Annotated in this window: 48 protein-coding genes and 1 pseudogene (1 of these 49 running past the window's edge); 17 read left to right on the top strand and 32 right to left on the bottom strand. The window is 66.0% G+C overall.

Annotation, left to right across the window (positions count from 1 at the left end):
* The 3 genes in view from KBY93_RS00900 to ndk are tightly spaced (at most 35 nt apart) and all read right to left on the bottom strand, a layout consistent with a single transcriptional unit that may run on beyond the window.
* Window positions 1–596, bottom strand: partial view of an adenylate/guanylate cyclase domain-containing protein gene (locus tag KBY93_RS00900; RefSeq protein WP_261355097.1) — the 5' portion only. 1,261 nt of this gene lie to the left of the window's left edge; only the first 596 of its 1,857 coding nucleotides appear in the window; its start codon is at window positions 594–596; the stop codon falls past the left edge of the window.
* The gene (locus KBY93_RS00905; RefSeq protein ID WP_255092337.1) at window positions 596–1,306 is read right to left on the bottom strand and encodes a FecR domain-containing protein; all 711 of its coding nucleotides are present in this window, start codon (window positions 1,304–1,306) and stop codon (window positions 596–598) included. The genes KBY93_RS00900 and KBY93_RS00905 overlap by 1 nt, the downstream gene beginning before the upstream one ends.
* Before the next feature lie 35 nt (window positions 1,307–1,341).
* Window positions 1,342–1,800: a nucleoside-diphosphate kinase gene (gene ndk, locus KBY93_RS00910; protein WP_255092338.1), complete on the bottom strand. Its 459-nt coding sequence runs from the start codon at window positions 1,798–1,800 to the stop codon at window positions 1,342–1,344.
* Between the two features lie 112 nt (window positions 1,801–1,912).
* On the opposite strand from ndk, the gene KBY93_RS00915 reads away from it, so the two are divergent.
* The 3 genes from KBY93_RS00915 (at window position 1,913) to KBY93_RS00925 (ending at window position 6,748) form a co-directional block, all read left to right on the top strand.
* The gene (locus KBY93_RS00915) at window positions 1,913–4,036 is read left to right on the top strand and encodes an FUSC family protein (protein ID WP_255092339.1); all 2,124 of its coding nucleotides are present in this window, start codon (window positions 1,913–1,915) and stop codon (window positions 4,034–4,036) included.
* Between the two features lie 132 nt (window positions 4,037–4,168).
* Window positions 4,169–6,145 carry a biosynthetic arginine decarboxylase gene (gene speA / locus KBY93_RS00920; protein ID WP_255092340.1) on the top strand — a complete coding sequence of 659 codons (1,977 nt, stop codon included), beginning with the start codon at window positions 4,169–4,171 and terminating at the stop codon, window positions 6,143–6,145.
* A gap of 12 nt (window positions 6,146–6,157) precedes the next feature.
* Window positions 6,158–6,748, top strand: a complete 591-nt coding sequence (locus KBY93_RS00925) for a Crp/Fnr family transcriptional regulator (protein WP_255092341.1) — start codon at window positions 6,158–6,160, stop codon at window positions 6,746–6,748.
* A gap of 6 nt (window positions 6,749–6,754) precedes the next feature.
* On the opposite strand, the gene KBY93_RS00930 is transcribed toward KBY93_RS00925, so the two are convergent.
* Window positions 6,755–7,171: a DUF3307 domain-containing protein gene (locus KBY93_RS00930; protein ID WP_315856371.1), complete on the bottom strand. Its 417-nt coding sequence runs from the start codon at window positions 7,169–7,171 to the stop codon at window positions 6,755–6,757.
* Window positions 7,172–7,229: 58 nt separating this feature from the next.
* Window positions 7,230–7,931, bottom strand: coding sequence for an SIMPL domain-containing protein (locus KBY93_RS00935; protein ID WP_255092342.1), 702 nt, complete (start codon window positions 7,929–7,931; stop codon window positions 7,230–7,232).
* Between the two features lie 155 nt (window positions 7,932–8,086).
* Here KBY93_RS00935 and KBY93_RS00940 point away from each other — a divergent pair, with 155 nt between their 5' ends.
* Window positions 8,087–9,559 (top strand): mechanosensitive ion channel family protein, encoded by a 1,473-nt coding sequence (locus tag KBY93_RS00940; RefSeq protein ID WP_255092343.1) that lies wholly within the window; start codon window positions 8,087–8,089, stop codon window positions 9,557–9,559.
* Window positions 9,560–9,600: 41 nt separating this feature from the next.
* Here KBY93_RS00940 and KBY93_RS00945 read toward each other — a convergent pair whose 3' ends face one another.
* The 4 genes from KBY93_RS00945 to alaS all read right to left on the bottom strand — a co-directional run bounded on the left by KBY93_RS00945 (window position 9,601) and on the right by alaS (window position 16,911).
* On the bottom strand, window positions 9,601–10,254 hold the full coding sequence (locus KBY93_RS00945; protein ID WP_255092344.1) for a hypothetical protein: 654 nt from the start codon (window positions 10,252–10,254) through the stop codon (window positions 9,601–9,603).
* A gap of 102 nt (window positions 10,255–10,356) precedes the next feature.
* Window positions 10,357–12,249, bottom strand: a complete 1,893-nt coding sequence (locus KBY93_RS00950) for a CHASE2 domain-containing protein (RefSeq protein ID WP_255092345.1) — start codon at window positions 12,247–12,249, stop codon at window positions 10,357–10,359.
* A gap of 13 nt (window positions 12,250–12,262) precedes the next feature.
* Window positions 12,263–14,125, bottom strand: coding sequence for a glutaminase A (gene glsA, locus KBY93_RS00955; protein WP_255092347.1), 1,863 nt, complete (start codon window positions 14,123–14,125; stop codon window positions 12,263–12,265).
* A 95-nt stretch (window positions 14,126–14,220) separates the two neighbouring features.
* Window positions 14,221–16,911 (bottom strand): alanine--tRNA ligase, encoded by a 2,691-nt coding sequence (alaS, locus tag KBY93_RS00960; protein WP_255092348.1) that lies wholly within the window; start codon window positions 16,909–16,911, stop codon window positions 14,221–14,223.
* A gap of 33 nt (window positions 16,912–16,944) precedes the next feature.
* On the opposite strand from alaS, the gene KBY93_RS00965 reads away from it, so the two are divergent.
* The 3 genes from KBY93_RS00965 to KBY93_RS00975 all read left to right on the top strand — a co-directional run bounded on the left by KBY93_RS00965 (window position 16,945) and on the right by KBY93_RS00975 (window position 21,622).
* Window positions 16,945–17,409, top strand: a complete 465-nt coding sequence (locus tag KBY93_RS00965; protein WP_255092349.1) for a hypothetical protein — start codon at window positions 16,945–16,947, stop codon at window positions 17,407–17,409.
* Between the two features lie 148 nt (window positions 17,410–17,557).
* Window positions 17,558–20,671, top strand: a complete 3,114-nt coding sequence (locus KBY93_RS00970; RefSeq protein ID WP_255092350.1) for a DEAD/DEAH box helicase — start codon at window positions 17,558–17,560, stop codon at window positions 20,669–20,671.
* Window positions 20,672–20,743: 72 nt separating this feature from the next.
* On the top strand, window positions 20,744–21,622 hold the full coding sequence (locus KBY93_RS00975; RefSeq protein ID WP_255092351.1) for an MOSC domain-containing protein: 879 nt from the start codon (window positions 20,744–20,746) through the stop codon (window positions 21,620–21,622).
* A 343-nt stretch (window positions 21,623–21,965) separates the two neighbouring features.
* Here KBY93_RS00975 and KBY93_RS00980 read toward each other — a convergent pair whose 3' ends face one another.
* The 5 genes and pseudogenes from KBY93_RS00980 to KBY93_RS16245 all read right to left on the bottom strand — a co-directional run.
* A complete protein-coding gene (locus tag KBY93_RS00980; RefSeq protein WP_255092352.1) occupies window positions 21,966–22,805 on the bottom strand; it encodes an HAD family hydrolase in 840 nt (279 codons plus the stop codon).
* Window positions 22,806–22,889: 84 nt separating this feature from the next.
* On the bottom strand, window positions 22,890–25,028 hold the full coding sequence (locus KBY93_RS00985) for an HAD-IIB family hydrolase (protein ID WP_255092353.1): 2,139 nt from the start codon (window positions 25,026–25,028) through the stop codon (window positions 22,890–22,892).
* A gap of 419 nt (window positions 25,029–25,447) precedes the next feature.
* Window positions 25,448–25,915: a peptidoglycan-binding protein gene (locus KBY93_RS00990; RefSeq protein ID WP_255092355.1), complete on the bottom strand. Its 468-nt coding sequence runs from the start codon at window positions 25,913–25,915 to the stop codon at window positions 25,448–25,450.
* A gap of 466 nt (window positions 25,916–26,381) precedes the next feature.
* Window positions 26,382–27,428: a linear amide C-N hydrolase gene (locus tag KBY93_RS00995; RefSeq protein ID WP_255092356.1), complete on the bottom strand. Its 1,047-nt coding sequence runs from the start codon at window positions 27,426–27,428 to the stop codon at window positions 26,382–26,384.
* Between the two features lie 201 nt (window positions 27,429–27,629).
* A pseudogene (locus KBY93_RS16245) lies at window positions 27,630–27,800 on the bottom strand (BrnA antitoxin family protein); the annotation flags it as partial.
* A 185-nt stretch (window positions 27,801–27,985) separates the two neighbouring features.
* On the opposite strand from KBY93_RS16245, the gene KBY93_RS01000 reads away from it, so the two are divergent.
* The 3 genes from KBY93_RS01000 (at window position 27,986) to moaB (ending at window position 31,463) form a co-directional block, all read left to right on the top strand.
* A complete protein-coding gene (locus KBY93_RS01000) occupies window positions 27,986–29,290 on the top strand; it encodes a diacylglycerol kinase family protein (protein ID WP_255092357.1) in 1,305 nt (434 codons plus the stop codon).
* A complete protein-coding gene (locus tag KBY93_RS01005; RefSeq protein ID WP_255092358.1) occupies window positions 29,287–30,864 on the top strand; it encodes a metallophosphoesterase in 1,578 nt (525 codons plus the stop codon). Before KBY93_RS01000 ends, KBY93_RS01005 begins: the two co-directional genes overlap by 4 nt.
* A gap of 74 nt (window positions 30,865–30,938) precedes the next feature.
* Entirely contained in the window at window positions 30,939–31,463 is a 525-nt protein-coding gene (gene moaB / locus KBY93_RS01010; protein ID WP_255092359.1) for a molybdenum cofactor biosynthesis protein B, read from the top strand.
* Window positions 31,464–31,482: 19 nt separating this feature from the next.
* On the opposite strand, the gene KBY93_RS01015 is transcribed toward moaB, so the two are convergent.
* A complete protein-coding gene (locus KBY93_RS01015) occupies window positions 31,483–32,772 on the bottom strand; it encodes an MFS transporter (RefSeq protein ID WP_255092361.1) in 1,290 nt (429 codons plus the stop codon).
* A 9-nt stretch (window positions 32,773–32,781) separates the two neighbouring features.
* Here KBY93_RS01015 and KBY93_RS01020 point away from each other — a divergent pair, with 9 nt between their 5' ends.
* Complete coding sequence (locus KBY93_RS01020; protein ID WP_399222275.1) at window positions 32,782–35,100, top strand: FdhF/YdeP family oxidoreductase; 2,319 nt, start codon at window positions 32,782–32,784, stop codon at window positions 35,098–35,100.
* On the opposite strand, the gene KBY93_RS01025 is transcribed toward KBY93_RS01020, so the two are convergent.
* The 3 genes from KBY93_RS01025 to KBY93_RS01035 form a co-directional block, all read right to left on the bottom strand.
* A complete protein-coding gene (locus tag KBY93_RS01025) occupies window positions 35,045–36,430 on the bottom strand; it encodes an APC family permease (protein ID WP_255092362.1) in 1,386 nt (461 codons plus the stop codon). The two genes, KBY93_RS01020 and KBY93_RS01025, sit on opposite strands and share 56 nt — an antisense overlap.
* A gap of 131 nt (window positions 36,431–36,561) precedes the next feature.
* On the bottom strand, window positions 36,562–37,185 hold the full coding sequence (locus tag KBY93_RS01030; RefSeq protein ID WP_255092363.1) for a transglutaminase family protein: 624 nt from the start codon (window positions 37,183–37,185) through the stop codon (window positions 36,562–36,564).
* A gap of 29 nt (window positions 37,186–37,214) precedes the next feature.
* Window positions 37,215–38,573 (bottom strand): glutamine synthetase, encoded by a 1,359-nt coding sequence (locus KBY93_RS01035; protein ID WP_255092364.1) that lies wholly within the window; start codon window positions 38,571–38,573, stop codon window positions 37,215–37,217.
* 51 nt (window positions 38,574–38,624) lie between these two features.
* On the opposite strand from KBY93_RS01035, the gene KBY93_RS01040 reads away from it, so the two are divergent.
* On the top strand, window positions 38,625–39,287 hold the full coding sequence (locus KBY93_RS01040; protein ID WP_255092365.1) for a cysteine hydrolase family protein: 663 nt from the start codon (window positions 38,625–38,627) through the stop codon (window positions 39,285–39,287).
* An 18-nt stretch (window positions 39,288–39,305) separates the two neighbouring features.
* Here KBY93_RS01040 and KBY93_RS01045 read toward each other — a convergent pair whose 3' ends face one another.
* The 5 genes from KBY93_RS01045 to KBY93_RS01065 are packed head-to-tail and all read right to left on the bottom strand — an operon-like array spanning window position 39,306 to window position 42,271.
* Window positions 39,306–39,701 carry a hypothetical protein gene (locus KBY93_RS01045; protein ID WP_255092366.1) on the bottom strand — a complete coding sequence of 132 codons (396 nt, stop codon included), beginning with the start codon at window positions 39,699–39,701 and terminating at the stop codon, window positions 39,306–39,308.
* Window positions 39,702–39,749: 48 nt separating this feature from the next.
* Complete coding sequence (locus tag KBY93_RS01050; RefSeq protein ID WP_255092367.1) at window positions 39,750–40,826, bottom strand: GTP 3',8-cyclase MoaA; 1,077 nt, start codon at window positions 40,824–40,826, stop codon at window positions 39,750–39,752.
* Between the two features lie 34 nt (window positions 40,827–40,860).
* Window positions 40,861–41,541, bottom strand: a complete 681-nt coding sequence (locus KBY93_RS01055; protein ID WP_255092368.1) for a molybdenum cofactor guanylyltransferase — start codon at window positions 41,539–41,541, stop codon at window positions 40,861–40,863.
* 56 nt (window positions 41,542–41,597) lie between these two features.
* Window positions 41,598–41,765 (bottom strand): hypothetical protein, encoded by a 168-nt coding sequence (locus tag KBY93_RS01060; protein ID WP_255092369.1) that lies wholly within the window; start codon window positions 41,763–41,765, stop codon window positions 41,598–41,600.
* The gene (locus KBY93_RS01065) at window positions 41,762–42,271 is read right to left on the bottom strand and encodes a phosphate-starvation-inducible PsiE family protein (RefSeq protein ID WP_399222298.1); all 510 of its coding nucleotides are present in this window, start codon (window positions 42,269–42,271) and stop codon (window positions 41,762–41,764) included. Before KBY93_RS01065 ends, KBY93_RS01060 begins: the two co-directional genes overlap by 4 nt.
* 187 nt (window positions 42,272–42,458) lie before the next feature.
* On the opposite strand from KBY93_RS01065, the gene KBY93_RS01070 reads away from it, so the two are divergent.
* A complete protein-coding gene (locus tag KBY93_RS01070) occupies window positions 42,459–44,630 on the top strand; it encodes a molybdopterin oxidoreductase family protein (RefSeq protein WP_255092370.1) in 2,172 nt (723 codons plus the stop codon).
* Between the two features lie 3 nt (window positions 44,631–44,633).
* Here the strand turns inward: KBY93_RS01070 and KBY93_RS01075 are convergent, their stop codons facing one another.
* From KBY93_RS01075 to KBY93_RS01105, 7 genes are all read right to left on the bottom strand, one after another.
* Entirely contained in the window at window positions 44,634–45,191 is a 558-nt protein-coding gene (locus KBY93_RS01075; protein WP_255092372.1) for a helix-turn-helix domain-containing protein, read from the bottom strand.
* Between the two features lie 41 nt (window positions 45,192–45,232).
* The gene (locus KBY93_RS01080) at window positions 45,233–46,066 is read right to left on the bottom strand and encodes a nitrate ABC transporter ATP-binding protein (protein WP_255092373.1); all 834 of its coding nucleotides are present in this window, start codon (window positions 46,064–46,066) and stop codon (window positions 45,233–45,235) included.
* Window positions 46,067–46,086: 20 nt separating this feature from the next.
* Complete coding sequence (locus KBY93_RS01085; RefSeq protein WP_255092374.1) at window positions 46,087–48,114, bottom strand: nitrate ABC transporter ATP-binding protein; 2,028 nt, start codon at window positions 48,112–48,114, stop codon at window positions 46,087–46,089.
* A 2-nt stretch (window positions 48,115–48,116) separates the two neighbouring features.
* Window positions 48,117–48,950: a nitrate ABC transporter permease gene (gene ntrB / locus KBY93_RS01090; protein ID WP_255092375.1), complete on the bottom strand. Its 834-nt coding sequence runs from the start codon at window positions 48,948–48,950 to the stop codon at window positions 48,117–48,119.
* A gap of 14 nt (window positions 48,951–48,964) precedes the next feature.
* Window positions 48,965–50,272, bottom strand: coding sequence for a CmpA/NrtA family ABC transporter substrate-binding protein (locus KBY93_RS01095; protein WP_255092376.1), 1,308 nt, complete (start codon window positions 50,270–50,272; stop codon window positions 48,965–48,967).
* Window positions 50,273–50,466: 194 nt separating this feature from the next.
* On the bottom strand, window positions 50,467–50,922 hold the full coding sequence (locus KBY93_RS01100; protein ID WP_255092377.1) for a nitrate reductase associated protein: 456 nt from the start codon (window positions 50,920–50,922) through the stop codon (window positions 50,467–50,469).
* On the bottom strand, window positions 50,919–51,947 hold the full coding sequence (locus tag KBY93_RS01105; RefSeq protein ID WP_255092379.1) for an anthranilate phosphoribosyltransferase: 1,029 nt from the start codon (window positions 51,945–51,947) through the stop codon (window positions 50,919–50,921). The genes KBY93_RS01100 and KBY93_RS01105 overlap by 4 nt, the downstream gene beginning before the upstream one ends.
* Before the next feature lie 124 nt (window positions 51,948–52,071).
* Between KBY93_RS01105 and KBY93_RS01110 the strand changes: the two genes are divergently transcribed.
* Entirely contained in the window at window positions 52,072–53,652 is a 1,581-nt protein-coding gene (locus KBY93_RS01110; protein WP_255092381.1) for a ferredoxin--nitrite reductase, read from the top strand.
* Here KBY93_RS01110 and KBY93_RS01115 read toward each other — a convergent pair.
* Window positions 53,576–54,025 (bottom strand): hypothetical protein, encoded by a 450-nt coding sequence (locus tag KBY93_RS01115; protein ID WP_255092382.1) that lies wholly within the window; start codon window positions 54,023–54,025, stop codon window positions 53,576–53,578. The genes KBY93_RS01110 and KBY93_RS01115 overlap by 77 nt on opposite strands.
* A 148-nt stretch (window positions 54,026–54,173) precedes the next feature.
* Between KBY93_RS01115 and KBY93_RS16110 the strand changes: the two genes are divergently transcribed.
* From KBY93_RS16110 to KBY93_RS01130, 3 genes are all read left to right on the top strand, one after another.
* Complete coding sequence (locus KBY93_RS16110; RefSeq protein WP_255092383.1) at window positions 54,174–55,472, top strand: CbiX/SirB N-terminal domain-containing protein; 1,299 nt, start codon at window positions 54,174–54,176, stop codon at window positions 55,470–55,472.
* Window positions 55,469–56,284 (top strand): uroporphyrinogen-III C-methyltransferase, encoded by an 816-nt coding sequence (gene cobA / locus KBY93_RS01125; protein WP_255092384.1) that lies wholly within the window; start codon window positions 55,469–55,471, stop codon window positions 56,282–56,284. Before KBY93_RS16110 ends, cobA begins: the two co-directional genes overlap by 4 nt.
* Window positions 56,285–56,384: 100 nt before the next feature.
* On the top strand, window positions 56,385–56,561 hold the full coding sequence (locus tag KBY93_RS01130; RefSeq protein ID WP_255092385.1) for a hypothetical protein: 177 nt from the start codon (window positions 56,385–56,387) through the stop codon (window positions 56,559–56,561).
* Window positions 56,562–56,603: 42 nt separating this feature from the next.
* Here the strand turns inward: KBY93_RS01130 and KBY93_RS01135 are convergent, their stop codons facing one another.
* Window positions 56,604–57,458: a CsgG/HfaB family protein gene (locus KBY93_RS01135; protein WP_399222284.1), complete on the bottom strand. Its 855-nt coding sequence runs from the start codon at window positions 57,456–57,458 to the stop codon at window positions 56,604–56,606.
* Window positions 57,459–57,671 lie beyond the last annotated feature (213 nt).

Genomic DNA, 57,671 nt, shown 5'->3' on the forward strand with positions numbered 1-57,671 from the left:
CTGTTGAGCCAGTCCTGGCCCGGCACGGCTTCCGCCACCCCCTGGGGTGTCTGCAGCAGGGTGGTGAGCCCGGGCGGACCCAGGGACGGGAGCGGAAGCAGCAGCCGCACCAGCTCCGTACCCTGCTGGTCTCTCAGGCCGTAACGGGCGGCCAGGTGGACCCGCTCGCGCCAGGGGGCCAGCGTGGCGAGGAAGGCCTGGTCGTCCGCGGGGCCGAAGCGGCTGGGCTGGCTGAATTCGATGTTGAACAACACCCGGGCCGCTCCCCGCTCCAGCACGCTGGCTGCCAGCCGGGCCTGTAGGGCCCGCGGCCAGGGCCACGGACCCATCTCCCGCCAGAGCGGCGAGAGGCGCCGCTCATCGGGGGCGATCAACTCCCCCAGCTCGAGGGAATCAGCATCGATCGCCAGAATCACCGGATCAACGGGGGCCGCTCGGGCGCCGCGCAGCTGGAAGAACAGGACCTGGATCTGGCCGTCCAGCAGGTTCAGGGCCTGCCCCGGAGAGGTGGCTGGCAGGCGGTCGAGGCCAGCCAGAAGGGGGGCCGCCAGGCCGAGCCACCACAGCCGCCGCCAGCGGCAGGGGCCCGGCGGCATCAAGGAGTCAGGCCGAGTTCGCGCTCGATCACCGGGAGTGTCTCCATCGGGGCCTCGAAACCGTTGAGCAGGATGCTGCGCTGTCGGCGCTGACGCACCTCCTCGGCGCTGAGGCGGCGTGGACCGATCCAGCCGGCCGGCGTGGCGCGCAGGATCTCTCCGCTGGAGAGGGTGAACACGGTCCCTGAGGTGGTGGTGATCTCCACGGAGCCCTCCCAGCTGAGAAAAAGCACCTCCTCGGGCTGGTCGTCGATGAATACCGTGGTTCCCTGGATCGAAGCCGTTCCCACCCTGGTTCGTATCCGCAGCGGCCGTCGGCGCAGCGCCGACGGGTTGATCCAGGCGATGATCTGGCCCCCACGCAGATTCAGCCCATCCGGATCGAGCTGGAGCAAGGCATTGCCGCCGAGGCGGAAGGCGCGCCCATCGGCCAGCAGCACCTGCAGGCGGCCCGGTTTCTCGGTGCGCAGCTGGGAGAGCGGGGCAATCACCTGACCGCTGCGAGCCTTCAGCTCAGCGGCGCCCGGGGGACGGATGAATGCCGGGCGAGAGGGAACATCGAGCACCCTGGGAAGACGCAGCTCGGCCACTGCCGGGGTGAACGCGAAAGCGACGACTCCAATCGCGGCTGCACCAAACAAGGCCAGCCGCCCGCTTCGTGGCCGGCTCAGGTGGGCGACAGGGGTGGAGAGTGGCGGAGCAGGGTTCATGCCATGGCCTGAGGCTTGGCTCTAACCATGGCCTCTCAGGGCTCCAGGCGCCACACCTGATCGGCCGGCGACCAGTCGCTCAGCTCGGAGGGCTGGAACCAGAGGCCGATCTCGAAGACGGCGGTTTCCGGAGCGTCGGAGCCGTGGATCACATTGCGGCCGATGTTCACCGCCAGATCGCCGCGGATAGTGCCGGGCTCAGCCTCCAGGGGCTTGGTGGCGCCGATCAGCTTGCGGGCGCTGGCGATCACGCCGTCGCCCTCCCACACCATCGCCACCACCGGACCACTGGTTATGAACTCGACCAGGCCGGCGAAAAAGGGGCGCTCGCGGTGCACGCCGTAGTGGCTTTCGGCCAGCTCCCGGCTGGGCACGAGCTGCTTGAGGCCCACCAGCTTGAAACCCTTGCGCTCGAAGCGGCCCAGGATCTCGCCCACCAGCCCCCGCTGCACCCCATCGGGCTTGATCGCAAGGAAGGTGCGTTCGGTGGCCATGGCAAGAGAAGACGGCTGATCGAGCCATCGTCCGCGCTGGGCCTGCCGCTTGGCAAGCAAGCCCTGTCATGACAACCGCCATACGATCGGGCCTCCGGCCGGATGTGCGTCGATGCCTGCAGCGCCAGCATTGCCCGCTGCCTGGCTGGCGGCCCCGAGGATCGGGCCCAACCTCCGGCTCGGCCTGCGCACCACCGTGGCCAGCGTGATGCCTCTGCTGGCGACCGCGCTGCTGCATGAGCCCGCCCTGATCTGGATGGCTTTGGGTGGGCTCTACGTGAACATGGCCGACACGGGCGGTGCCTACCGCACCAGGGCAACGGCGATGGCTTGCGCTTCCCTGCTGGGCGCCGTGGCGCTTGGCGGGGGGATCGGACTGGCCACCTGGCCCTGGCTGTGCGTGCCGGCCATGTTCGCCGTCGGGCTGGGCTGCGGTCTGCTCTCGCTCTACGGCAATGCCGGTGCCCTGATCGGCCTGGTGACGGCCTGGTGCTTCCTGATCGGAATCAATCTGGCCGGCCCCGACCCTGCCAAGGCCCTGTCCTTCTCCCTGCTCTACCTGGCCGGGGGGGCCTGGGCCACCCTGCTGGCGGTGGCCATCTGGCCGCTCCGGCCCTACCGGCCCGTCCGGCTCGCGACCGCTGATGTCCTGCGGGCGATCGCCGATTTCTTCAGCCAGGCCTGCCCGGGGAGCGGCGGGATTCCAGCCGCTGAGGACCAGCTCTTCCAGGGCAAACTCCGGGTCCGCACCGCCCTCGCCACCGCCCGGGCGACCCTGGCGGATACCCGCAGCGGCCGCCTCGGAGACAGTCCGGCCGATGGGGCCTTCACCCGCCTGATCGAGTCCGCCGACGCGCTGTTCGTGACCAGTGCGGCAATGGGCAACCTGCTGGCGGGGGTACCGGGGCGGGAAGCCCCCCAGCTCCGGCCCCGGATCAATGGGCTCAATCGGCACGGTGTCGCGGCGCTGCGTCAGTTGGAACAGGCGCTGCTGGGGCGCGCCGGCTTGCCCCCGTGCCAGGAACTTGTGATCGAGGCCCGACGGATCGCTGCCGCGATCGATCGGTTCCCTGCACCAATCGCCGCGCTCCAGCAGGCCCAGCTCAGCCAGGTCCACTGGATCACCACCCTCGCCCAGGTCGGCGAAGCCATTCCTGCGGCAGCGCTCAACCGCAGATCGACTCAGCTGCGCCGCCCCAATGACGCAGTGCGGGTTGCGGTGGCCCAGGGCTGGAGAACTCTTGGCGCAAACCTCACGCTCGACTCGAGCGTGTTCCGCCACGGTCTTCGGTTCGGAGTCGCCTCGGCCGTTGCGGTGAGCATCTATACCCTGTTCGCGCTGCCGATCGGCTACTGGATCACGTTGACCGTGTCGGTGATCCTGCGGCCCTCGGCGGGTGAGAGCCTCACGCGCACCAGCCAGCGGGTGCTGGGCACGGTGCTGGGCGGGATCCTGGCGATCGTGCTGGCCACCCTCTTCCCCCATCCCCTCGCGATCGTGCTGCTGCTGGTGCCGCTCACGCTGGTGATGATGGCGATTCTGCCGGTGAACTACGGGCTGTTCGTCTTCTTCCTCACCCCCTGGATCGTTCTCTACAAGGACATTGCCCAACCCGGTGACTGGAGCCTGGCCCTGTGGCGGATCGCCAACACCCTGATCGGCGCCGTCCTGGCCCTGGCCGCCATCCACCTGATCCTGCCCCGCTGGGAACGGGAGCAGCTGCCGGCCCGACTGGCGGCCAGCCTGCGCTGCAATGCCCAGTTTGTTTCGGAGGTGCTGGATCGGGTTCTGGAGCCCCCACGAACAAGCACCGGGCCGCCGACCACTCCTGCCGCCGTGCGCCTGGCGATGGGCAACGCCCAGGTCTCGATCCAGCGGTATCTCAGCGAGAAGGCTTCGCACCGGCCGATGGCGCTGCCATTGATGGCTTTTCTGCTGCACAGCCAGCGTCTGATCGACGCCCTCCTGGTGCTGGGGAGCGGTGCCCGCCAGTTCGATGGCAGCCCGGCACCGGTCAGCGTTCGGCCCCTGCGGGACGAGATGCTGACCACGCTCACGGCCCTCGCCTCGGCGCTGGAGCGCGGCGAGCGGACTGGCCCGCTGCCGGATCTGCGCCGGCCGGAGCTGGCCGACGACTTGCTCCAGCAGGAGTTGGAGCACCTTGTTGAACCGATCATGGGCCTCCGCAACGCCGCGGAATCCTGGAGCGCCGGCATGGCCCTCCCTGGCTCATGATCAAAGATTGGCGATCGGCCGCAAAGTGGTGCAGCCCATAGGTGTGGGCATGCGGTAAGGCCATGGCCCCAGTCTGGCAGCGCCATCCCGCCTAGATTCCCACCGACAGGCTTCGCCGCAACCCAGGCTCCGATGGTGCTCGCCGACCCGACCCGCCCGCCGGGAGCGCTCCCCGGTGATTCCGCCCCCTGGAGCGTGGCCGACAGCACGCGGCTGTACGGGTTGGAGGGATGGGGTGAGCCCTATTTCAGCGCCAACAGTCGCGGTCATGTGATGGTGCAGCCCCGTGGGGATCGCGGTGGTTCCCTCGATCTGGTCGACCTGGTGGAGGGCCTGCAGAGCCGCGACCTCTCCCTGCCGCTGCTGATCCGCTTCGACGACATCCTCGAGGACCGGCTGGAGCGGCTCCATGCCGCCTTCGAGCGGGCGATCGCCCAGTACGGCTACGCCGGCCGCTATCAGGGGGTGTTCCCGGTGAAGTGCAACCAGCAGCGCCACGTGGTGGAGCAGCTGGTGGAGAGCGGCCGCCAGTGGCATTTCGGCCTGGAGGCCGGCAGCAAGGCGGAGCTGCTGATCGCGCTCTCCCTGGTGGAGGACCCCGAGGCCCTGCTGATCTGCAACGGCTACAAGGACCAGCGCTACATCGAAACGGCGATCCTGGCCCGACAGCTGGGCCGCCAGCCGGTGGTGGTGATCGAGCAGCCCGACGAGGTGGAGAGGATCATCCGTGCCAGCCGGGATCTTGGGGCCGCTCCCCTGATCGGCGTGCGCGCCAAGCTGGCCAGCCGCAGCACCGGCCGCTGGGGCAGCTCGGTTGGTGAGCGCGCCAAGTTCGGGCTTTCTGTGCCGGATCTGCTCGCCACGGTCGAGGCCCTGCGCCAGGCAGATCTGCTCAGCGAGCTGCGCCTGCTCCACTTCCACGTGGGCAGCCAGATCAACGACATCGCCGTGCTCAAGGACGCCCTGCAGGAGGCGGGCCAGATCTACGTGCAGCTGGCCGAGCTCGGGGCGCCGATGGGCTATCTCGATGTTGGCGGCGGCCTCGGCATCGACTACGACGGCAGCCGCACCGCCACCGCCGCCTCCACCAACTACTCCCTGCAGAACTACGCCAACGACGTGGTGGCCACGGTGCGGGAGTGCTGCGAACCCCGCTCGGTGCCGCTGCCCACCCTGGTGAGCGAGAGCGGCCGTGCAATCGCCAGCCACTTCAGCGTGCTCATCTTTGATGTGCTCGGCAGCGGGGGGGTGCAGGGGGAGGAGCCGGCGCCGCAGGAGGTGGAACCGCTGATCGTGCGCAACCTGCGCGACACCCTGGCCTCGATCCAGGCCACCGTCCTCGATGCCCCAGGCCACGCCGACCACCTGCAGGAGGGCTGGAACGACGCCATCAAGTTCAAGCAGGACGCACTCTCCGCCTTCCGGCTTGGCTACCTCAGCCTCACCGAGCGGGGGGCGGCCGAGCAGCTCTACTGGGCCTGCTGCCAGGCGATCGCCGCTCAGCTGGAGAACTGGAGCTCAAATACCCCCATTCCCGACGATCTCAAGGCCTTGCAGGCAGCGCTGGCGGGCACGTACTACGCCAACCTCTCGATCTTCCGCTCCGCTCCGGACACCTGGGCGATCGATCAACTCTTTCCGGTAATGCCGATCCACCGGCTCAATGAGCGCCCCAGCCGCCTGGGCAGCTTTGCCGACCTCACCTGCGATTCGGACGGCAAGCTGGCTCGCTTCATCGGCCCCGGACAGGCCAAACCGCTGCTGGAACTGCATGAACTTCGCGAGGGTGAGCCCTACTGGATCGGCCTGTTTCTTGGCGGTGCCTACCAGGAAGTGATGGGCAATCTGCATAACCTTTTCGGCAGCACCAATGCGGTCCATATCCGTCTGGGTGCCAACGGCCGCTATCGGGTCGACCATGTGGTGCGGGGCAACAGCAACGCGGATGTGCTCAAAGCGATGGAACACGATCCTGAGGCCCTGCTTGAGCGTCTGCGGGTGGCCAGTGAAGCCGCCATTAACCGCGGCACCCTCACGGTGACTGGCGCCGGCAGGCTGATGGCCCATCTGCAGAGCAGCCTGCGCCAGAGCACCTACCTTCAGACATGAGCGGAGCGCACCATGTGGGGAGACGAACCGCAGCTGAAGGTGGTGAGGGAGCGGATGAAACTGCTGCTCGACATTCATCACGAGGAGCTGGCCCCAGTGCATCGCCATGCCGACGTGGGGGAGCTGGTGATGCGGCAGGGTCAGACGGCTGACAGCCTGATGCTGCTCACCAGAGGCAAGGTGGCGATCCAGATCCGGCTGATCGAAGCCGAGCCACACACCCTCGCCGTGATTGAGGCCGAGGAATTGCTGGGGGAGATGGGGCTGTTTGGCTCAGGTCAGCACTCCGCCGATGTGCGGGTTGTGGAGGGCCCCGCCGAGCTGGTGGAGGTGAGCGGCGACAACTTTCTCAAGACCCTGCTCTTCGATATCGACCTCGCCATGGAGATGCTGGCGCTGGTGAGCCAGCGCTGCATGCGCAGCAATCAGGTGATCGGCCTGCTGCTCGATGGCATCGCCGCCAGCGAGCGGGGTGACACCGACCAACTGGGCAGGCTGGCAACCGAGATCGAACCCCTCAATTACTGCCTGAGCAAAGCGATGGATCGGTTGCTGGCAATCGGCCACGGCCGCTACAGCGAGCCACCGGACTCAACGGGCTGATACCGCTCAGCGGGGGAAAGCCTGCAGCAGACCCCCTGAGCCCAGAGGAGCGAGGCTGACCAGGATCAGCACCCAGACCACTTTGCAGGCCATGTGCAGGACTTGATCGACCCCAAGTCCATAGCGGTGACGGCACTTGCCGTAATCGATCAGTGCGTGAATCCCCCACTCGGCCAGACCGAGCCAGACCACACCAGTGAGCCAGGTCACGACGAAGGCATGGATGCCCGAATGGGCGAGCAGCCACCAGGGCCAGGGAAGAGTGTGATCTTTCCCCGGGCACTTCTCCACGGCCATCCGATCACTCTGAAGACCGAAGTCGGCGACGAAGTGGCCCATGGCCAGCAAGGCAAACAGCCCGAAGCCTGAGATGGCCTGGGCGCCGTCTGATGACATCACCGTGATCAGAGATACATCAAGCATGCCGCCTCAAGGTCGATGGCGATGGGGTGCATGGTCACCCTTGGCCCTGGAGAGGCCTTCAGCGGGCACAGAACCGCACCACCATCCCGAGCCGATCCGTGGGCGCCGGCAGTTCAGCGGCATCGAAAGCCGGGACGGCGTCAGCCGCCATCGCCCTGGCCTGGACCGGCCGGAACCCGCCCTCGATCTGAACCTCCAGGGGCGTTGGTGTCCCCAGGCCAATGGTCTCGGCCAGCTCTCTGGCCTGGAGCAGCGCATCCTGGTAGGCCAGCCGCAGCAGCCGGCGGCGCACAGTGGTGTCGCTGGTTTGATCCGCCTGCGCCGACACCGGGTTGAGGCGCACCCCTGGCAGCGCACCCACCTCTCGGACCAGGGCCTGCAGCTGCGCCGGAGCCAGCTCGCCGCTCACCTGAAGACTGGCCTCCGCCGCAGCAGGACGGTTTGGGCTCACGGGTCTCTGCCAGCTGGAGGGCGAACTCACCGCCAGCTCCTTCACCTGAAGGCGCTGAAGGGCCTGGCGTACGGCTGCCAGGCGCCGCTGCAGCTCGCCCAGGGCCCCGTCCGCCGAGGCAGCCTCAGCTGAGAGCTCCAGGGACAGCTTGAGCACCTCGATCGTGCGCTTCTGCTCGGCATTGCCGCGGGCTTCGAGCAGGGTTCCATCGCAGCGCAACTGCACCTGCTGGGCTGCAGCCGGCGGGGCGAGGTGGAGCAGCATCAGGGCCAGTGGCAGCGCCCCCATGGGGCGAAAAGGACGAACCATGGGCTCTCGATGGCAGAGGGCAGGGACAATCCAAGCCTGACAGTGGCTGGCGTGATAAGAGCAGCTCTGCCCGTCACCCCTATCCTGCGACGTGGGCCTGCCGGGCTATGGACTGGGTGGCCTGCTTCGTTTGACTGCTGAACCAAAGAATGCCCGTGCTGGAGGTGTGGCTCACCGCCATCGTCTTGATGGTCCTGCTGTTGCCTCTGCAGCTCCTGATCAGGCGGCTGCGCCTGCCAAAGCTGCCAATCCAGCTGGCGACCCTGGCGATTCTGAGCTGGTCAGTGGTACGCACCCTGCCGCTGATCGTTCTGCCTGCCCAATATCAGGCCTGGATCTCCACCCTCGACGAATTGATGTTCAGCTATCTGGGCATCCGCATGGCTCTCTGGGGATTCCTGGAGCTGCCTGCTGCGCTGCGTCTGAGGAAAGAACCGGCCCAGATTCTGCTGCAGTTGCTGATGCTCGGTGGAGGCACAGTGGCCACGGTGATCGTGGTCCAGGAGCAGGCCCGCTTCAATCTCGTCAGCCTGGTCACCACCTCTGCTGTGCTCACCGCCATGCTGGGCCTGGCCGCGCAGGAGCCACTCAAAGATCTCTTCGCCGGCCTTGAGCTCCAGTTCGATGATGTTTTCTCCGTTGGGGATTTCCTCGACCTTGGCGATGGGACCCTGGGTGTGGTGGTATCGATCAACTGGCGCGACACCTGCCTGCGCGACCTCACAGGTGCTCTGGTAGTGGTGCCCAACACCAAGGTCACTGAAGTGGTGGTGCGCAATTACGTGGCCTTTGGGGCCATGGGCAACCGCTTCAACCTCGGGCTCGATTATTCGCTGCCGCCATCAAGAGCCAGACAGTTGCTGCTGGATGTTCTGGAGAAACATCCCCGGGTGCTCAAGCAGCCCTCGCCAGCGGTACGGGTGCAGGCTTTTGCCGACAGTGCCATCACCTACGACCTCCTGGCCTTCCAGCAGCCAGGGAACCTGGGAGACATGCTCGACCTGCGCAGTGAGCTACTTGAGCAGATCTGGTTCAGCCTGGAGCGTGCCGGCCAGAGCGTGCCCTATCCGGTTCGGGAGCTGCGTCCGAAGCGCGTCATCCTCGACTCCGGACATCCCGAGCAGCTCAGCTTGCAGGAGCGTTGCAACCTGCTCAGCCGCAACCCACTCTTCGGCGACCTGAGCGAGGAGGAGATGCTGCAACTGGCCACGACCACCAGCTGTCTACGCTTCGCCCCGGGGGAAGTGGTTGTTCGTGAGGGCAACCGCGGCGATTCCCTCTTCCAGGTGGTGCAGGGGCAGGTGGAGGTGCTCAAGGACCAAGACAACGATGAACCGTTCCAGGTCGCCTGCCTCAAACCTGGCGATGTCTTCGGAGAGATGTCCATGCTCACAGACACCAACCGCAGTGCCACTGTTCGGGCCCTGGAGGAATGCGTGCTGCTGGAGGTGTCACGCCCCAGCCTTGGTCCCTTGCTGCAGCAGAATCCACCGCTGATGAACCAGCTGGCCCACCTGGTGAGCAAGCGCCGGGGCGAACTGGATGGGATGGAGCGGGAGAAGGTGAAGCAGCACGAGAATCAGCTGCTCAAGCGCATGAAACAGCTCTTCGAGACGTTCACCCTCTGAGCGTCACCTGAAAGCCAGGGTCGCGGGGCGATCGAAAGTGATCAGCTGGCGCTGTAGCACTGGGAGAAGGCGTCCTTGATAGCAGCGCTTTTGGGAAGGTCGCTCTGGCCTGTGGTGTGCCGGCTCAACAGGGACTCGTACTGGCTGCGGCTGAGCTTGCCCTGGCTCACGAACTCGCCATCTGGGGTGAAACGAGCCACCTCACAGGCGCAGACGTATGTGGTGTTGCCCGAGGGATCGCCGGCTACTGCCCCCCCAGAGGCGGAAGTAGAGGACTCCTGCTTCTCCTCGTAGCCATCCTCAGGGCCCACGTACCCCTGTCCCTCAAGCACCACGAAATCGAAAAGGCCGTCGTCGGCGCGAGTGAGGACGAAGGTGGTGCCCTTCACCCCCAGCACCTTGGTGCCAAGGCAAGCCTTCTGGGGACCACTCACCAGCACGGCACCCTTGTTGAGGCGAAAGCAGGTGTTGCCAAGGGTAATCACACTGGAGCGACCCAGAAAACCAGTGGCGCGTTGATCGAAGAGCAACTCTGCCCGGCTCTTGCCTGTGCGCACCTGCTGACCGGAGCGAGCGACTTGACTCACACTGGCGGTCTTGCCGTCGATGTAAACCTCGCGACCATCCACCAGCCGCTTGATAGTGGCCTGCTCGAAAGCCGCCGCTTGGATCGGGCCGGCGGGCGCCATCAGCACGGCTTGCATCAGGCCAAGTTGAAGCAGGCCTGCAAACGTTCCAACGAGGCGGTGGTTCATGAAACCTGGACAAAAGCGGTCAGGTTCAGGCTAACCCCGCTTCTACTCATAATAGTCCCTCGGCTTCATCGTGAACACCTCCTGGGCGCCCTGTCCTCGGATCTCGAATTCACCCACCCGATCCAGGGCCCATTCGGGGGCGGCTTTCTCTCCCACCACACGACTGAGAATGATGTCGCGTCCCGACTGCTTGGCGACGCCCTCCAGTCGGCTGGCCATGTTCACAGTGTCACCGATCACGGTGTAATCCATCCGCGAGGCGCAGCCGATGTTGCCGCTGATCACAGGCCCCGCGCTCAGGATCATCACCTGCTCCCAGGGGTCCTTGCCCTGGGTGGCCCAGCGTTGGTTCAGGGCCACCATCTGGTCCTGAAGCTCCAGAATCGCCTCCAGCGCCGACTGCACCTCCACCGCCATCCCTCGGCTCAGGGGCACTCCAAAGACGGCCAGAACCGCATCACCCATGTACTTGTCGATGATCGCTCCCTTGCGCTGAAGGGTATCAACGACAACAGCAAAGTACTCATTGAGTTGCAGCACCAACTCGCTGGCTTTGCCCTCCAGACTCATCTGGGTGCTGCGCCGGGTGAAGCCACGCACGTCGCAGATGAACACCACCACCTCCGACACCTTGCCCCCCAGCAGTTCATCGGCTTCCTCCGGCTGGCTGGCGATCTGGGCCGCCACCGCCGGTGAGAGATAGCGCTCCAGCATCCGGCGCAGCCGCAGCCGGTTCCACTGCAGCCGCACCGTGGCGTCGCCGGCACTCACCAACCCGGTGGCCAGGGTAAGAACGGAGATACCGAGCAAGCCGATGCCGGCCCCGGTGCTGCTCAGCATGATCAGTCCCACAAGCACCATGGCTCCAGCCAGCAGCGCCAGAGCTCCAAGGCGAACCTGTGGCTTTTCGGCCCGGGCGCTGGCCAGTCCCAGAGCCAGTACCCCCAGCCCCAGCAAGGGGGCCACATACCAGGCCGTGGGGGGGATGTAGAGGGCCCGGCCCTCCAGCCGGTTGGCAATCTCAGCGGCGTGAATCTCGACGCCAGGCATGCCCTCGGCGCCAGCAAAGGCTGTCCGGTGGATGTCCTGAAGCACGCTGGCGGTGGGTCCGATCAACACCACCTGATCGCGGAAGGCGCCCTGTTCCTGGAGTCGGGCGAAGCTGCCCGACTCCAGCACCTCCCAGATCGGGATCGTCGGGATAGTGCGGGGCGGACCATATGGGTCCACCAGAGGACGCCAGTTGGAGAAGATCGGCGGCGTCGGGATCTCCGCCAGTCGGCCCTTGGCGATCAGCTGGCTGGAGAGTCCGGCCGGCACATCCAGCATCCCTGAGGTCCGCAGCTGCTCGGCATAGGTGCTGGGACGAAGGCGGATATAGCCATCGGGATCCTGCAGACCATTGAGCAGCCCCGAGCTGCGGGGCCCCGCAGCCTCGCTGAGGAAAGGCATGGCGGCGCTGAGGGTGAGCCCACCGACCCGTCCGCGGCTCTCGAACACCTGGGCCCCCAGCACCACCCGGCCGCTATAGCGGCGCAAGGCCGCGGCCAGGGCCGCATCATCCTCGGCGCCGTGGCTGCTGGGGGCATCGAAGAGAAGGTCGAAGCCCACCACCCGGGCACCGGCGGAGAAGAGTCGATCCAGCACCCTGTCGTAGATCGCCCGCGGCCACGGCCAGTTCGCCAGGCGGCGCAGCTCCTTGTCCTGGCTGAGGTCGGCGTTCTGCCCCTGCACGAGGCTGTAGTCGTCAATGCCGACGATCACCACCCCGGACGGAGGCTTGCGTGGACCGCGCAGCTCCTGGGTGCGGGAGGAAAGATCCAGCTGCCAGCGCTCATAAACGTCGGAGAAGAGTCCGTAGCCGAGGGCACAGGCGCCGGCCCAGGCCACGAACACCCCGTAGCGCCGGATCCAGGTGATCGCTCGAGGGGTCATGGGCGCAAGGGCTTCACAGATGTTCCATCAATGTGAGCTGATAGCTGGTTAGAGCGAGCTTGGTGCCCAGATCACGGGTGAGGGCCAGCAGTAATTCAGTGACGGCATCAGGTTCCCACTGGCGCAGGTTATCGAAATCGTGGCGCTCCAGCACCCAGCAGCTGCCGTCGAGATCAGCTGTCACGTTCGCTGTGCGAGGTGTGCCGGAGAGAAAGGCGATCTCCCCGAAGCACATCCCCGGCTCAAAGGTGGCCAGGCGCGATTCATAGACCTGCCCGTCACTGCCGCGAAGTTCGACGGTGATGGTGAAGCGTCCCTCCCGGACCAGAAAAAGCTCATGCCCTGAATCGCCTTTCTTGATCACATGGTCCCCCTTGGCAAAGCTGCGGCACTGCATCAGATCGGCCAGGGTCTGGCGGTGGGCAGGTTGCAACATGCCCAGAAAACCGAGTGTCTGATCAATCTCCGAACTGAAAGGAGGATCACGATCTTCTCCTTTGGTTAAATCCAGCAGCAGATCTTCGGCCCATTCGAGTGCCTGATCCAGTTGCTCGAACTGGGGCATCTCCTCCACCCCCCCGGCCACACTGAGCGTGTGGGGAAGGCTGAGATGGCGGGCACGGGCCAACAGCACGATCACTCCCCTGCGCCGAAGAGCCGTGAGCTCATTCAGGAACAGCCCCTCGGATTCCTTCGGAAGCTCCGTGACGTGGGCCACATCCAGCACCAGAATCCAGGCGTCAGTCATGATTTCGCTGAGCTCGGAGAGCAGCCTCTCGATTGCGGCGAAATCGAGCACTCCCTGGGTATGCACGATCCGGATCGCGTCACGCCGCTCCTGCAACAACCTGGCCTGATTCGTCGCACGCCAGCGCCTCGACTGGCGCTGGGAGCCTTTGTAGGAGCGCCGGATCGTGGAACTGGTCTGGGGATATTGATTGAAGAGGCTGAGGCCGAGGCTGTCGGAGAGCTCGTTGCAGACCGCAATGCCGCGCACGCTGTTGCCCAGCTCGTCGAGCGGCGGTGAATAGGTAGCGATGCCGAGCCGGCCGGGCACCACCGCCAGCACGCCCCCACCCACGCCGCTCTTGGCCGGCATACCCACGTCATAGAGCCATTGACCGGCAAAGTCGTAGGTGCCGCAGGTAGCCATAAGGGCCAGCATGCGCACAGTGATCTCGGGGGTGAGCGGCCGGGCGCCGGTGAAGGGGTTATGACCCTGGCAGGCCAGGGTGGCGGCCATCACCGCCAGATCGTGGCAGGTGACGATGATCGAGCACTGCTTGAAATACAGGTCGAGGGACTCCTCAGGGTCATCCTCGATGATTTCGAAATTGCGCAGCAGGTGGCCGATCGCCCGGTTGCGGTGGCCGGTGGCACGTTCCGACTGAAACACCGCCTGATCGATGCTGAGGCGCCGCCCGGCCAGTTCACTGAAGAAGTCGAGCATCAGGGCTTCGGCCTGATACGGGTCATGGCTCCAGATCTGCGCCGTGGTGGCGATCGCACCCGCATTGATCATCGGATTGCGGGGACGGCCCGACTTCTGATCAAGGCTGATGGCGTTGAAGGCATCCCCGGATGGCTCCACCCCCACCTTCGTAGCCATATGCTCATCTGAGAATAACTTCAGCGCAAGGCCATAGGCAAATGGCTTGGAGATCGACTGAATTGTGAATGGTTTACGTGTATCGCCCACCTCATAGACGCGACCATCAACAGTGGTGATCGCAACACCGAAATCTGAAGGATTAGCCTTGGCCAGCTCCGGAATGTAATCAGCAGGGGCCCCATCTTCCAGCAGTGAATAGCGCCGATGGAGATCCGCGAGCAGCCCCTGAATCACATCTGCGGTACTACCGGGGGGCTCAATCATGCGATCAGGATCCAGCGGGTCAGGGGATGCCGCATGGCATTGATACCAATCCCCAGCCAGGCGGTCGGTCTGTAGCGAGCGCTACGCGGGGTCGATCACGAGAGCTGGGTGATCAGGTCAGCGCGGGCCTGCTCCAGAGCCGGGTCGAGGGCGGCGGCATCGCGCCCGCCCGCCTGGGCCAGCTGGGGACGACCGCCACCGCCGCCGCCGCAACGCTTCGCCACCGCGGCGATGAAGCTGCCGGCTTTCGGCCCGGCAGCGATCACCTCGGCGCCAAAGGCTGCCACCAGCACCAATTTGCCAGGCTCCTCAGGGGCTGGCAGGCCGCCCAACACCACCGCCCCAGCCGAGCCCAGTCCGTCCTGGAGTTGCAGGGCGGCGGTCTGCAGGGCGGCACCCTCCACCCCATCCAGCCGCGCCGCCAGCACCCGGAACCTCCCCACTTCCCGGGCGCCGGCGGCCAGAGCCGAGGCCCTGGCCAGAGCCAGCTCGGAGCGGGCCGTCGCCAGGGCCCTGGCACTGGCCCTCAGCTCGTCCTGGAGGCTGCTCACCCGCTCGAGGATCTCCCCGGGCTGCACTTTGAAGCGATCTCCAAGGGCTCGCACCACGGTGTCGCGCTCCTTGAGGTAATCGAGAACCGCCGGACCGGCCACCGCCTCGATGCGACGGATGCCGGCGGCCACTCCGCTCTCGCTCACGATCCGGAACAGACCGATCTCGGCGGTGTTGGCCACATGGGTGCCACCACAGAGCTCCATCGACACCCCAGGGACATCCACGACGCGCACCGTATCCCCGTACTTTTCGCCGAACATGGCCACAGCTCCCGCCGAGCGGGCCCGCTCCAGCTCCATCTCGTGTACCTCCAGAGCGTGGGCGTCGCTGATCCAGCCGTTGATCAGTTCCTCGATCCGCTCCAGATCCTCGGGGCTGATGGCATGGGGGCAGTGAAAGTCGAAGCGCAGCCGCTCGAAATCCACCAGGGAACCGGCCTGGGCGATCGAGGGATCCACCAGTTGCTTCAGGGCCGCCTGCAGCAGATGGGTGGCGGTGTGATGGGCCTGGACCCTGCGGCGGCAGGCGCGGTCCACCAGGGCGGTGAGCATGTCGCCCAGGGCAAGCTCGCCCCGCTCGATCCGGCCGTGATGAACGATCAGCTTGCGCTGGTGGCTGACCGCCTCGATCCGCACGATCACACCGGCCTCGGGGCCAGCCCCAGGCACGCCACCAGCCAGCACACCACGATCGCCGATCTGGCCGCCGGATTCGCCGTAGAACGGGGTGGAATCCAGCACGATCTGCACGGCATCCCCTGCCCGGGCTCCCTGGGCCGGCTCCCCGTTCACCACCAGGGCCATCACCTGGCTGGGATGCTCCAGGGCCTCGTAACCGCGGAAATCAGTGGCTGGCAACTGCTCGGCCATGGCCTCGATCGCCCCCTGCAGGGTGAGATCAAGGCGGACCGCCGCGGCTTTGGCCCGTTGGCGCTGGGCCTCCATCGCGGCCTCGAAACCGGCCAGGTCGACCGCCAGCCCGTGCTCCTCGGCGATCTCCTCAGTGAGCTCCAGGGGGAAGCCGTAGGTGTCGTAAAGCTCGAAGGCCTGCTCACCGCTGATCTGGCTCGGCCCTTCGGAGAGCACATCTGCGAGCAGCTTCTCGCCGCGCTCGAGGGTTTCGAGGAACCTCGCCTCCTCCCGGGCCAGCTCGGCCGTGATCGTCTCGCGCCGCTCCACCAGCTGGGGATAGGCATCCACCATCAAGGCGATCGCCGCCTCCCCCATCGCCGTGAGGAAGGGTGTGGTGATACCCAGCAGGCGGCCATGGCGCACCACCCGCCTAAGCAGGCGCCGCAGGATGTAACCCCGGCCCAGATTCGAGGCGTTCACCCCATCGGCGATCAGCTGGGTGATGGCGCGGCTGTGGTCGCCGATCACCTTCAGTGAGGTCTGGCCGCGGGCGTCGAGCTGGCGGTAGTTGACCCCCGCCAGGGTGGCAGCGGTTTCGATCAGGGGGTAGATGAGGTCGGTTTCGTAGTTGTTCGCCGCCCCCTGCAGGATCTGGGCCATGCGCTCGAGGCCCATGCCGGTGTCGATGTTCTGGTTCTCCAGCGGCGTGAGGTTGCCCTCGGCGTCGCGATTGAACTGCATGAACACCAGGTTGTAGAACTCGATGAAGCGACTGTCGTCCTCCAGATCGAGAGGCTCATCGCCCAGCTCGGGGTGGAAGTCGTAGTAGATCTCGGAGCAGGGGCCACAGGGGCCGGTGGGGCCTGACACCCAGAAGTTATCGGCCTCCCCCAGGCGCACGATCCGCCGGGGATCGACCCCCACCTTGTCGCGCCAGATCGCCGCAGCCTCCTCGTCGTCGCGAAAGACGCTCACCACAAGGTGCTTCGGATCGAGGCCGAACACCGTGGTGACGAGCTCCCAGGCCCAGGTCATCGCCTCGGTCTTGAAGTAGTCGCCGAAGGAGAAGTTGCCCAGCATCTCGAAAAACGTGTGATGCCGGGCCGTGCGGCCCACGTTCTCGATGTCGTTGGTGCGGATGCACTTCTGGCTGCTGGTGGCCCGCGGTGCCGGGCGCTCGGCCTGCCCCAGGAACACCGGTTTGAAGGGCAGCATGCCGGCGATGGTGAGCAGCACCGTGGGGTCATCGGGCACCAGCGAGGCGCTGGCCATGCGCCGATGCCCCCGGGCTTCGTAGAAGGCCAGGAAGGCCTCGCGGATCTCAGCACCGCTGTGGGGGCATGAGCGCCGCTCGGAGCGGCTGGATGAGGTGGCAGCCATGGCCGGACGCGGCAAATCAACCCTGGAGAGGGCATGATCGCCCAGCACAGGCCCTCCCCGATCCGCGCTGTCCCCGTGCCCGCCCTGACAGCCCCAACCGACCACCGCGCCCAGCTGCGCCTGCAGTCGATCGCCTGGGCCCTGCTGGCGGGCGCCACCGCCATGGCACTGGCGCTGGTCCTGGGACTGGGACCGGCCCTGCGGGCGGGGGGGTGTGGCTTCTTCTACGGCCTGCTGGCCTTTCACCTGCAGCGAGTGGATCCCGACGACAGCCACCTGCAGGCGGGTCTGGTGGGGGCGGTCTGCGGCATCCGCAGCCTCGGCACCAGCCCCGAGCTGCCGGCCTTGGCGGAGCTCCTGGACCAGGGAGGGCTGCGCCTGCTGCCAGGGCTGGCGCTGGAGCTGCTCCTGGTCTGGCTGCCGCTCTGGCTGCCCCTGGCAGGCAGCGCCATGTTGCTCCAGGCCCTGCAGCGCTTGCTGCCGCCTCTGCGGCCGTGAGTTGGGGCCTGGGGGCGCGTCATCCGGCAGAGTGCACTGGGAGTCGCCACGCTCACGCGAGCCGAGGCGATGTCCGTGGTCAATGTCCGTGGTTGCTGCCGGTGTTCACGATGCGACGCCACATCTGGTCTGAGCGAGCCCAGCGGCAATGAGCCTGCTGCACGCCACTTGGCTGTCGGCCGACACCGCCGCCGTGCCCGCCCTAGGGGGCGGCTACCGCCCGGGCTTGCTGCTCTGGGCAGACACCTGGCGGGTGGCGGAACCCCAGGCCCCAGGCAGCGAGCCGCCCCTGCACCCCCTCAGCCTCGATCAGGACGACCTGGGCGCCTGGCTGGAAGAAGCGGACCTCTGGACTGAGGATTTCCGTCCGGCCGGAGCCACCCTCTGTCTGCCCAGCCGCCGGCAGACAGCCAGGGGCAAAAAGAAAACCGACAGCAGCAGCTGGAGCGGCCTGCCCCTGCAGGCAGGCGAGCCGCTGCCGAAATCGGTGGAGTGGTGGCCCTGGCGGGTGGAGGGCTGGTGGCTGGAGCCCGGCGCCGCCACCCTCTGGCTGGGGCGCCTGCCCCTCTCGGGCGACCATCCCGACCTGGCCGATGACCTGCGCTGGTGGAGCCACCTGCAGCGCTGGTCGCTGAGTTTGCTGGCCCGGGGCCGGCTGCTGCCCCAGGTGGAGGAAGGCCGCGCCCGCTGGCTGCCCCTGATCAACCGCGAAGACGACCGGCGCCGGCTGGAGGATCTGGCTTCGCGTCTGCCCCAGGTGGCGGTGGCGGCTCTGGAGCCGGGCCAGGGGGAGGCCGGTGTGGCGATGGCGTGCTGGCGGCCGGGGTCCGGCCGGCGGCGGCTGGCTTCGATCCTCACCCACCTGGTGGATGCCCGCATGCGTGCGGGCTTCATCCCCACCGAGGCAGGGCTGGATCCACTGCTCGCGGCTTGGCAGCGGGCCCTCGGCCCCGGGGATGGCCGCCTCGACCTGGGCAACGACGACTGCGAGCGCCTGCAGGTGGCCACCCACCACTGGCGCGAAGCGGTGGCCGGGCGGGTGGAGCCGGCCCGTGCCTGCCTTGAGCTCGACACCCCCGGCGAGGGAGAGGAGCTCTGGCCCCTGCGCTTCAGCCTGCAGGCCGAGGCCGACCCCAGCCTGCTGCTGCCCGCCGCCGGGGTCTGGGCCGCCGGGGCCGGCTGCCTGCAGCTGGGTGAGACCGAACTACAGCAGCCCGGTGAACTGCTGCTGGAGGGACTGGGGCGCGCCCTGCAGGCGTTCGAGCCGATCGAGCGGGGTCTGGACACGGCCACACCGGAGCGGATGGAGCTCACCCCGGCCGAAGCCTTCGTGCTGGTGCGCACCGCCGCTGTGAAACTGCGCGATGTGGGCGTCGGCGTGGTGCTGCCCCCTAGCCTCAGCGGCGGCCTGGCCAGCCGGCTCGGCCTCTCGATCGAGGCCGATCTGCCGGAGCGCTCCCGCGGTTTCAGCCTCGGTGAAAGCCTGCAGTCGAGCTGGGAGCTGATGATCGGCGGCGTCACGCTCACCCTGCGCGACCTTGAGAGGCTGGCGGGCAAGCGCAGCCCGCTCGTGCAGCACAAGGGGGCCTGGATCGAGCTGCGGCCAGGTGATCTGCGCAATGCCGAAAAGTTCTGCGCCCTTGATCCGGTTCTCAGCCTCGATGACGCCCTGCGCCTGACAGGCAACGAGGGGGAGACCCTGCAGCGGCTGCCGGTGCATCGCTTCACGGCCGGCCCGAGGCTGAAGGCAGTGCTGGAGCAGTACCACCAGCAGAAAGCCCCTGATCCCCTGCCGGCTCCCGAAGGCTTCGCCGGCCAGCTGAGGCCTTACCAGGAACGTGGCCTTGGCTGGCTGGCCTTCCTGCACCGCTTCGATCAGGGGGCCTGCCTGGCCGACGACATGGGCCTGGGCAAGACGATCCAGCTGCTGGCATTCCTGCAGCACCTCAAGGCGGAGCAGGAACTGAAGCGGCCCGTGCTGCTGGTGGCCCCCACCTCGGTGCTCACCAACTGGCTGCGGGAAGCGAAGGCCTTCACCCCGGAACTGAACGTGCTGGAGCACTACGGCCCCCGCCGGCCCTCCACTGTCGCCGCCCTCAACAAAAAGCTGGAAGGCGTGGATCTGGTGCTCACCAGCTACGGCCTGCTGCAGCGCGACATCGAGTTGCTGGGCAGCCTCGATTGGCAGGGGGTGGTGATCGATGAGGCTCAGGCGATCAAGAATTCCTCGGCGCGCCAGTCGCAGGCGGCCCGGGAGCTGGCACGCCCGCTCAAGCAGAGCCGCTTCCGCATCGCCCTCACCGGCACCCCGGTGGAGAACCGGGTGAGCGAGCTCTGGGCCCTGATGGACTTTCTCAACCCCAAGGTGCTTGGGGAGGAGGAGTTCTTCCGTCAGCGCTACCGCCTGCCGATCGAGCGCTACGGCGACATGGCCTCGGTGCGCGACCTCAAGGCCCGGGTGGGCCCGTTCATCCTCAGGCGCCTCAAGACCGACCGCTCGATCATCTCCGACCTGCCCGAGAAGGTGGAACTGAGCGAGTGGGTGGGACTCTCCCCCGAGCAGGTCAAGCTCTACCGCCGCACCGTGGAAGAGACGCTCGATGCGATCGCGCGGGCTCCGCTTGGCCAGAAACACGGCCAGGTGCTGGGGCTGCTCACCAAGCTCAAGCAGGTCTGCAACCATCCGGCCCTGATGCTGAAGGAAGGCGAGGTGGGGGCCGGCTTCAGCGCCCGTTCGGCCAAATTGCAGCGACTCGAGGAAATCGTGGAGGAGGTGATTGCGGCCGGCGACCGCGCACTTCTGTTCACCCAGTTCGCCGAATGGGGCCACCTGCTTCAGGCCCACCTGCAGCAGCGCTTCCACCAGGAGGTTCCCTTTCTATATGGCAGCACCAGCAAGGCCGAACGCCAGGCGATGGTGGATCGCTTCCAGGACGACCCCCGTGGGCCGCAGCTGTTCCTGCTCTCGCTCAAGGCAGGCGGCGTGGGCCTCAATCTCACCCGGGCCAGCCACGTGTTCCACATCGACCGCTGGTGGAATCCGGCGGTGGAGAACCAGGCCACCGACCGGGCCTACCGCATCGGCCAGACCAACCGGGTGATGGTGCACAAGTTCATCACCAGCGGCTCGGTGGAGGAGAAGATCGACCGCATGATCCGCGAGAAGGCCCGTCTGGCGGAAGACATCGTCGGCAGCGGCGAGGAGTGGCTCGGAGGCCTCGATCCCGGACAACTGCGCGACCTGGTGGCCCTGGAGGAGTGATCCGCCGAAGCGGACGCAACGCAAAAGGTGTGCCCTGAACCCCGCCCGCGACTGGCGACGGCTGGAATGCTGATGCACGCAGACACAGCGGCGACGATGGCGGAGCAAGCGGCCGGAGAGGTGGTGGGACGGGTTGAGGCGCTGTGGCGCTACCCGGTGAAATCGATGCTGGGCGAACCTCTCAAGGTGGCGAAAGTGGGGCCGTCAGGCCTCCTCGGCGACCGGGGCTACGCCCTCTGGGACCATGCAACCGGCCGGGTGGCCAGCGCCAAGAATCCAAGGCTCTGGCACAACCTGCTTGGCTACATGGCCCGCTGCCTGGAATCGGCCGATCCAGCCTCGGGCCCAACAGGTGTGACGATCACGGCTCCCGCCGAAGGGGAGGTGGGAGCAGAGCGCGCCAGCGTGCTCAGCAGCGATCCAGACGTGAACAGCTGGCTCTCCCAACGCCTGGGACGGCAGGTGAGCCTGCTGGATCAAGCGCCGGAGGGGGCCAGCCTCGATCAGTACTGGCCACCGGTGCAGGAGCGGGCTTTTCAGGATGTGGTCAATGAACTTGTGCTTCCAAGCGGCACCTTTTTCGATTCCTGCCCAGTCCATGCCATCAGCACCGCAAGCCTGGAGCGGCTGCGACAGCTGGAGCCCCAGCTGGATTTCGCTGTTGAGCGCTTCCGCCCCAACCTGCTGATCCGCCCGGAACCGGGTGCCAGCGGCTTCGTGGAGGAGTCGTGGATCGGGCGCAGCCTGATGGTGGGAGAGACCCTGCGCCTGCAGGTGAGCGATGGCTGCCCGCGCTGCGTCGTGACCACCCTCAGCCAGGGTGACCTGCCGGAGAACCTGGAGATTCTGCGGGCCACAGCGCGCCACAACAACGTGGTGGCCGGCATTCGCTTGAGCGTGAGCGAGCCCGGCGAAATGAGTGTGGGAGATCCTGTGCGCCTGCTGGACTGAGGGCAGAGATGCAAGCCTCTGGGATGGCTCAGATCTCACTCAGCCAGTAGAACTGACCACCACGAAGAGCGATACTCCCATCATGCTGGGAGGGGCTGGTGCCGCTATATAGATCACAGCACTTCGCTCACGGGTTGATGCCGTAGCGGTTGTAGCTTTCAAGCTCGAGCTGCGGGGTAGATCGTGGAAGTCGGCGATAACGAACACCTGCTCAGAACTCCGCACAGCCCACACTGCGGGGGTTCGGCTGATGGCTTTTTGAGCTGAACTGTCAGAGGTCAATCAGCAATGTCGACCAGGGAGCCGCCCGACGAGAAACGCAGCCCGGGCCCAACGATTGGCCCTACGTGATCCAGGTCTTAGTGTGGGGATGAAAGTGCACAAGACCTTCAAGAATTCCGGCGCTGTAATTGCCATTCATCGCCAGAGAGTGGCCTTGGGCCAAATATAGTTGCTGGCTTGTACCCCGCTGCCTGGAGGCTTCGTGGGCCTGTTTGAGCACATCAGGGTGGGCATTGGCCACAAGAACAGAGGGAACGGAGCTCACCAGAATCGGGAGATCATTGCCGCTGTCTCCAGCGAAAACCGTGCTGTCGCTCCCCAGTCCCAGCTGATGCATCAGGAACTCAACAGCATGCAACTTGGTAGCCCGTTCAGGCAGGATATCAAGCAGACCCATCTGAGCCTGTTCATCAAAACTGTAGATCCAGCTGGAGCGAGCCTGCAGCTCCATGAGCCGAGCCTCCATCACCTGACGCAGGCTGACCAGATCAACACCCAGGGGCAGAAAGTAACTGAGCTTGTACTTGCTCTGGCGATCCTGCCCCTGCAGGATGGGGCCCTCAATGGAGGTGAAGGCCTCCAAGATGTCCCAACTGCTCAGCCCTGGCCAGTCGCAGGCAATCTCCATTTGCCAGGCCATCGACTCCAGCCATCCCCCTTGTAGCTGCCAGTGATACATCCGACTGCCAACATCACTGATCACCCAATCAGGCCTGGGGATCCCATACTGCTCAATCGCCTGCTCCACCAGCATCAGATCGCGACCTGAGACATAGGCCAGGGTCAATTCAGGCCGGGCCACCACTGCCGCAAAGCGATCGCGGACTCCCGGCGACTCCGGCGCCTCTCCGTTTGGGAGAAGGGTGCGATCCAGATCTGTGCAAAGCAGCAGTCGTGTCATGGCTGAGGGGATGATTTGGTCCATTCAAGCTCCGTGAATCAGGACCCAATCAGTCCCGTTCAGTCCCGCTCCAAGAAATGATCATCAGAAGAAGCCGTAATGCCTGATCGCTTCGAGGATGCCCCAGGCATGGGCTCCGTTGGCAAAATAAACCTGCTCATTCTCGCTGAGATTGGAGAGCTCTTCCTGGTGCCGATTAGAAACCACCACCCCCAAGGTATTGCCACGGAGCATGTCTGCGTCTCCGCCGGATCCACCAGTGACCAGGGTTCGCTCAAGCGGAATGTTGTACTGATTGGCGACATAGCGCAACGCCTGACCCTTGGATGCCCGGGCCGGAACAACATCAAGGTATTGCCCGAAGGAGAGAGTGGCATTGACCGAAAGCTCCTGCTGACGCAGCAGGGCATGAATATCGTCGAGAGAGGGCGCCAGCTCGGAGTCGTAGTAGTACGACACCTTGAAGCGACTTTGTTCAGCCTTGGGCTGGGGGGACAGCCCCGGCAGCGACTCCAGCACCCGGCGTAGAACCTGTGGGGTCCAGGAGTGATCAATGTGATGGCTCCAGGCAATATCCGCAAACAGCTCAGAGGTGTAATAGATCTCCGTTCCCAGGCTGGTGATCAGCACATCGGGAGCGGGGATATTGTTGCGTTTGAGGATAGTCAGAACGGCATCAAGCCTCCGGCCTGTGGCGATCCCGAACAGAAATTGGCGGCGATGGGTGCGAACTACCTTGGCGAACTGGTCAAGAGCCTCAGCATCACCCATCAAGGTGTTGTCGATGGACGTGAACAGAGCCCGATTCCTATAACTGCTGAACTGATGGGTCGCTGCTGGCTGGGCCAGCGGCTTCGGCTTCGACACCACCGGCTGAAGCATGGCCAGATAAGCCTTGGCGTGGGCTTCCCAGGAATAAAAGCGGGCGATGTTTCTCAGTCCATTGCCGGAAAAATCATCCCAGCACCTGGGCTTGTCCAGGATGGAGAGGATGGCTTCAGCGATGGCCTCGCGGCTGAGTGGGTCCACCAGCAAGCCATTGCGGCAATTGCCGATGATGTCTACCGGTCCACCATTCTCAGTGGCCACCAGCGGCAGTCCGCTGGCGGCGGCCTCGAGCAGGGTTAGACCGAATGGTTCAGTCAGGGCTGGATTGACGAACACCCCCCTGGAGGCCGCCGCCAGGCGATAGATCTCGGGCACCTCCTCAGCGCTGTGATGCTTAGGCAGAGCCACATGCCCATACAGCTCGAAAAAATCAATGACGCAGAGCAGTTCCGTCAATACCAACTGGGCGCCTTCATTAAGCTCACGGATGTCATCACGATTCCCAGCCACAATCACCAGATTCGCCAACTCCTGCAAACGACGGCTCTGGCCATAGGCCTCCAGCAACGAGACAATGTTCTTGCGTTCATCTGGCCGCGAGAGTGCCAAAATCATCGGCTTGTCTGGATTGCGCAGGAACTGGCTGAGGATGCCCTGAAACGATGTGACAGCCGAAGACTGACCCTGGCTGGGCGGATGAAACTGCTGGAGGTCAGTACCCGGCGGGATCACTGCCATCTTCTCAGGTGTGTAGTAGTCGTAGAGCTCGTATTGGCTTTCAATTTCGTTGCGCGTACTGGTGATCACCAAATCGGCGCAGCTGAGCGTTTCTTCCTCAGCGCTGATCCGCGCTTGCATGTGATAGCGCTGCTCGATCTGATCTATGCCCATACCAACGGCGAGCAAGCGCCGATATTTGTCGCGACCGAGGGAGTGGCCCGTATGAATCAGTGGCAAACCTGTGAGATTAGAGAGCCGCACGCCCACGTAGCCTGCATCAGCGTAATGGGTGTGAACCACATCCGGCATCCTGTGCTGCTCCGCCAACCATGTGGAGAGGTGGTCAGCAAAGCTGTCCATGTGGGGCCAGAGCTGCTCCTTGGGCAGATAGTCATTCGGGCCTGCCTTGACCCTAATAATCTGAAGGTTCTCAGCCAGCTTTTCAATCGGAATTGCATAGTCGGGGCTGACATGATCATCAACAATCAGGCGTGTGACCAGATCCACCCGCTCGACACCTTCCTGGATGGCAAGGGCCTTGGCCAGCTCCACCACGTATTTCGTTTGGCCACCCGTGTCGGCATCACGGCCGAGCTCGAGATCCTTGCCTCGAATCAATCCATGCACACTGATGAGCAGGATATAGAGCCGACTGGGACTGGCCGCATCAACCATAATCGCCTAGTGGAAAGTGATTCAATAACTCACAACAACTGGCCTGGCGTGGCAGAAAGTGAATAGCTCCGAGCGCGCCAATCGCTCAAAACGCTGACACGAAGAAAGCGCTCAGAAGTGGAGTCTCTAAAGCAGAACATGAACAAACAACGGAACGTAACCCATTTTCATTAGCTCGCCAATAACTTGATATTACATATCGCCAGGCATTTGGTCAAGTGATTATTGCAACTTCAGGAATGTCTTGCAGGACAACAAAACCTGAAGGTCTTCCACCAGAGAGAAGCCTCAGTCGCAGTCGCAGTCGCAGTCAGACTGGTGGTAGGTACGCGGCGTGTCGTAAGCAAGGGAGTTCCTCGCGCTCACCACTGCGCTGCAGCAGCCCAGATCCGGCAGCTCGCTTGACAAGTGGAGACGGTTCAATCGGCGATGCTCGACCCCCAGGTGAGGGGGCCGAGCACTCCCTCCTGATTGGAGACCGGCACGCCGGAGCTCTGGCTACGAATCACAGCCGCCTTCGTGCGTGGACCGAAGATGCCTTCCTCCGGACCGGCGTCGAAACCCTGGCGATTCAGGCCCTGCTGGAGCCGCAGCACGTCGCGCCCCTGATCTCCCTGACGCAGAAATTCGCCAGGCAGCCGGGGCCAGGTGGGAGGGCCGGAGGGCTTGGGAGCCAGTGATCCCCAGGTCTGAGCACCCACGACACCATCCACCGTGATCCCTCGATTGGCCTGAAAGTCGCGAACGGCCTGCTCGGTCTTCGGGCCGAAATCGCCATCAAAGCCACCCAGTACAGCGACGGACACTGGGCTACGAAAGTGCAGAAGGTATTGGAGATCGACAACTTCGGGGCCCTGGGAGCCTCTGCGCAGAACAGTGATGGCCATGGCTCTCCAGCGGATCACCCGATCGTATTCAGGCTTGGGGCAAGAGACCGTGAAGGAGCGTGAAGCCGTTCTCGAAGGATGAGAGGCCTTGTTCTACGTAAGCAGCTGGCCGGCATGAGGATGGTCTGCCTGCCATGTAGTCACAGCCGATTGCATCGCGACTTTGATCGAGCTTTGGTCAATACACCTTCAGTGAGCTTGCTCTGGGTCTGTACGAAGACAATCAAAGCTGGAGTGATTCGATCAGAACTCTCGCCATATAGGCTATGCGCACAGCTGCTGCATGGCCGCAAGTGAGTTGATCAGCATCATTGCAGGAAGGGATATGGAGATTATCCTGGAATGATCCATGGATCATATATTTGAATTTGTCGCCTGTCGTGGACTCCCAATGTCCTGTTGGAGAACAGTAATTGGCATTGTCGCGAGATCGATTGAGGTATTCGACCTGAAGGTCGGCAGGCCCTCAGAACGGTGCTTTGGTAGCTGGCTGGAACTTACCGGTGACATCACCAGAAAGCGCAATATTGTCAGGATTGACGATCATCACGGGAGAGCCAGGTGTCAGCTTGAACTTTGTGAGGTCGGCCCAGATCACGTTGGGGGCTGTCGTCAGCTCAAAGAAATAGCGTCTATCGGTAAGATTCATCGCGGTACGATACTCAGTGTTGTAAATGCCGAAGCCCTTATAGGGAGCACCGAACGGAACCGAAACATTGCGCGCAATCGCCAGGATGGACGCCACGGCCTCGCGTTCGCTGGTCGGCTTAGGCAACATCGCTGAGTAGTAAGCAGCACGTTGGAAGCGGTCGGCAGGGTTGACATTGCCGGGCAATGGCATGGTGCTGCTCGGCTTCGAGAAATCCTGCTTCTTCAGGAGCACGAGCTGCTCCTCGTAGGTCGGATCGTTGGTCATGATCCGGTACTGGCGACCATGGTGCACGACCTTCTTACCTTGTACGAACTCGATGATTGCGGAGTCACCGCTGGCATCCTCGATCGCGAGGTGGACGTTGGCCTTGTGACCTTGCGTCTCGACCATCACGACCTGGACTGTGTCAAGCAGCGCGAGTGCTTCCTTGACGGTGGCTGCATTGTCGAGCAGAAACTGCGCCCACAGTCCGGCTTGAATACCGGGTTTGCCCGTGTCACGGGGACCGAAGTCGGTTGCATTGAGATAGAGCATGTGGGCGCCGAGGCCGCGCTCGTTAAGCCCGTCAGCCGTACCAATCCCGTAGATCGTCGTGACAAGGCTGCCGTACTTGGAGGTCCACTGGGCCGGATTTTCACTCACGACCAGCTCTGCACCGGCGCGACCACCGTCGCGCTTCATGCCTCGTGGCAAGACGGTGAGTGCGGGTTGGGTGGATTGGGGCCAGTCCATGGTTCGGCCGACAACGACTGCGAGCCCGTTGTCATTCCACAAAATCCTGGAGCACGCTTGCGCGGAGGGTTGCCACGCGAGCAGAGATGTGGAGACGGCAAGCAGCGAGACGACCGCGCACTCGCCCATGAATGTGCCCCTTGTCTTCATAGTGGAGGTGCTGTTGTGCTCGAGAGCTTACCGGGGTGCAGAACAGAGGTATCAGCTTCGATACATGACGACTAACGCAAGATCACATCCTGCGTGAACGGCAAGCAGTAGTTCCATGCAATCTGCAAGCATTTGCTCTCCTGTCCGCTGGATCTTGACATTCGATCTATGTTTGTTCGCTTAATCTGCCCTTGATAGCCAGGGCTCCTTCGCATTCCATACAGGAAGTGTCTCAACGTACTCTTTCAAAGCCTCATCCATCCAAGCCGGCCAGCCGGCGCCAGAAGCCTTGAAATAGCCAAGAACTTCAGTGCCATATCTTATCGAAACCGGCAGCTTCTTGTTCGTTGACTTCGGACGTCCAAGCCAAAGGTCGAAGCTGCACTATTTACTCAAGCTGCCGGGGCGTAAGAGCGGGCGTTAGAGGCAGTGCGTCCAGATCAGATTTCGCTGCCACAGTGATTACATCAACTTGCACAAGCGTTGAGCCATCGAAGGGATCCTCTCACCTGCACGCCGCCGTAGCTTGACTCTTAATGGCCCACGCACTGTTGTTGCTGGCGAGCGCTTCGCGCGAGGAGGAGCTGGTCTTCTGGCTGGATCGGCATGGCCGATCCCTGGCCGGCCTTCCTCTGCTCGCCACCGCCGAACTCGCCCGCCGCCTGCGCGAGCTTGTCCCAGCTGGCGATCTTCCGCTCGCCGAGCTCCCCGCCCTGGCTGACGGGGGCGACATCATGGCCGCCGCGCGTGTACTCGCCGGCGAGGTGGTGGCGGTGATCGCTTTCGCTGACCCCTGTGAGCCGCCGGGCTCAACCCCCGATCCGGCGCTGTTGCTCCGCGCCTGCGACCTGGCCGGAGTGCCCCTGGCGCTCAACGCGGCCAGCGCCGACCTGGCCCTGCGCGGCCTGGCCCATGGACGCATGGCCTATCTCCTCTTCAATCCGGTGGCCGGCCAGGGGGATCCCAATGCCGATCTGGCCCTGATCCGCTCGATCCTCGAGCCGCAGCTGCTGATCACCGTGCTGCTCACACGTCCTGATCTCGATCCGGCCGAGCAGACGCGCGAACTCGTCGACATCCTGCAGGCGCGGCCAGCCGGCGATCCCGGCGACGTGATGATCGTGGCCTGCGGCGGCGACGGCACCGTTTCGGCCGTGGCGGGAGCAGTGGCCGACACCGGCATTGTTTTGGGCGTGATCCCCCGCGGCACCGCCAACGCCTTCGCTGCGGCGCTCGGCATCCCCACCGACCTGATCGGCGCCTGCGACACCATCCTGGCGGGCCATACCCATGTGGTCGACGCCGCCCGCTGCAACGACGTGCCGATGATCCTGCTGGCCGGCCTCGGCTTCGAGGCCGGGATGGTGGATCGCGCCACCCGGGAGCTCAAGACCATGCTGGGTCCCATCGCCTACGTGCTCGCCGGCGCCCAGCAGCTCGTGGCCCAGCAGCCCTTCCAGGCCCGCGTCGAGATCGACGGCGCCCTCACCGTGGTGCAGGCCGCCGCCATCACCGTGGCGAATGTGGCGCCCGCCACCTCCGTGCTGGCCCAGGGGTTTGGCCAGGTGATCCCCGACGACGGTCTGCTCGAGGTCACCATTGCCTCCCCCACCACCCGCCTCCAGGGCTTCAACGCCCTGGCCTCCCTGCTCGCCTCCGCCGTGGTGCAGTCGCCCACCACCCATCCCGACCTGCTCTGCCTGCGCGCTCGACAGATCACGATCACCACCGATCCACCCCAGAAGCTGGTGATCGATGGCGAAATGCTGGAGGCCGATCCCGTCACCTTCACTTGCCTGCCCGGCGCCCTCACGGTGTTCGCCCCGCTGCCGCTTCCGTGAATCTCGCCTCCGAGGCGGGCATCGCCACCAAGATCCGCCGCATGGCGGCGCGGGTGCGTTGGGGCCATCCCGAATTCGCCCGCCACGGTATCGATCCCTGCCGCCTGGCGATCGAGGGGGATCCGGGCACCCCCGAGGCCTTCTCCTTCCTGGTACTTGGCGACAGCGGCACCGGGCGCCACCGCCGCAGCAGTCCCCAGCGCCAGGTGGCCGAGCTGCTGCTCAGCCATGGGGCCGATGCCCGCTTTCTGCTCCACACCGGCGACGTCGTCTACCTGACGGGCTCCAGCGAGCAGTACCGCGACAACTTCATCCGCCCCTACCGAGAGTGGCTCGTGGGGGGCGATGCCTGGCGCCGTCTCCGCTACGACCAGCTGGTTTTCAGGGTGCCGTTCCTGCCGGTGCTCGGCAACCACGACTATTACGACCTCCCCCTGCCGCTCAGTCTGCTCGCCGGCCTCACGGCGCCGCCGCGCCGACTGCTGCGTTCCTGGATCGACCTCGACGTGGGCTGGCACGGCTCCTTCGTGGGTCAGGCCTGGTCGCGCGCCTTCCTCGACATGCTCGACGCGGTGCCGGAGGCTCGCCTCAGTGCCCATCTCATGCGCACCCGCAGCGCCGTGGTCGACGGGGCACGCTGCCTGCTCTACCGCCCCGGTGCCTACACCCGTCTGCCCAACCGCTACTACGCCATGCGCTGGGCCGGCATCGATCTGTTCGCGCTCGACTCCAACACCTTCAACCAGCCCCTGCCGCCCGATCCTGCCGACCTTGCAGAAGCGACCCGCCGCGATGATGCCCTGAACCGCCGCCGCCGCTCTCTCGCAGCCGAGCGCCTGGCCCTGCTGAGCGATCTCGTCCGCGACCCCGGCGACAACGAGGTGGAGGCCCGGGAGGATCGGGCCGCCAAGGCGGAGCAACTCGACGAGCAGATCCGCGACATCGACAAGCAGCTGGCCAGCGGGGTCCGGGCACGCACTGGCCGGGCGCCGGAGCTCGACGACGCCCAGCTCGACTGGTTCGCCGCGGCCCTGATCGCCTCCTGGCGCAACCCAGCGGTGCGCGGCCGCCTGCTGGTGCTGCACCATCCACCCTTCGTCACCGAAGCCACCAAGTGGGATCAGGGGCAGACCCTGGCCGTGCGCGCCCAGTTGCGCCGCGTACTCGATCGCGTGGCCGCCGCCCTGGGCGATCGCCCGGCCGGCAGGCCCCTGCTCGATCTGGCCTTCAGCGGCCATGCCCACTGCCTCGAGGTGGTTCAGGTGGAGGACACCGGCCATGGCGATGCCGGCATTCCCTGGGTGATCTGCGGCGGCAGCGGTTACAGCCTGCGGCGGCAGCGGCCGGAGGGTGAGGAGCTGCGTGAGGGGCCACCCGGCGCTGATCGCGTCATTGCCCGCTCACGGCTGTTCGTGGGCCGCAGCGGCCGCGGCTCCAGCCTGCGCCGCGCCTACTCCGCCCTGCGCGTCGACGTGGCGGAGGGCACCCCGCTGCGGATCAGCCTCACGCCGCTGGTGAGCGAAAAGGCCGAAGGGCGCTGGCAGTCGAGCCAGCTGCCGGCGATTCAGCTGTAGGGCAGCAGGGCTCTTCCCCGCCGCTGCAGGTGGGGAGGCCGATCACAATGAGCGTCTAGCCGCGTTCTCCGGTCTTGAGCCTCGCCATCGCCCTGCTCACGGTCTCCGACCGGCGCAGCGCCGACCCGTCCAGCGGCGATCCTTCCGGGGACGTCCTGCAGGAGCGGCTGGAGACGGCCGGTCACCGGCTGATCGAGAGGCGCCTGGTGCCCGACGACCGCTACGCCATCCGCGCCGTGATCAGCGGCTGGATCGCCGCTGCCGCCGTGCAGGTGGTGATCAGCACCGGCGGCACCGGCCTCACCGGCCGCGACGGCAGTCCTGAAGCCGTCGCCCCCCTGCTCGACAAGACGATCGAGGGCTTCGGTGAGCTCTTCCGCGTGCTCTCCTTCGAGTCGATCGGCACCAGCACCCTGCAGAGCCGAGCCCTGGCCGGCGTGGCCAACGGCACCGTGATCTTCGTGCTGCCGGGCTCCCTCGATGCCGTCACCACGGCCTGGGACCGCCTGATCCGCGCCCAGCTCGACGCGGGCACCCGCCCCTGCAATCTGGTGCAGCTGCTGCCGCGGCTGAGCGAATCCCCGCACCGGCCAGCCTGAAGCCGTGGCAGGGGCCCGGTCATCGACTGGGGGCAAGGCGGCCGTAAGCGCGCACCAGCATGGCCAGGATTCCTCCGAGCACCAGCAGGGCCGCCGCCAGGGGAACCATGGAAGTGGCGGAGATTCCCGCAGCCATGGCCACCAGCAGGCCCGTTCCCTCCTGCTGCAGGAGGCCCGTCAGCGCCGTGGCCTGTCCGGCCTGGGCGGGGAACGCCTGCATCGGCATGGCCAGGCCGATCGGAACCAGGAGGCCGGCGCCCAGCGTGACAACGAGCATCGGCAGCAGCAGGGAAGCGGCATCGAAGCGGCCCGCCAACCCCAGCACCAGCATCAAGCCCGCACCGGCCAGCACGGCGCCGAGCCCGCCGCGCAGCAACCGCTCCTGGCCCAGGCCCATCACCCAGCGGCTCACGATGGCGGCGCCCACCAGATAAGGCACGCTCAGGCTGAGGGAGATGGCACCGAACTGAGACGGGCTGAAGCCAAATCCCTTCTCGAAATCAAACGGACTGACCGCGCCGTAGACCACCATCAGTCCGGTGCCGAAGGTGGCAATCAAGGTGGGCACCAGGAAGCGGGAATCACGGGCCAGGCGGCCATAGCCCAAGGCGATCTCGCCCAGGCGCACCCCTGCTCGCCGCTCCGCCGGGGCCAGGCGGCGGACTTCCTTGAGCCCTCTGGAGAGCACCGCGGCCGTGACCGCCCCCATTAGCGCCAGCAGCAGAAAATCAACTCGCCACGGAGCCACCCGGGCGATCAGTCCGCCCAGAAAGGGCGCCAGGCCAAGAGCCACGGCGTAGCTCATGGCAACGAAAGACATGGCCCGGGTCAGCAGCCGGTCGCTGAAGACATCGCGCAGGCAGGCCCGTGACACCGAGGTGCCGCAGCCGGCGCCGATGCCCTGAATCAGGCGCATGATCAGGAATGGAGCAAAGCCCGAGACCACCACCAGCAGCAGGCTGGCCAGGCTGAACAGAGCGAGCCCCGTGAGGGCCGTGGGACGGCGTCCCCAGCGATCGGAGAGCGGGCCCCAGACCAACTGCGAGAAGCCATAGCCCAACGCGTAGGCGGTGATCGACTCCTGACTGCCAGCGGCGCTCACCTGAAAGTCGCGCGCCAGGAGCGGAAGGGAGGGCAGATCGATGAACAGCCCCGACTGGCCCAGGAACGTGCCGGCGCAGCCGTAGAGGATCTGGCTTCGGTGCGCTGCGACTGGGGGGATGCCGGATCCAGCAGCTGAGCCCTGATCGTATCGGCGGCAACAAGCCGAAACCCACGACTGGGCCCTATGGGCGGAGGGGCGCGCCATCCTGAACGAGTGGCCGTCGCAGCGAGCATCGTGAAGGCAGAACCGCCCGGATCCAGCGGCACCCCCAGCCTGGGCGGCGGCTGGCCCGTGATCGACGGCTGGGCCAAAGCCACCCTCTCCCCCCGCGGCCCGCTGCTGTGGCAGACCCTGCTGCACAAGAGCGCCTGCCTCTCCTGCGCCTGGGGCACCGGCGGTCAGAACGGCGGCTTCGTCGATGAGCTGGGTGAGCCGCTGCAGCGCTGCCTCAAGAGCGTCGAGGCGATCAGCGCCGAACTGCAGGCGGCGGTGCCGGAATCCGTCTTCTCCGGCCGCAGTATCAACGAGCTCCAGCGCCTGAGCTCCCTGGAGGCCGATCGGCTCGGGCGCCTCAGCCATCCGCTGATCCTGCGCGAGGGCCGCAGCCACTATGAGCGCCTCGGCTGGGACGACGTCTTCGAGCTGGCTGAAGCTGCTTTCCGGGTGCCGCCGGAGCGGCTGGCCTCCTACAGCTCCGGCCGCTCCTCGAACGAGGCCGCCTACCTGCTGCAGTTGATGGTGCGGGCGCTGGGCTCGAACAACCTGGCCGACTGCTCCGATCTCTGCCACGCCCCCTCCACCGTGGGGCTGGGCGAGGTCTTCGGCTCGGGCACCTCGATGGTGAGCCTGGAGAGCCTGCAGCAGTCCGACTGCGTGGTGCTGGTGGGCTCCAACGCGCCGGCCAACCACCCGCGGCTGATGAACGAGATGATCCGCCTGCGCGAGCGCGGCGGAGCTGTGATCGTGATCAACCCGGTGCTGGAGGTGGGCCTGCTCAAGTTCGGCTCGCCCGCCTTTCCGATCAAATCGATGCTGCGGGGTTCGGAGATCGCCTCGCTGTTCCTGCAGCCGGTACCGGGCAGCGACACGGCCGTGTTTGTGGGGATCCAGAAGGCGTTGCTGGAATCCGGCCACGTGCGCCATGACTTCCTCGCCGCCCACACCGAAGGGTCCGAGGCGGTGCTGGAGCAGCTGCGCGCCACCGCCTGGGAAGCGATCACCGCCTGCTGTGGCCTCAGCCGTGAGGAGATCGAGCACGCAGCAGCCGTGATCGCCCGCGCCAGGGGCGTGGTGTTCGCCTGGGCGATGGGCATCACCCATCACGCCAACGGCACCAACAACGTGCACGCCATCGCCAACACGGCCCTGCTGAGCGGCAACGCCGGCCGGAGCGGAGCTGGCACGATGCCGATCCGCGGTCACTCCAACGTGCAGGGCTTCGGCTCGATGGGCGTCACGGTGAAGCTGCGCGCCGAGATGCAGACAGCCCTCGAGGCGCTGCTTGGCCGCCCGCTCAGTCGCGTACCCGGCTACGACACCCGCGCCCTGATCGGGGCCGCCGAAGCCGGTGCGGTCGACACCCTGCTCTGCCTGGGCGGCAACCTCTGGGGCGCCAACCCGGATTCGGAGCAGGCCCGCCGCGCCCTCGGCCGTATCGACACCGTGATGTACCTGGCCACCAAGCCCAACCAGGGGCATTTCCATGGGCTCGGGGGCCGCCAGACCCTGGTGCTGCCGGTGTTCAACCGCTTCGAAACACCGCACCGCACCACCACCGAAGCGGGCAACAACTTCGTGCGCCTCAACGAACCGGGCCAGACCCACCTGAAACGAGCCGATCTGATCAGCGAGGTGGGCTTCCTGGCCGAGCTGGCCCGGCGGCTGATGGGCGCAGACCCGATCGACTGGGGCCGCCTGCAGGATCCCGTCTATGTGCGCCAGCTGATCGCCCGCACCGTGCCCGGCTACGGCCCGATCGCCACGATCGATGCCACGAAGCGTGAATTCAGTGTGGAAGGACGGCTGTTCGAGCGGCCCAGCTTCCCGACCCCATCAGGGAAAGCACGGATGGCCCCCACACCCCTGCCGGCGCTGACGCTGCCTGAGCCGGACCAGTTCGGCGGCCTGGCTCCTGGAGAAGCCGGCCTGGTGCTGGCCCTGATCACCGCCCGCAGCTACTCCCAGCACAACACTGTTGTCTACAAGCAGGGCGATTCCTACCGGGGCATGCCGCACCGCCAGACAATCCTGATGAACCGGGCCGATCTGGCCCGCTCAGGCCTGAGCGCCCACCAGCGCGTGACAGTGCAGGGCGAAGCCGGAAGCCTGGAGGGGATCGAGATCATCCCCGGCGAGATCCGCGAGGGCGCCGCCCTGATGTTTTACCCGGAGGTGAATGCGATCATCCGAGCCCCGGTGGATCCCCGCAGCGGCACGCCCGCCTTCAAACGGGTGCCGGTGCTGGTGCGGGGCGGGCTCAGGCCGGCGGCGATGGCGTCAGGCGCCGCGTCAGCCGATGCAGGGGAAAGCTGAGCAGGATCAGGCCGAGGGCGCCAGCGCTGTTGGCGGTGTCGTTGCGGATGGCGGCGACCAGGAAGGCGAAGGAACCCAGCCACACGATCGCGGCGCTGATCGGATAGCCCGGATCGCGGAAGGGCCGCTCCAGATCCGGCTCCCGCCAGCGCAGCAGGACCAGGGCGGTGATTCCGCTCAGGTAGAGCAGCACATAGAGAAAGGAGGCAATGCCCAGCAGGATCGTGAAATCGCCGAAGATCACCAGCAGGCCGGCGCTGGCAGTGGTCACCACCAGCCCCAGCACGGGGGTGCCGCTGGCGCTCACCGCAGCGAACTGAGGCAGGAAGAGGCCATCGCGGCTGAGGCCGAAGAGGATGCGCGGCGCGCCCATCACCACGGCATTGACGAGCCCGAACGAGGAGATCAGGGCCAGCACCACGATCAGCTGAGCGCTCCAGGCCCCGAAGATCACCTCGGCCGCATCGGCCAGAGGCAGCACCGACCCGGCGATCCGCGAGACCGGCAGCAGCCGCAACAGCGCCAGATTCACCAGCAGATACAGCCCCGCCACGCTAAGCACACCACCCACCAGGGAGCGGGGCAGATCCGAGCTGGGCTCGGCGAATTCCTCGGCGAAATAGATCGGGCTGTGCCAACCGTCGTAGGTGGTGATCACAGCCTGCATGGCGAACACCACGCCGATGCCGAGGCTGATGCCTGAGGCCGCGATCGGCTCTGCGGGCTCGGCGGCATCCAGCAGCGGTTCGGCCAGGCCCGCCAGATCTCTGAGAGGGGCATGCAGAAAGCAGGCCGTGATCAGGCCCAGGAAGGCGATGGCCTTGCCGAGGCTGAGGATTTTTTGGCTGAGGCTACCGGCCTCCAGGCCCAGCTGCTGGATCAGGGCGAAGCCCACGAGCACCAGCAGGGCCACCGCCTTGCTGCCCACAGGCAGGGCCGGCAGCAGACCGATCGTGTAGTCGCCGATGGTCACGGCCACCCAGGCCAGGCCGGCGCAGTGCCCAACCCAGTCGATCCAGCCCACGGTGAAGCCGGCCTGATCCCCCAGGGCCCGCCGGGCATACACGGTCCAGCCGCCGGCACGGGGCAGGCTGGCGCCCAGCTCAGCCACCGCGAGCGCACCGAGCAGGGCATAGAGCGCCCCCGCCACCCAGGCAGCCACGATCAACGGGCCGCTGCCCAGTTGCGCAGTCACCAGCCCCGGCGTGCGCAGGATGCCGGCACCCACGGTGCCCCCCACCGCCCCGGCGATCCCGAAGCTCACCCCCAGGATGTGCAGCAGGGTGGACGGCGGTGCCGGTGGGGCCGCAGCCTGGTCGGGAGGGGACATCGAGCACCTGGCGATCAGCGCGGGATCCGAGCCGGCTCCCGCCATGGGCGAGTCTGCTCGCTGGTGAGAATGCCGTCCGTCTTGGCTGCGGAACACCTCCCCCAGCTAGTGCACCACCCACCAGGCGTGGCTCATGGCTGCCAGTCGGGCAGGGACTGGCGCAGGGCGGCCAAATCCGGGGACTGGCGCAGGGCCGTCACCACCACGGCCAGGGGCTCTGCGAACACCTGCGGATCGGTGCGCTCGCCGGGGAGGCGCGCGGAGTAGGCCAGAGAGACTGCCGGTGGCTCGAAGCGGGTCGCCACTCCCTCGCGATCGCCGCGAGCATCGAGTGGATGCCAGCCGAAACCGGGCAGCGCCACCCAGTTGAAGCCATGCAGGACGAAGGGCGGACCGCTGTCGTTGAGAGAGAGGCGCTGATACCCGAAGCCAGCCGGGATCCCGTTCGCCCGCAACAGGGCCGCCAGCAGATGGCTTTTGGCGAAGCAGATACCGCTGCGCTGCTCCAGCACCTCCGAGGCCGTGCAGGTCACTGGTATCGCGGCGGTGGTGGTGCCCATGGATGTGGGGCCTGCGCCGACGATGTCGAAGCTGTGGCGCACACGGTCGCGGACCCACTGGAAGCAACGCTCGGCAACCTGCAGCTGGGTGCCATCGCCCAGTTGCCGCGCCAGTGACCGCACGATGGGTGTGTGCCAGTCAACGATCGCGCTGCTGGCCAGATGGTCTTCGGCTGGCGTGGTCGTTGGACTCAAGCTGGTAGTGGGGCTCGGCTCGTTCATGCTCAGAGACCGGTTAGGGGCCAGGCGCGGGTGGAGGCGATCAAGGCCTCGTCGGGGAGGGCATCACTGCGGCGCACCTCAGCCTGGCGTGACTCCGCCACGGTGCGCTGCAGAGCCTCCCCCATGGCCTCCCTCAGCACCGGGCTGGCCTCGAACGCCCGCACCGCCTCCGAGAGGGTCTGGGGAAGCCGCGGCGCCACGGCGGCAGACGCGGCGGCAGGATCGCCCGAAAGCGGCGGCGGCAGGGGCCTGGGTTGCTGCAGGGCGTTCTGCACCATCGCCAGCACAGACCCCACCAGCAGATAGGGGTTGGCGCTGAGATCGGCCACTTTGAGCTCCAGGTGGCCGGGCTCGCCCCCGCCGGCCGGCACCAGGCGCAGGGCCGCCTCCCGGTTCTCCACCCCCCAGACCTGGAAAGGCGCCGCCCAGCGGCCCGGTGCCAGCCGCTTGTACGAGACCGCCAGGGCGCAGGCCAGGGGCATCAGGGCCGGCAGCTGCTCCAGCAGACCCGCCAGCAGCGCTTCCCCCCGGGCCGTGAGGCCAGCGGTGCCCGTGCCGCCACCGAGAAGGGGCACACCCTGGTCCGCCACGCTCAGGTGCAGATGGCCGCCATTGCCCACCAGATCAGCCGTCACCACAGGGGCAAAGCTGCAGATCCAGCCAAAGCGACGGCTCACCTGCTGGATCACCAGGCGCGCCGCCACCAGGCGATCGGCGGCCTCGAGCGGCGGCGCCGGCGCCAGCGCCAGCTCGAACTGGCCGGCGCCGTACTCCGGGTGCAGCTGCAGCCAGGAGAGCTCGGCCGCATCGAGGGCCTCGGCCACGGCAGTGAGGTAATCGAACCCCTGCACCAGCCGATCAGCGCCGTAGGGGCCGCCCACCACCGCCGGACTCCAGCCCCCGGCACCGCCAACCGGCTGGGGCAACCCCACCATCCACTCGATCTCGAAACCGGCCAGGGCGCTCAGGCCGGCAGCCGCGAAAGCCGCCTGCTGCCGGGCGCAGAAGCCGCGCTGATCCAGGGCATAGACCTCACCATCGCGGCCATGGCGAACGCCCGGAGCCCAGGCCCAGCCGGAGGCAGGGTCGAGCGGGCGCAGCGCTGTGAGATCGGGCTTCAGGCGCAGGTCGCCATCAGGGCGGGCCAGGCTCTGCTGCGGATCGATCAGGCCCGTGGCCCCGAAGGCATCGGCCACCGGTGAAAAGCCCACTCCCTGGCTTGCCACCAGCGCCAACCGCTCCAGCGGCACCACCTTCACCAGCACCGATCCGGCGTGATTCACGAAGGTGATCGCCAGCCGGCGCAGGCCGCGCTCCAGCAGTGCGGTGGTCTGGGCAGTGGCGCTGGGGAGGTCCGGCACGGCAAGGCAGCCACGGGCCAGGAATCATTGCCCGATTCGGTAACAGAGGCCATGGTGGAGGCCGCGGCCCCTGCTCCCTTGGCTCCCACGGCCCTGCTCCTGGTTGACATCCAGAACGGCACCTGCGGACCGGCCGGTCCCACCGGCAGCGCTGGAGCCATCCAGCCATCCACGCTGCCGCATCCGCCGCAGCCACCCCGGCCTTCCCGACCGCACGGCTTCGACGCCCACTTCCAGGCGACGGTCCTCCCCCGGCTGGAGCAGGCGCTGGGCTACGCCCGCTCGAGCGGCCTGGAGGTGATCCACACCGTGATCGCCAACCTCACCGCCGACGGCCGCGACCGCAGCCTCGACTACAAACGCTCCGGTCTGGGCTTTGCCCCAGGCAGCTGGGAGGCCCGGGTGATCGATGCCCTAGCTCCCTGGCCCGATGAACTGGTGCTGCCGAAGAGTTCCTCGTCCCCCTTCAACTCCACCAGCCTCGATTACCTGCTGCGCAACATCGGCATCACCCAGCTGGTGGTGGCGGGCTTGCTCAGCGATCAATGCATCGATCACACCGTCAAGGATGCGGCCGATCGCGGCTACGAAGTGATCTGCCTGATCGATGCCTGCATGGCCGAATCAGCCGAGCGGCACCGGGCTGCCATGAGCTGCTTCCAGGGCTACTGCCGGCAGATCAGCGTGGCTGAGTTCATCAGCACGTTCGTTTGAATCGGAGTTCCAGAGACTTCACTGAGCTTTCACTGCCTCTCCGGCTCCTGAACCCGTCTCGGGAAGTGGTGGACACTCCAGGTTCCCCTGCCAGGACCCCCCACCGTTCGGATTGGCCGTCCAGACGATGCCCGGGCGGCCGTCACGCACCACTGCCTTGCACGAGCGCCGCGCTCCGGCGGGGGTGGTGAGCAGAGCCTCGCCGCTCTGGCAGCTGTATACCTCCTTCAGACCCTTACCACTGGCGGCACAACCGCTCAAATTGGAGAAGTTCACCCTTGAACCATCCTCCATCACTTTCTTGCCGAGATAGATGGCAAACGAGGTGGGATCGGGCTTGAAGGGCAGGGCGAGGGCCGCCAGCGGCAAGCTGATCACCGAGATGGCGAGCGCGGCCTGAAACGTGTGGCGCATGGATAGGAAAGCGATTGACAGCTGAGCGCATGGGCGTCAGAAGAATCATCACCCCCCCAGATAGGCCATTTCAGCGTGGGAGCGTTGAATTGTGACGGTCCCTGAAGAATGCTCTTCGGCGCGCTCCTCGCTGTAACGGTCGTGGCGCCGGCCCCAGAGACTCCGCATGGCCCCGCTCAGGCTCTCCCCAGCGGCTGAAGGCGAGCGCAACCAGGGCTTGAGATCCAGGCCGCTGGAGGCGAACAGGCAGGTGTAAGCCACACCGTCGGCGGTGATGCGGAGCCGGTCGCAGTCGCCGCAGAAGGGGGCCGAGATCGAAGCCACCACGGCGAGATGCCCCCCGCCATCGCGGTAGCGCCAGCGGCTGGCCGTGCCATGGGCCTGGCGGCCCAGGGGCTCAAGCGGCCAGTAGGCGCCGATCCGGCGCACCATCTCGGCGGCGGGCAGCACCAGATCCGGCTGCCAGCCGTTGCGGTTGCCCACGTCCATGAACTCGATCAGCCGCAGCTCGATTCCCCGTTGCCGGGCCAGCTCCGCCAGGAGCAGCAGCTGATCCTCGTTGCGGCCGCGGGCGATCACGGCGTTGAGCTTGAGAGCGCCCCTGGCGGGATCGAAACCAGCGCCAGAGGCATGGTCGAGGGCCCTGAGCACCTTCTCGAGCACGGCCTCTCCAGCCATTGCCCCACCGGCGAGGCCCGCCATGCGCGCCACGCTGGCGCCATCAGTGCCATCGAGGCTCACGGTGATCCGATCCAGGCCCGCTGCCCGCAGTTCCCGGGCCCGCTCTGCGCTGAGCAACACCCCATTGGTGGTGAGAGCGATCTCGCTCAGCCCCGACGAACCTGAGCCGTCCCGCGCTCCGCGCAGGGGCCGCAGGGCCGCCACCAGCTCCTCCAGACCCATGTGCAGCAGGGGCTCACCGCCGGTCAGCCGCAACCTGCTGAAGCCCAGCTCCGCCGCCGCGCCCACCAGCCGGAGCCGCTCCGCCTGGGTCAGCAGCTCCGGAGGGTCATGGCTGTCCGGGCAGCAGTAGGGGCAGGCAAGGTTGCAACGGGCGGTGAGGGAGAGACGCAACACTCCTGGCGGGCGGCCCAGTTGATCGAGGGGAGGGGTCGGAGCTGCCACATCTGCCCGGCCTGGGCGGCCGGCTGCCGGGGGCTCAGCCTGGCGCAGACCCGCTGAAACCGTCGCCTGGCCCTGGCCCGCAATCGCCAGGCGTGTTGGCATTGAGCAGCTGGGCTGGATCGAGCTCCACGACACTGACGCAGCGGGTCTGCTCGAGCCAGCGCAGCAGGCTGCGCCCGCCCCGGCCGGTGAAGGCCTCTGCTGACGCCCGGTTGGAGGGGGTGGCCGGATAGAGACCCAGCAGAGGCTGCAGCCGACGGCCATCGTGGGCCAGATGAATGGTGTCGGGATCGAAGCCAGCCTCGGCAGCCGCCACCAGGACCCGCAGGCTCTCGAGCTCCAGCCGGGGCATGTCCACCGGGGCGAGCAGCAGGCGCTGGCCGGGGTGGAGCGCCATCAGCCGGGTGAGGGCCAGCAGCGGCCCCTCCCGGGGTGGCGGCTCCAGCAGCACCTCGATCTCCAGCCCGAGCCGCTCGTTCAACTCACGGGCAAGGTGGCCGTGGGCGCGATGGCGGCTCACCAGGGTGAGCGGCGCCCCGAGGCCGGCCAGCAGCCGCAGGGCCTGCTCCAGCCATGTGCCGCCGTTGGGGTGGCTCAGCAGGGCCTTGTCGGTGCCCATGCGCCGGCTGTCGCCGCCGCTGAGCAGGCAGGCCCGCAGCGGGGCCGGCTCCGGTCTGGGGTCAAGGCGCGACGGGCCGCCGGCTGATCCGCTCATGGACGAACTGAAGCACGGTCGCGATCACGGCTCCTTGCTCGCCATCACGGAAGAGCTCATGGCCGCAGCGGCGGAGGCTCACAACTCATTGAGGGCATCGGCACCTGCACCACGAGGCCGAGCTGGATCAGGGCTGGCTCCAGGGAGCTGAAGGTGGCTGTGCTGCCGCAGAAGCCATGCAGCAGCAGCAGACCAACCGGGCACCCGAGGGGCTGGCAGCTCACTGGTTAAAGAAGGGCCCCGACCTCATCCGCTCGGAAACCTTGGCTTCCGGATCCACCCCGGCGAAGGTGGGCGGCAGCCAGACCCTCACCACCATCAAAACGGCCATGGTGATCAGGAACATGCAGACCGCCAGGATCTGGTGCCAGTCGGTTTCCAGCACACCGTTCACGATCACCTCCCGCAGCACCGACACGATCGCGATCTCCACAGACACGCCGATAGACACCCGCTGCTCCTGCAGATAAATGATCAGCAGGCGGAACAATTCCACCAGGATCAGGATGAAGAGGATGTCGGCGGTGATCGCGTGGAACTGCGGCGCCGAGAGCAGCGTCGAGAAGAGGATGCGCATCTGCAGCACCATCACGCAGAACAGGCCCACGCAGAGCAAGACCGCGATCAGATCCTGAATCGCCTCTAGCGACTGGACTATCTGGACACGGCGGAACTGCTGGTACCAGGGCACCACGCTGGGGGGTGGGACGAGTGGCCGCTCGACGGTGATTTGATCGACGGCATTGGGGATGCTCGTGCTCACAGGGTTCAGGCTCTTGGGCCGGGGATCAGTGGGCGAACCTTACGCGGCATTTTTCTTATGGGTCAACCGGCGATTGATGAGCTTCGTTGATTGGCGCCATAGGCCTTGCCCTCACTCCGACTTCGCCCGTCTCCAACGCAGCCCATGGGTCAGCATGGAGAGCGACTCCCGTTGCACCACCTGCCCAGTGCCCGCTCCCGCCAAGGCTCAATGCCCCTACTGCGGGGTCGGCTGTGGCCTGGAGCTCAAACCACCGGCAGCGGACACCCCAGCCCAAGCCGAGGCGATCTGGACCGTCCGGGGTGACCGGCAGCATCCCTCCTCCCTCGGCCAGGTGTGCGTGAAGGGGGCCACCGTGACCGAAACCCTTCACCACAACCGCCTCACCACACCGTTGTGGCGCGAACAGCGCGACCAACCCTTTGAGGCGATCAGCTGGGAGCGGGCCTTCACGATTCTGGTGGAGCGAATTCAGGCGATTCAGGCCGAGCGGGGATCCAGCGCCATCGCTATGTACGGCTCCGGCCAGTTCCTCACCGAGGACTACTACGTCGCCAACAAACTGATCAAAGGGGCCCTGGGCACGAACAATTTCGATGCCAATTCACGGCTGTGCATGAGCTCGGCGGTGTCGGGCTACAAGCTCAGCCTGGGCTCCGATGGCCCCCCCTGCTGCTACGACGACCTCGACCTGGCCGAAACGGTGGTGCTGATCGGCACCAACACGGCCGAATGCCATCCCGTGCTTTTCCAGCGACTGCTGAAGCGCAAGCGCCGCCAGAAAGAGGCGCTGCAACTTGTCGTTATTGATCCCCGTGCCACCGCCACCAGCGATGTGGCCGACCTGCACCTGGCCATTCGCCCCGGCACAGATCTGGTGCTGCTGCACGGTGTGGGTCATCTGCTGCTGGAGAGGGGTGCCGTTGACCCTGAGCGGGTGGCGGCCACGGCCGACGGCTTCTCTGAGCTGGCGGCCCTCTGGGCCGGCTGGACACCGGAGAGGGTCTGCGCCCTCTGCGGGATCGAGGAAGAGGCGCTGCGGCAACTGGCGGCGCTCTGGGCCGCCAGTTCCGGGGTGCTCAGCCTCTGGTCGATGGGGGTGAACCAGAGCGTGGAGGGCACCGCCACCGTGGCGGGGATCATCAACCTGCATCTGGTCAGCCGCCAGATCGGCAAACCCGGCGCCGGACCCTTCTCGCTCACCGGGCAGCCCAATGCCATGGGCGGACGGGAAGCAGGCGGGCTGGCCGCGCTGCTGCCTGGGTACCGCTCGATCCATGAAGCCAGCCACCGCGCCCAGATCGAGCAGCACTGGGCCTTCCCCCCAGGCGCGATCTCCGAGCGCGATGGCCTCTCGGTGTGGGAGCAGATCGAGGCGATGGAACGCGGCGAGCTGGGCCTGTGGTGGGTGGCGGCCACCAACCCGCTGGTGAGCCTGCCCTGGCTGGATCGGGTGCGCCAGGCTGTGGCCCGCTGCCCCCTGGTGGTGCTGAGCGAGGCCTACGCCGGCACCGAAACCGAAGCGGTGGCCCATCTGGTGCTACCTGCCGCCCAGTGGAGCGAAAAGGTGGGCGTGATGACCAACTCGGAGCGCCGGGTCACCCTCTCCGAGGCCTTCCGGGAGCCCCCGGGCGAAGCCCGCCCCGACTGGTCCATCTTTGCGGAAGTGGGCCGGCGGCTGGGCTTTGGCCAGCAGTTCGCCTACGGCTCCTCAGCTGAGGTCTACGCCGAGTTCGCGGCGATCACCGCTGGGCGGGTCTGTGACCACAGCGGTCTCAGCCACAGCCTGCTGACCGAGCACGGACCCCAGCAGTGGCCCTTCCCGGCCGGCACGGCGGCGGGGGGCGGCCAGGCGCGGCTGCACACCCAGGGCGTCTACCCCACCGCCAACGGCAAAGCCCGCCTGGTGGCCCAGCAACCCCTGGGGCTGGGGGAGCCGCCGGATACCGGCTTCCCACTGGTGCTCACGGTGGGGCGCTACCTCGGCCACTGGCACACCATGACCCGCACCGTCCATGTGGAGCGGGTGCGCCGCAGCCACCCTGAACCCCTGCTGGAGATCCACCCGGCTGACGCCGAGCGCTGCAACCTCGACGATGGCGGTCTGGCCCGGGTGAGCTCCCGCCGCGGCGATCTGAAGGTGAAGGTGCAGATCAGCGATCGGATTCGCCCGGGCACCGTGTTCCTGCCGATGCACTGGGGTGCCGCCCAGGAGCAGGCCTGTGAGGCCAACCGGCTGATGCATGCCCTGGGCTGCCCGATCTCGAAACAACCCGAACTCAAGGCCGCCGCCGTGCGGGTGGAGCGGGCCGAGACAGCTGGCTAGGAATCAGCCGATCGGCAGCATCGCCTCCACCAGCTCAGGCGATAGGCGCAACACAGGAGGGCCACTGCCGGCGGGATGGTCGTCCACCAAGCCCGACTGACGCAACCGCGTGAACATCTTGGTGACTGTGACGCGGGTGTTGCCGATCAACTCAGCCAGGCGCTCATGGGTGATCCGGATCGGCAGCTCGTACCAGAGGCCATTGCGACGACCCATCCGCTCCACCAGCAACGCCAGCAGCGCCCTCAGTCGCTTTTCGGTGTCGGGGTGATGGCGGATCATCAACAGTTCCAGGGTCCAGGTGCTGAGATCCGTGAGATCGCCCAGCTCTTCCCTGCGCTCGACCCGCTCGATCCGCACCAGGGTGAGGGCTTCGAGGCCAACCCAATCGCGGCGAAGGGTCAGGGCATCGCAGACATCATCCGGCTGCAGAAAGCCGATCGTGATTTCCTGGCCCGAGGAGGCAAGCAGAAACACCCGGAGGATGCCGGAGAGGACCCGCATCGGCGAGGTGGCGGCAGCGTGGCCGCCATCAAGCAGCAGGGTCTGGCCAACGGCCATTGAAAGCTGGCAGAAGGACTGATGAGCCGGAAGAGCTGTCCTCACGTGTCGTCGTGGGCGAAACGGCGATAGAGAAAATCAAGGGCGCGGTTGCGGTAGTCAAAGTATTCGGGAAGCTCCATCAGCCGGGCGCGATCGCGGGGCTGTGGGAAGGGAAGATCAAGGATTTCGCCGATCTTCGCCGCCGGTCCATTGGTCATCATCACGACCCGATCCGCCAGGAACAGGGCCTCATCGATGTCGTGGGTGATCATCAGAACGGTGACCTTGTGCTCGGCCCAGATCTTGAGCAGCTCTTCCTGGAGCTCCTCCCTGGTGATCGGATCAAGGGCGCCGAACGGTTCATCAAGCACCAGCACCTTGGGTTGCAGGGCCAGGGCCCGGGCGATCGACACCCGCTGCTTCATGCCACCGGAGAGGCTCCCTGGCTTCTTGGCTGCGGCTTCGGTTAGGCCCACCATCGCAAGATGCTTCTCCACCAGAGCCCTGGCCTGGCCGTTGCGCTTGAGCTCAGGAAAGACGTTGTTCACCGCCAGGGCAATGTTGTCGTAAGCCGACAGCCAGGGGAGCAGGCAATAGTTCTGGAACACCACCATGCGATCGGGGCCTGGCTCCACGATCGGCTCTGATTCCAGCCGCACCTGTCCCGTAGTGGGCTCGCGAAAGCCGGAGACCATATCGAGCAGGGTGGATTTGCCGCAACCGGAGTGGCCGATGACGCAGATGAACTCCCCTTCACGCACCTCGAGGTGAACATCATCAAGGACGGTATAAGGGCCGTTGGGTGTGGGATACACCTTCGAGACCCCATCGATCACCAGGAACGGCTCCGATCCCTTGGTGGTGGCTGCGGTAGTGGAGGGGAGAGTCTGCATCGGTTGAAGGGTTAAGGAGCTCAGCGGAGCGACGCAGCTGGCTCGAGGGAGCTGGGTCTGGCGGGCAACGGGACGGTTTCGTAACGGATGGGCCCGGCGGTCGGCAGTTGCTTTAGGTAGGCGATCGGATCGTTGGGATCCAGGAGCTGGTTTTCGAACAGGGGCACAGGCAGCAGACGCTGGCCATTGGCGCTGGGCTCAGCAGGGAAGTCGGCGCTGGCCTGGGCGAAGAGATCCGGTCGCTGGACACGATCGAGCACGTCTCTCCAGTTCTCGGGGAAGGCGCTGATCCCCCAGCGGGCCAGTTGGGTCAGGATCCAGAGGCCGTCGCGACTGGAAGGAGCATTGACCTGGGCGCCGAAGAACTGATTGAACTCCGGAATCAGCTCAGGGGTGCCGGTACCGCGGTCGTAAGGATCGACCAGGCCGGGAAGGAGCGTGTCCAGCTCAGTGCCCACGTACTCCCGACGCGACAGCAGTGCCGCCACTTCAGGACGATTGGCGGGGTCCTGGCAGTACTGACATGCAGCCAGCAACGCCTTGATCAGGGCCTGGTGGGTGCGGGGATGGGTGGCGGCCCAGTCTTCGCGGACACCCAGCACCTTTTCGCAGTGGCCGGGCCAGAGATCGGCATCGGTGGCGATCACCGTGCCCAGCTGTTGCTGAACGGCACGGGTATTCCAGGGTTCACCTACACAGAAGCCATCGATGGTGCCCGCCTTGAGAGTGGCCACCATCTGGGGCGGCGGGATCACGATCAGGCTGACGTCGCGCTCTGGATCGATGCCGCCCGAGGCCAGCCAGGCCCGCATGATCAGGTTGTGCATCGACGCGGAGTGCACCATCGCCAGCACCGGCTTGCGCTCGGGATGGGCGACGATCCAGGCCTTGAAATCGGCCAGGCTGCGCACCCCAGCTTCATGGAAGCGGCGGTGCAGAGTGATCGCATTGCCATTGCGAGAAAGGGTGAGGGCCGTGACCATCGGCAGCGGCGACGTTCCCTTGCTTCCCAGAGCGATGGCCAAAGGCATGCCGGCCACCATCTGACCACCATCGATCACCCCTTGGCGCAGGTCGGCCTCGAGAGTTTTCCAGTTGGTTTCCCGCCGAAGGCTGACCTGATCCAGGCCGTACCTGGCAAAAAATCCCTTCTCTTGTGCCACCACCAGCGGGGCACAGTCGGTGAGGGGAATGAAGCCGAGAGTGAGGTTGATCTTCTCGAGATCGTTGGAGGCAATCGCCGCTGAGGGGTTGAGACGCTGTTTGCGGGCTTCCTTCTGCTGGGTGAGAAACTGCACCACTTCACCCCGCAGGCTGTAGTAGCAGGGATCCTTCACCACGGTGAGGTGAGTGCGGGGCCGGGGCAGGGGCACGTCGAGAATCTGGCCGATATAGGCCTCTGGCCCATTGGTCATCAGCACCACCCGGTCGGAGAGCAGCAGAGCTTCATCGACATCGTGAGTGACCATCACCGTGGTGACCTTGGCCTCCTCGCAGATGCGCATCAACTGCTCCTGAAGATTGCCCCGAGTGAGGGCATCAAGAGCACCGAATGGCTCATCCAGAAGCAGCAACTTGGGGCGCAGGGCAAGGGCCCGGGCGATCGCCACCCGCTGCTTCATTCCACCAGAAATTTCATGGGGGAACTTCTCAGCTGCAGCCACCAGACCAACAAGCTTTAAGTTGTAGCCGATGATCGCTTCGCGCTCCTCCTTGGAGGATCCACGCATCACATTGTCAACGGCGAGCGCGATATTCTCACGAACGTTTTTCCAAGGCAGCAAAGAGTAGTTCTGGAACACAACCATTCGGTCGGGGCCAGGCTCAGTGACCTCTCGGCCGTTCATCAAGATGCCGCCTTCGCTTGCCAGGGTGAGGCCAGCCAGCAGATTGAGCAGCGTCGACTTGCCACAACCAGAGTGACCAACCAGGGAGAGAAACTCCCCTTCGGCCACGTTCAGAAAAATATCCTTGAGCGCCACATAGGTGCTGCCATCCCGGAGAGGAAAGGTCTGGGTGACATTATCAACAGTGAAAAGAGCCGGCATTGTCAGTGGCCTCCACCACTCATCTTCCAGCCAACGAAGGCAACCAGGCGGTCAAGGGCGAGACCGACAAGACCGACATACACAATCGCCAGGATAATCTGGCTTGAGCTGGAGTCACCGCCAGCGTTATAAGCGTCCCAGATGAAGTAGCCGATCCCGCCATCGGCTTTGAGCATCTCTGCGGCCACGATGGCCAGCCAGGCCAGACCGATGGCAATCCTCAGACCAGTGAAAACATACGGGACCGTGGAAGGGATCACGATTTCACGGATATAGGCACTTTTGCTGAGCCTCAACACTCTGGAGACGTTCGTATAATCCTGGGGAATCTGACGGATTCCCACAGCCGTATTGATGATGATCGGCCAGATGGCAGTGATGAAGATCACGAAAACAGCTGATGTATTCGCGTCCTGAAACAACATCAGAGCGATGGGGAACCAGGCGAGCGGCGGCACTGTCCGCAACACCTGAATGACAGGATCAAAACCCTTACCGATGAAACGGTTCAAGCCGAGCAACCCACCAATCGCAATGCCCACCACAGCGGAAAGAATGTAGCCAATCCCGACACGCTGCAACGAAATCAGGATTTGCCAGCCCAGCCCTTTGCTGGTGCCGCCGTCATCGAAAAACGGCTGGCTGATGTAGGGATCCCAGGTGTCGATCAGCACATTGATCGGTCCTGGCAATCGTGCGACTCCGAGCAAGCCTGAGAGCAGTTGCCAGAGCAGAAGGAAGACACCGATACAGACCAGATAGGGCAGAAATCCCTTGAACAGTGCCGATCGGCGTGATCGTGGACGGCGCCTTCCGGCGGCGGCTGTGAGAGTCATGGGGTCAGCTCGAGTCAGGCCAGGGCTTTGATCTTCAGGCCATCGAGGTATCCCTTGGGATTCTCGGGATCGAAGACCACCCCATCGAAGAAGGTTTCCTTGCCGCGGGAATCACTGGCCGGGATCGCCTTCTCCTGGCCGATGGCCTTGGCGGCCTCCTTCCAGATATCGGCCCGGTTCACCTTGTTCACCAGCGCATCGATGTCGGTGCTGGCAGGCAGATAGCCCCAGCGGATATCTTCAACCACGAACCACTGGTCGTGGCTTTTGTAGGGGAAGGAGGCACTATCCTGCCAGAAGCGCATCCTGAACGGGCTGTCCTTAACTACCCGGCCATCGCCATAGTCGACATTCCCAGCCAGACGGGGCTGGATGTCCTTGACATTGGCCTTGATGTACTTGTCTTTCGCGAGGATGGTGCACATCTCATCGAGATTGGCCGGATCATCGCACCACATCTGGGCTTCCAGAACGCCCTGCAGCAGAGCCTGGGTCGCCTTGGGGTTCTTCTCCACCCAGTCGGCCCGCATCGAGAAGGCCTTCTCCGGATGGAGCTTCCAGAGCTCGCCGGTCTGGGCGGCGGTGTAACCCAGCTTCTTGTTGACGAGCCGCTGGTTCCAGGGCTCGCCCACGCAGAACGTGTCCATGGTGCCGGTCTGCATGTTCGCCACCATCTGCGGCGGCGGAACCACCACCAGGTCGGCTGTCTTGTTGGGATCGATGCCGTTGGCCGCCAGCCAATAACGCATCCAGAGGTCATGGGTCCCGCCTGGGAATGTCACCGCTGCCTTGAACTTCTTGCCTTTCTCAGCAGCCAAGGCCACGGCTGACTCCAGGCCAGCCTTGTTGTCAATCGTGAGCTTATTGGCCAGAAAGTCCTTGGAGACGGAGAAGCCCTGGCCCTGCAGGTTCAAGCGCGCCAGGGTCGCCATCGGCAACGGCTGGTTGGACTTGGTGATCGTGCCTGCCGTCAGCAGCAGGGGCATCGGCGAGAGGATATGGGCACCATCGATGCCACCGCCTTGGGAACCCAGCTCCAGGTTGTCTCGGGTGGCCGCCCAGGAGGTCTGCTTCACCACCTTCACATCGGGCATGCCGTGCTTGGCGAAGAATCCCTTCTCCTTGGCGATGACCAAAGGGGCGCAGTCTGTGAGGGCAATGAACCCGAGGGTGGCCCCTTTGACCTCTGTATCAGTGGCTCCGGAAGCAGCCGGGGCAGTGGTGGTTTCTGACTTCTTGCCACCGCAGGCACTCAACCAGACCGCACCGGCGGCCGTGCCGGCTGCGGTGATGAGAAATCTGCGGCGTGAAAGATTGGACATGGAGCCTGGAACGGTTGGGGAAGTGTCGGGCTGCGACGAGTCGCAATCCGGACGGGCTTCGCAATCAAGCGCACCGAACCGGGATAGTGCTGGCGCTCAGGCTGACCAACGCACTCAGAACATCACGAACGACTACCCCTCGGGGTGTTCATTGATACCAGCAACAGGGAATGAGGACGGTTCTCTGCGCCTGGCTAGAGGCCGAACTCCCGCAGGGCCCGGGGAAGATTGCGGTGCTCGTGACCGGGATGGCTGAGCTTGACCAGGGCAAAACGCTGCAGTTCATCCAGTGATTGCCACTGGCTGGACTCAAGGGAAGCACCCAGCTGGGCGCAGGCGGCCTGCAGCCGCTCGGGAATGTCGTCTCCCTGCTGCCAGTCGAGGCCGGCGGCCGGTTCAATCCCCCGGGCGGGGCCATCGGCAAGGGTGGCCGTTCGCCGCTGCAACCAAAGCCGCAGATCACTGATGGCTCCAGGGTGATCCGGCCACGCAAGCAGCTTGGCCCTCTCCTCCGTTGTGAAGGAATGCCAGTGGCTCAGCCGGAGTTTGACGCCGGCCAGATCGAGCTTGCGGCGTACCGCCATCGGCAGGCAGCGCAGATCAGCCACGAAATCCTCTTCGAACGCGAAGCAACGGTCGTGCAGGCTCATGCCGAGAGCTCCTGACGCAAACGCTCGCCGCTGCGGGCCGCCAACAACCCCCTGGCCTGCTCCAGTCCGGCTTCGAGGCAGTCGCAGCGGTCGGCCTGCCACCAGTACACAGCCAGATTCCAGAGCAGGGCATCGGCCAGGGGACCAACCCCCACCAGAGCCGCCAGGGCCTGATCGCGCCAGATCTCCAGGTTCTGCCATGAAACCTCCTGGGCGGTGATGCCGTGATCGCGGGGATGCAACAGGATCCGGGTCATGGTGCCGTGGCGCAGCCGTGCCGAGATGCCGGCCCTGGTGGTGGGCAGGTCGGTGGAACCCTCCAGGCCCTTGACCGTGTACACATCGGTTTCACCGGCGTGGCCGAGGGCTTCCCAGGCCCGGCTTTCCGTAGGGGGATGCACGAAGCCACTCACCAGCAGGTGCTGCCCCTGGTGGGGCGTCCAGAGCAACTCCAGACTGGCCACCGGCGGCCGCTTGCCGATGGCGTCGCGGACCGGCAGCAGACGCTCGGCTCGCGGGAAGTGATCAGCCTGGTGGGTGAGGGCCAGGCCATGGCGATCCAGCCGGAGTTGCACTGCTTCCAGGCTCAGCCCCCGCCATTCGATTCCCAGGGCGGCGAACAACTCTGCCAGGGTGACGCCGTATTTCACCGGCATGGGGCCACCGCCGTGCAGCACAACGGGCTGATCCGCAGAAGCCAGCACCAGGGCCAGCAGCGGCAGCACCGGTGCCGTGCGGCTGCGGCCGTCATAGGGGACGCCAAAACAAAGGGGCCTGAGCCCCGGGGTGACCAGGGTGGGCCCCAGGGCCCTGTAGCTGTCGAGCATGCCGGTCAGCTCGATCGGTGAAGGCCGGCGAATGCGGTGGGCGATCAGAAAAGCCCCCAGCTGGGCATCGCTCACCTGGCCCAGAAGCATCAGGTCCATGGCCTCGCGAGCCTCGGCGCGGGTCAGCCCCGTGCTGGTGTGCTCGCCGCTGCCCACCTTGGCCAGCAGCTCCCGGAAACGCACCGCCTCTGGGGGCATCGGCGGCCGCCTCGGCAACTCCCCACGGATCCCCTCTGGAGCCATGTTTGGTAAAGCTTGCAACAGGGTGACGGGGCTCTGGCTGAGACGCTAGTGGGTCAGGTCTCAGCATTCGGGAGCGACCGTGAGCGCAGCTCAAGCATCCGCCGGGGGGCCAGCGTCCCAGGCCTCCAGCAGCGCGAAGTTGAACAAGGTGGAGAAGGCCAAGGCTGAAGCCTGCGGGCTGGATCTGGCCCCGCGCCTGGCCGAACTGGGAGCCGCGGGCTGGGAATCCCTGGATGAAGCCACCCTCACCATCCATCTCAAGTGGCTGGGCATCTTCTTCAGGCCCGTGACTCCGGGACGCTTCATGGTGCGCCTGCGGCTGCCCAACGGAGTGATCAGCGCCGATCAACTGGAGGTGCTGGCCGACGCCATCGATCGCTGCGGCGAGCACGGCAGTGCTGACATCACCACCCGGCAGAACATTCAGCTGCGGGGCCTGCTGCTGGAGGACATGGCCCCCCTGATGAGCGCCCTGGAGTCAGTGGGGCTCACCAGCCGTCAGTCAGGCCACGACAACCCCCGCAACGTCACCGGCAATCCACTGGCGGGTCTGGATCCTGAGGAATTCCTCGACACCCGCCCCCTGGTGGACGCCATTCAGGAAGCTCTGCTGGGGCCCGACGGCCCCCGCAACCTGCCCCGCAAGTTCAACGTGGCCGTGGGCGGAGCACCCGACAGCTTCCTGCTGCACAACGATCTGGCCTTCCTGCCGGCCCATCACGGCGGTGAGCTGGGCTTCACGGTGATGGTGGGCGGATTCTTCTCCGCCCAGCGCAACGAGCTGGCCGTTCCCCTGGGGCTGTGGCTGCGAGGCGATCAACTGCCTGCCTTCAGCCTGGCGGTGCTGCGCCATTACGAGCGGGAAGGCAGCCGCGAGAATCGCAACAAGACTCGGTTGATGTATCTCATCGACGCCCTCGGGCTGGAGGACTACCGCTCCCAGGTGCTGGACACCTTCGCGGAGTTCGTGGGTGTGGAGGAAGCCGCCGCCACCCCCGCCCACGACGGCTCCCATCTGGTGTGCCAGGCCCCACGTGACATCTGCGGCGTCCACGCTCAGAAGCAGGAGGGCCTGCACTGGGTTGGCCTGCACGTGCCGATGGGCCGGCTGGAGGCCGCCAGCATGGTGGAACTGGCCCGTCTGGCCCGGGAGTACGGCACAGGCGAACTGCGGCTGAGCGAAAGCCAGAACGCCCTGATCGCCAATGTGCCCGAGGGCAGGCTGGATGCCCTGCTGGTGGAACCCCTGCTGGAACGCTTCCAGGTGACCCCGGGTCCTCTCCAGGCCGAGGCGGTGAGCTGCACCGGTAACCGCTACTGCAGCTTCGCTCTCATCCCCACCAAGAGCACGGCCCAGTCGGTGGTCGACGAACTGGAGCGGCGTCTGGAGCTGCCCCATGGGGTGCGCACCCACTGGACCGGCTGCCCCAACGCCTGCGGCCAGCCCTACATGGGCCAGATCGGCCTGATGGGCGCCAAGACCCGGGTGGATGGTCAGATGGTGGAAGCCGCCAAGATCTTCCTTGGTGGCGCCATGGACGCCAACCCCAAACTGGCGGCCCTGCACGACAAGGGTGTGCCCCTCAGCGAGCTCCCTGACGTGCTGGAGGCGTTGCTGGTGGAGCACTACGGCGCCCGCCCGCGCGGGGCTGTGAGCTGAGAACGCCGCGGCGGGGTGCCCCGCCACCCCAGCCCCAGCGGAACCCAAGCCGGGGTTCGACGGCAGCCTGCTGGCTCCAGCTCGAATCAAGGGCCATCAGGCCCTGGCGGTCGTCGCAGGGCTGACCGCCATAGAGCAGGGTGGTGATGCGATCAGGGTCGATCTCCAGCGCCGCCACTTCCTGCCAGAGCCGGCGGGTGAGCTCCCGGTCGGCGCGCACGAACTGGGCTTCGGCCAACTGGCGCACCAGGGTGAACACCAGCTGCTGCTGCTTGACCTCGGAGAAACTGGCCGGCGACTGACTCTTTGGCCTGGCGCCGGGGCGGACACAGGCTGCCCGATCCATCGAGTGCTCTGTGGTGGCGTGGTCCATGGCGTCCTTGTCCTGACGGCTGTATCTCTTTCCTTGCTAGAGGGGCTCTGGCAACGCACCAGCCCTGCCCCATAAAACGTATTAATGGAGACACTTTGCGATTCAGATCAGGTTCCGGGCGACGCCTGATGGCGCAGGGACAGCCCCAGTGACACCTCTTCCGTCCCAGCTGCCGCCTGAAGACAGCCAGGAGCGCTGGCCCTGGCTGCAGCGCCTCAGGCGGTCGGAAGCGGTGGCCACAGGCCCCTGGCTGGAGGCGCTGGAACAGGGTCTGCTGCCTGCGGCCAGTGACCTGGTGGCGGTGTTGGTGGAGAAGCTCGATGGAGCTGGATCAGCCCGTCTGCTGCGCTGGTGGCTCAGCCTCCCCGACACCAGCGAGCCCGCCGAGGTGGCCCATCGCCAGGAGCTGCTCGATCTGCTCGGTCGCCGCCGGGATCCCGCCTGTGCTGCCCAGCTGCGGGCCGCCGTGGCTGAGCGGCCGAATCTGGCCCTGCTGCCCCTGCTCGGGCACCAACGTGACAGCCAGGACTTTGCCCGTCTCGAGCATCTGGCCCGTCAGCCCGGCCCGTCTCCGTTGCGGCGCGCCGCCCTGGAAGGCCTGGCCGTGGGATTGAGCGCCTGGCCCCAGGCGGCCCTGCAGCAGCTGCTGCTGGAGCTCTGCAGCGACCTCGATGGAGCGCTCGCCTCCCAGGCCGTGGATCTGCTCGCCCGCCTGCCGAGCGGCCGCCAGGGGCTCGAGCGGGTGCTGGCCAGCCCCCTCGACCCTGGGGCCGAAGCCCGGGCCCGGCGGCGGCTGGCGGCCCTGCCCCGCAGCCCGCTCCTGCTGGTGGTTCATGGACGCGCCGGGGGGGTGATCCCCGAGGAGCTGCAGGCCCTTGCCCTCGACCTGGAGCGCCGTCGGCGCGCTCCTGTGCGGCTGCAGCCCCTGAGCGGCAGCGTGGCTCAGGCCGATCCAGCCGCCCCGGGGCTGGGGAACGCCCAGCGGCCACTCACCCTCGTGCCCCTGCTGCTGCTGCCCGGCACCCACGTGCGCCAGGACATCCCGGCGATCGCGGCGGCCTGGCGCCGCCACGGCCCCGTGCGGCGGCTTCCCTTCCTGGGAGCCTGGCCCAGCTGGCAGGCGGCGATCGCCGACGAACTGGCTGATCTGGCGGCCAGCCACGGCCAGGGATCGCCGCCGCTGTTGCTGCACCACCCGCTAGAGCCGGGCCTGGCCGACCGCTATCTGGCGCACCTTGCGCGCCGCTGTTCAGCGACTTGTCAAGCCGCTCCATACACTGCGACTGATCTCGAGGACCTGACTCTGGCAATCCGCGGCGCTGCCCTGCCCCTGGCCCTGGCCGCGAACCGGCTCACCGAGAGCCTGCCCGCTGCGCTGGGGGCCCCGCTGCTGCAACGTCCACGCTTCCAGTCCCTGCTGCTCGATCAGCTCGAGGCCCTGCCATGAGCGCAGGCACGGCAGATTCTTCGCAGCCAGCTTTAGAGCCTCTGGGCACCGTGTATCTGGTGGGAGCCGGCCCAGGCGATCCCGAGCTGATCACGCTCAAGGCCCACCGGCTGCTGCAGTGCTGTGATGCCCTCGTCTACGACTCCCTCGTGCCGACGGCCCTGCTGGACCTGACCCCGGCAGGCTGCGAGCGGCACTTCGTGGGCAAGCGCCGGGGGCATCATTCCGTCCCCCAGCCGAGCACCAACGCCGTGCTGGTCGACCTGGCCCACCGCCACCGCACGATCGTGCGTCTGAAAGGCGGCGATCCATTCCTGTTCGGCCGGGGTGGCGAGGAAGCGGCCCACCTGGCCAGCCATGGGGTGCCGGTTCAGGTGGTACCCGGTGTCACCGCCGGCATCGCCGCACCGGCCTACGCCGGAATCCCCGTCACCCACCGCAGAGCGGGCTCCAGCGTCACCTTCGTGACAGGCCATGAGGAGATCGACAAGGGGCGGCCCGGGGTTGATTGGCGGGGCCTGGCCCGCAGCAGCGATGGACTGGTGATCTACATGGGGCTGCACAACCTCCGCCGCATCTGCGATGAGCTGATCGCCGGTGAGCTGGCGCCAGACACACCCGCGGCGGTGATCCAGCAGGGGACCGTCAGCGGCCAGCGGCAGCTGGTGAGCACCCTGGGGGAGCTAGCTGATGCGGCCGAAGCCGAGGGCTATGGCTCCCCCTCGATCGTGGTGATCGGCCATGTGGTGCTCGAGCGGGTGGCGGCCTGCGCGCCCCCACCGGCGGATGTGGAGATGCCGATCCCGTTCTGAACCGGATGGCTGGGCAGTACGCCCTGCCATGGGACGGGGTACGGCAAGCCGCCCACAGGGGACCGCCCAGAGCTTGTAACGTTATGTAAAAATAATCGTCATGAACACCTCCCTCTCGCGCGAATTCTCCACAGCCGTGCACTCACGGGCCATCGACAACTGCAACGACATCGAAGAGCTGCGCCAGGTGGCCAAGACCCTGCTGCGCGCCTGGCAGCTCCAGGCCGACTTCACGGCCGACTACGGCGCCAAACTGCTTAACATCAAGCTCCGCTGACCAACCGGCACAACACAACCGGCCCAACACAAGTGGCCGGAATCACTCCAGCTGCAGCACCCCACGGGTGCGTTCACGCCGCTGCTGCTCCTGAGCCTCGAAGCTGGCCATGCAGTTGCCCTTGGGCACCAGCAGGCAGCTCACGTAGCTCGAAGCATCGATCAGCGCGGCACGGATGGCCTTGGCCGCCGGGGTGCGCTGGGCCTCTGAACTGTTGGAGCCGAAGCGCAGGGTGCCTGCAGCCGCGGTGAGGCCTTGGCCTGTGCGCCCCATGTTGGGGGCAAGGAAAAGCGCCAGACCGGCTGCCGGCAGCAGATTCACCCCATCCTCACGGGCAGCGGCTGTGTTGCTGGCTCGCCCCTCCACCGTGCGCTGGCCCACCACTTCACCGGTGGTGCTGTCCACCACCCGCACGTCGATCGCCACATAGTCCTTGGTTTCGGCCTGCTGCTTGTCGGTGCCGAAGCCCAGCAGACCGAAGTTGCTGCCGGAGGTCTTGCTCTCGACGTTGGACTCATACGAGCTGACCGTACCGAGCACGATGTAGCGGGCCCCGGTCATCTGCCCACGCTGAGCTGAATTGGCGCTCTTGCGCACGATGCCCAGCTCCGCAAGTTCCTGTTCGGAAAGCACCGCCTTGAGGTTGTTGCGCTCCACCACCTGGATATCGCCGGTGGCCTGGAGTTCATTGGCGAGCATCGCCGCCAGATCGGTGGCCACGGGTCCCTGCCACCACCAGGTCTGCTGGGTGACGGTGTTCTTGAAATCCGGCACCGAGACGGTGGGCCGGCCCGCGGGCCGCGGCTGCGAAAGAGCCGGTACCGCCGCGACGCCAAGACCGAGCCCAGCGGCCAGGAGCGCAATGGTGAAGAAGATGGGGCGATCGGGCAAGGCCATGAATCACAGCGAGCGTCCATTCAAACGATGATGTCCAGGAATTCCAGGGGTACGCCCGAGGAAAGCTGCCCGGTGCCTGGCTGTCATGACCGGATCGGCATCTGTCCGCAGCGAGCCGGTTCCGTAGCGTCCTGCACGTCCGCGGGGACAGCGGCTCTGTTGAATGGAAGGACTTCACACCGTCTGGCCGTAAGTGCCGACGGTTGCCGCCAT

Origin of the sequence: Synechococcus sp. J7-Johnson (assembly GCF_024345795.1) — a bacterium.
Classification (GTDB): Bacteria; Cyanobacteriota; Cyanobacteriia; order PCC-6307; family Cyanobiaceae; genus Regnicoccus_A.

Bases quoted from the DNA above. Each gene is read 5' to 3' on its own strand.
- KBY93_RS00995 (WP_255092356.1), bottom strand. From the start codon at position 27,428: ATGGGCGAGTGCGCGGTCGTCTCGCTGCTTGCCGTCTCCACATCTCTG.
- KBY93_RS00915 (WP_255092339.1), top strand. From the start codon at position 1,913: ATGCCTGCAGCGCCAGCATTGCCCGCTGCCTGGCTGGCGGCCCCGAGG.
- KBY93_RS00930 (WP_315856371.1), bottom strand. From the start codon at position 7,171: ATGCTTGATGTATCTCTGATCACGGTGATGTCATCAGACGGCGCCCAG.
- KBY93_RS00970 (WP_255092350.1), top strand. From the start codon at position 17,558: ATGAGCCTGCTGCACGCCACTTGGCTGTCGGCCGACACCGCCGCCGTG.
- KBY93_RS00950 (WP_255092345.1), bottom strand. From the start codon at position 12,249: ATGACCCCTCGAGCGATCACCTGGATCCGGCGCTACGGGGTGTTCGTG.
- KBY93_RS00935 (WP_255092342.1), bottom strand. From the start codon at position 7,931: ATGGTTCGTCCTTTTCGCCCCATGGGGGCGCTGCCACTGGCCCTGATG.
- KBY93_RS00905 (WP_255092337.1), bottom strand. From the start codon at position 1,306: ATGAACCCTGCTCCGCCACTCTCCACCCCTGTCGCCCACCTGAGCCGG.
- ndk (WP_255092338.1), bottom strand. From the start codon at position 1,800: ATGGCCACCGAACGCACCTTCCTTGCGATCAAGCCCGATGGGGTGCAG.
- KBY93_RS01045 (WP_255092366.1), bottom strand. From the start codon at position 39,701: ATGCGCCACACGTTTCAGGCCGCGCTCGCCATCTCGGTGATCAGCTTG.
- KBY93_RS01000 (WP_255092357.1), top strand. From the start codon at position 27,986: ATGGCCCACGCACTGTTGTTGCTGGCGAGCGCTTCGCGCGAGGAGGAG.
- KBY93_RS01105 (WP_255092379.1), bottom strand. From the start codon at position 51,947: ATGCCCCCAGAGGCGGTGCGTTTCCGGGAGCTGCTGGCCAAGGTGGGC.
- KBY93_RS01085 (WP_255092374.1), bottom strand. From the start codon at position 48,114: ATGCCGGCTCTTTTCACTGTTGATAATGTCACCCAGACCTTTCCTCTC.
- KBY93_RS01075 (WP_255092372.1), bottom strand. From the start codon at position 45,191: ATGGCCGTTGGCCAGACCCTGCTGCTTGATGGCGGCCACGCTGCCGCC.
- cobA (WP_255092384.1), top strand. From the start codon at position 55,469: ATGAGCGCAGGCACGGCAGATTCTTCGCAGCCAGCTTTAGAGCCTCTG.
- KBY93_RS01080 (WP_255092373.1), bottom strand. From the start codon at position 46,066: ATGCAGACTCTCCCCTCCACTACCGCAGCCACCACCAAGGGATCGGAG.
- KBY93_RS01100 (WP_255092377.1), bottom strand. From the start codon at position 50,922: ATGAGCCTGCACGACCGTTGCTTCGCGTTCGAAGAGGATTTCGTGGCT.
- ntrB (WP_255092375.1), bottom strand. From the start codon at position 48,950: ATGACTCTCACAGCCGCCGCCGGAAGGCGCCGTCCACGATCACGCCGA.
- speA (WP_255092340.1), top strand. From the start codon at position 4,169: ATGGTGCTCGCCGACCCGACCCGCCCGCCGGGAGCGCTCCCCGGTGAT.
- KBY93_RS01070 (WP_255092370.1), top strand. From the start codon at position 42,459: ATGGAGAGCGACTCCCGTTGCACCACCTGCCCAGTGCCCGCTCCCGCC.
- KBY93_RS00965 (WP_255092349.1), top strand. From the start codon at position 16,945: ATGATCGCCCAGCACAGGCCCTCCCCGATCCGCGCTGTCCCCGTGCCC.
- KBY93_RS00975 (WP_255092351.1), top strand. From the start codon at position 20,744: ATGCACGCAGACACAGCGGCGACGATGGCGGAGCAAGCGGCCGGAGAG.
- KBY93_RS01135 (WP_399222284.1), bottom strand. From the start codon at position 57,458: ATGGCCTTGCCCGATCGCCCCATCTTCTTCACCATTGCGCTCCTGGCC.
- KBY93_RS00990 (WP_255092355.1), bottom strand. From the start codon at position 25,915: ATGGCCATCACTGTTCTGCGCAGAGGCTCCCAGGGCCCCGAAGTTGTC.
- KBY93_RS01115 (WP_255092382.1), bottom strand. From the start codon at position 54,025: ATGGACCACGCCACCACAGAGCACTCGATGGATCGGGCAGCCTGTGTC.
- KBY93_RS00980 (WP_255092352.1), bottom strand. From the start codon at position 22,805: ATGACACGACTGCTGCTTTGCACAGATCTGGATCGCACCCTTCTCCCA.
- KBY93_RS01095 (WP_255092376.1), bottom strand. From the start codon at position 50,272: ATGTCCAATCTTTCACGCCGCAGATTTCTCATCACCGCAGCCGGCACG.
- KBY93_RS00925 (WP_255092341.1), top strand. From the start codon at position 6,158: ATGTGGGGAGACGAACCGCAGCTGAAGGTGGTGAGGGAGCGGATGAAA.
- KBY93_RS01055 (WP_255092368.1), bottom strand. From the start codon at position 41,541: ATGAGCGGATCAGCCGGCGGCCCGTCGCGCCTTGACCCCAGACCGGAG.
- KBY93_RS01040 (WP_255092365.1), top strand. From the start codon at position 38,625: ATGGTGGAGGCCGCGGCCCCTGCTCCCTTGGCTCCCACGGCCCTGCTC.
- KBY93_RS00985 (WP_255092353.1), bottom strand. From the start codon at position 25,028: ATGGTTGATGCGGCCAGTCCCAGTCGGCTCTATATCCTGCTCATCAGT.
- alaS (WP_255092348.1), bottom strand. From the start codon at position 16,911: ATGGCTGCCACCTCATCCAGCCGCTCCGAGCGGCGCTCATGCCCCCAC.
- KBY93_RS01015 (WP_255092361.1), bottom strand. From the start codon at position 32,772: ATGGCGCGCCCCTCCGCCCATAGGGCCCAGTCGTGGGTTTCGGCTTGT.
- KBY93_RS01025 (WP_255092362.1), bottom strand. From the start codon at position 36,430: ATGTCCCCTCCCGACCAGGCTGCGGCCCCACCGGCACCGCCGTCCACC.
- glsA (WP_255092347.1), bottom strand. From the start codon at position 14,125: ATGATTGAGCCCCCCGGTAGTACCGCAGATGTGATTCAGGGGCTGCTC.
- KBY93_RS01130 (WP_255092385.1), top strand. From the start codon at position 56,385: ATGAACACCTCCCTCTCGCGCGAATTCTCCACAGCCGTGCACTCACGG.